A 56,709-nucleotide genomic window follows, 5' to 3' on the forward strand; every position below is an offset into this window, starting at 1 on the left:
AAACACATATGCTTCATGTGCGGGTTACATTAGTGGAGCCGTCGGGTTCAGAGAAGAGATCATGAAGAACAAGCATGAACTGCTGTTCACAGTCTCATTCAGTTTAGTCGGCGGCGCTGTCGGAGCATATCTGTTGCTCAACACGCCAGAATCGCTATTTATGGAAGCCATCCCTTGGTTACTCTTATTTGCCACCGTGCTTTTTCTCACCGGTTCTCGTTTAACAATGCTAATCAAAACTGTCGCGAAAGAGCACAAACATGCTGGCATACTCGGAGCAATCGCGTTGGGTTTACTACTTGTTGGTGTCTCTGCTTACGGTGGTTTTTTCAACGCAGGTTTAGGGGTTATTGTTCTGAGTTATCTGGTAGTAGCTGGTCACCAAGACATTAATTTAATGAACGGTTTGAAATTGCTCGTATCTACGTGTGTTTCACTCATTGCTATCGTGATTTTTGTTGCCAATGGCTCCATTGATTGGCACACAGGTAGTGTTGTTTTGGTCGGTACGTTGGTAGGTGGGTATCTTGCAGCTCGTGTATCTCGTCAACTGAATCCCAATCATGTTAAAGGGTTTGTTGCTCTTTCTTCTATTCTCATCACTATCTACTTTTTCATTGATGTTTATGTTTAAGCAAAACTTGTACAAGTGGATAACACTCCTACAAAAACACCAGCGCGAAAGATTAATGCAGATAGCTTAACGATTTTTTGTGTCACTCCAGCGAGGTTAGGAATCTAATAGCACTACACTGAGCGGCTAATGAAACCATTTTGATCACAAAGTGCTCGGATGGAAGATCCTGTATCACGCTCCTTCGTCGCTGTACAGGATGACGAGAGATAGAAATATGCCACTCGCAGTTAAACGAGTGGCATTGATCGAGAAAGATGGCGTTTTACATCAATAATAAGAGAAGGTAACGCTTACTTAATCAGCCCTACTTCTTTGTAGTATTTGAGCGCACCTGGGTGAAGAGGCGCAGATAAACCGTCTTTTACCATTTCCTCTTTCTTCAAGTTTGCAAACGCTGGGTGGAGACGGCGGAAATCATCGAAGTTTTCAAATACCGCTTTAACCACGTTATAAACCACATCTTCTGGTACCGCAGTAGAAGAAACAAACGTCGCGCCCACACCAAAGGTTTGAACATCACTATCTGTGCCACGATACATACCACCCGGGACATTTGCGACACGATAGAAGCTGTTGTCTGCAACCAGTTTTTCTACATTAGGTCCAGCTACCGTTACGATATTACTATCACACGACGTAGTGGCTTCTTTAATCGCTCCACTTGGGTGACCAACGGTATAAATCATCGCATCAATTTTGTTATCACAAAGTGCTTTTGATTGCTCTGCTGCTTTTAACTCAGAGACAAGCTTAAAGTCGTCGTTACTCCAACCATACTGGTTCATTAGCACTTCCATAGTACCTCGCTGACCAGAACCAGGATTACCAATGTTAACGCGCTTACCTTTCAAATCATCAAAAGTTTTGATGTTCGCGTCTTTACGTGCAACGACAGTAAACGGTTCTGGATGAACGGAGAATACGGCGCGTAGCTCTTTAAAAGGCCCGCTTTCTTCAAACTTACTGGTTCCTTTGTAAGCATGATACTGCCAGTCTGATTGCGCGATACCGAGGTCCAATTCACCAGCACGAATAGTGTTGATGTTATAAATCGACCCCCCAGTACTTTCTACCGAACAACGGATACCGTGATCTTCTCGCGATTTGTTAACCAAGCGACAAATAGCGCCACCAGTCGGATAATAAACCCCTGTTACGCCACCGGTACCAATAGTGACAAACGTTTCCTCCGCAGACGCAGAAAAGCCTGTTGTGAGTGCCGCTAAAGAAGCAGCAAGTGCGATTTGCTTAAACTTAAACATTGAACATCCCTTTTACCTGTGTTGATGACCGTTTAAGTATAGCAACCGTTAACAATTTGATAACGTTTGAGTTCTCATCCTTGGCGGTTAGCTTAGTAATCACCATTTTATTGGCATATTCTGCCGTTATATAATGGCTCTATATAAGCGTAAACCGTATAGTCTAGAAAATTAAATCTTTAGACTGATATGTCCATTCTAAATTATCTATTAAATAGAAATACTCAGGTCAAATTACTATAATCTTGTTAAATAACCTTTATTCTATATAAATATGATGAGTTATAACTCCAGCCAGAAGACATGATGTACTTGAAATAAATAATACGAATGAGAGAACAAACAATCGTTGAATATGAATTGGAACCTTATCCCTCTTCTCTAACATTTTATATCGTTTCGCATGAAAAGTGCTCAGAAAAACAGTTCCATATTGTAGTACTCCGTGACCTGATAAGAATATATTCAGAGTGTAGTATCGAACTCCATTATCAAGAGCATCTTCAAGATACTTCAACCACTTGGATTTCAAATAAATAACAAACAAAAACCAAGCAAATATACCTAAAATTCCAACCGTAGTCAGATAAATCACTAAATCTGATGCTAAACTGATATCTTCCATCTTCGACTACTTATTAAGTTGAGTTTTATATAATTCTGTTCCCAAATACTCACCAGTCGAACTACCATATTTTGTTATTGAGTATCTAATTACACCCTTCACTACAAAAAATTCTTAAACACACTTTTTGTGAATAATAATGGCACTTTAACTTAATTTTACGCAACAAGGCTACTATGAAGTTGTTAGCTTTGAGCTGAGTTCAACAAAAACAGTAACTTTTATGCAATGTAACTCACTACGTTATATTGCTTTACAAACAAATCACCCAGTAAATATCCGTATCTAGTTTAGATAGCTGAAATAAAAAAAGCGTTGTATAAACAACGCTTTGTAGTTAGTGAAACGGATGGTTACACCGTTGGGACTGACGCTCGCCACGCTTGGTTCTGGCTATCTGAGATAGATCGGAACAAGTCACGTAGCTCTTTCAATAAACCTTCTTGGAAACCAATGTTTTCATCGGCTTTCTGTTTGGCTGCTTGTGCGCGAGTCGCTTGTACTTCATCATCTTTGCTGCGCGCTTGCGCTTTGGTTTGCTCTACATTCGATGCTGAGTTTGCCATCTGGCCCAAAGCTTGAAGAATCGCGTTCTTCGCTTGGTTTGAGCTCATCAACTTATCGAACTTACGGCCACCACTTGTCAGCTGCGCTGTCGTGTCTGCGATATTGTCTTTCGCTAGTGAGTGCGCACGCTTAACCTGATCTTGCTGCGTTTTAGACAAGCTATTGTTATTTAATAACTCTTCTGCTTGATCGAAGCCAGCTTTTTGCGTTTTCAGTACATTATTGCTCGCCATTTCATTCTTGATTTCTTTCCCTGCTTTGAAAGAACCAAGGGCACCAATAATTGCGGTAGCACCCGCTAATACACCCGAAACGACTGCCATCGCGATCATTGCGCTTGCCGAGTTGTTGAGTTCTGCCGCTTGGCTTTCTAAACTCGCGACGTTTGCTTCAACAGCAATTTCACGTTGTAGCACTTGCTGCTCACGGCTCAGCTTTGATACTTGATACAACAATGTTAATAGCGTCAACGATTGTGATACCGCATCTGATGGTGACTTGATCACCTCCTCACCGTTAAGCGCTTTCATCGTTGTGCTCATTAATGAGCTCACCGTCGGTGCAAGAGCGCTCATTAGGTTTGCAACAACCTGAGCTTGGTTACTCACTGTAGGAGCTTTAGGTGTCTCTAACTGGTAGCGTGCTGCACCAGAAACACCTGACTCACTTTGGCTTTTAACGGCGCCCGCTTCAAGCTTTGTTTCCGGCGCTTTTTCTGCTTTGTTGGTTTTTATGGTATCGCCTAAACCGTATAGTTCACCACGACCCGTTCCGCCTACTTTATCTAGCATAATAAACTCCTTATACCGTTGCAGGACGGCTTAACACCGTTTGCATAGTTTCACTTTTCGCTTGAATCATTTGCATGATGAGGCTCATCAACTCTTGGAAGTCTTCCATCAACTTACCAATCTCTTCTTTGAGCTTATCAATGACAGCCTGGCTTAACGTCATTTTGGCTCGAAGGTCTGTGATATCAGCCTGAATCTCTGTCACGTGAGCATTGTTAGCAGCATGGACACTGTCCGTTGCGCCTTTACCCACATTGACGGCAAGATCGACGGTTTCTGCGCCATAACGAATCGCTTTCGCTGTTGTTGTCGCAGCTTTTGTGCCCATATCCGCCACTTTCGCCATGTTTGCAGCGGCTTTCGTAGCGATTTCCGTGACCTTTTGAGCTACCTTACCAGCACCTTTTGCTGCAAGTTTCGCGATACCGCCAGCTGCTGCACCACCAAACGTTACAACAGCTCCAATAACCGCGACGGCGATTTCTAATGCCATTACGACTTTGTTTAGCACATCGACATTTATGCCCGCTTCTTTTAGCGCATCTTGAACGGCTGGCTCTTGCAGCGCCATGCTCACTGCTCCCATAACGCCACCAGCGATCATAAGTGCACCGGCTGCTGCACCAACACCCGTTGCCACCATTACGGCACCAACAACAATAGAAACCACCGCACTGATCCAACCAAAGATCTTCGCTGCTAAGCCTGATTTTTGGGCTTCTTTTGCAGCGGCTTCCGATTCTTTGATTTTGTCTTGGTTTTCCACCATCTCTTTTTCGTGCTTAGCTTTTGCGACCTTCACTTCCTGAATTTTCAGCTCGTTTTGAGCACTTTTCAGTTTATCCGTGATAGCAGCAAGCTCTACTTCAAAATCATCAGCAGATCCTGCGATTATTTTGACGGCAATCGAACCTGTTTGGTCTGCAACTGCATGGAGAGATTTTGCAATGGTATCGACGATCTTTTGCAGCTGTGCCATGGCTTTTAGCGTCAAATCATTCACTTTGTCACTAACAGCTGCGTTAGGTGCATCTAACTGAACTTTTACTTTTCCGGTGTTCAGTACATCTGCATCTTTACTCTTCACGTTTTCTACCGTCACAGAAGGCGTCGCTGTAGACGCCGTTTTCTGCACGTTATCTAACGTGGCTTGGCCAGATTCAGGGCTATAAACCTGTGTCTGGATGCGGTCAAGTGCAATAGAACTCATAGTCTAATTACTCCTTTTTATTTCTCACCGCTTCTAACATGATGCCTGCACGCTCATGCAAATCTGCATATTGTGATTTTCCGGCAGACATCTCCTTCGCGCTATAAAACCCACTCTCTGCTTCTGTCAGTTGTTCCAGTTTCAGGTGACATTCAGCAGAGTGAAAAGGTGGGCGTGGATCATTTACGTCCACTAGCGCTGCGTAGCTGTAGGCGTCTATTGCCTGCAGATACTCACCCAACTCCTGACGAGCCGCGCCAAGGCCAATGAAAAATCGCGCCTGATAATGATCAAGCATGCTGAGTAATTGAAATACTTTCGCTGCTTGCTCAATCTTTCCCGACTGGAAAAAGTTGTAACCTACGGCATAAATGTGTTCGATGGTGTCCTGAGACACATCGTGCAACATTTTTAGCGTGCCTCCCTCTTCCAGAAAAGACAGCAGCTCTTCTGCTTGCATTTGAGATGGATCGGTCGCGTTTGTTTTAGTCATGGTTGGTTATCCTTAAATGGCTCGTAGGATTTCTTGTAAAATACTGTGGTACTTCTGAACAAACTTGTTCATCGCTTCAACGGTAGAGTTGTATTGAGAACTGGTGTCGTTCAGCTCAGTGGTTTTGATTTGCACTTCATCGTTAAGCAACTTGGATTTAGCACTGACAGAACTAGAAAAATTAGACAGTTTTTTCGACTTCTCTTCATCTTGGTACGACGCACCATCACCGATAGTAATACCTTGTGTTTGAAGGAAGTCTCGATGGTTTGTTATCTTATTATCCGTCAAATACTTGTACTCAGGTGAAGCTTCAAAATCCGTTTGATTGCTGTAGTTAAAGTCACTCGCTTTGAAGTTACTTTCTGGATATCCCGGTTTGTAAACCCCATCAACACTTTGCGTAGAGTGAATTTTTGATTGCACAACACCAAAAACTTTAAGCTGTATTGTGAGATCCTCTAATGCCTCTTTCTGGTCATTACGTTTCTCTAAACGGTTAACACGACGCTCATTTAGTGCAAGCAGCACTTGCTCATCAAAACGGTCTCCAATGCTGGACTCAACAACGGCCAACAAATCACGAGCCGTTAGAGAGTGCTCTGCTCTCACCTCGCGATCCGCTTTCTCTTTATCGGTGATATTGAGTAGACGCTCTTTCAATGCCCCTAAGTTCTTGCGCAATGCCTCGTATCGCTCAGTAAATGAAGCCCCGGTAGATTCACCTTTTACTATTTTTTCAAACTGTAATCGGATATCTCGTTCGGTGTTTTCTTTGATCAAATTAACTTGAGCTGCCGTTATTTGTGTCTTTTGGACATCGGCTATCGCTCTGTCCTGGTAAAAGTCGTCGATTTCTATATTTGTTAAACTCACCGCGAAGTTGGCGAACAAGCTAGAAAGGGTCAAAGGCTCAGTTCCACCAATAACAGTGTTAAGTGCTGCTTTTAGATTGCTCGTTCCACTCGCCTCACCATAAGCTGCGCTATATTGGCCTTTCACTTGAGCGGCCATTTCATCTAACGCCTCTTTAAGCTGCTGTTTAGAAATACCAGGAGTCCAGGTAATTCTGCTAGCTAGCGCACTTGCGTCATCGGTGCTTAAAGTAATACCGATGCCTTGAAAACTACTTTTTAATTGAGCTGAGACTTGAAGAGCGAAACTCTCTTTAGTCAACAGAAAATCCGAGCTCTTCAGTTGCGCGAGATTAACGGAACCTAAGCTACTAAAGGCATTGCGAAGAAAAGAAATAGAAGCATCTCTCACTTCACGGGAGCCCATTTGATTAGCAAGCTCTGCAACAAAAAGAGAAATTTCTTTGGTGGCATTAGCCAGACCTGTCTCGGAGAGGTTGGCGATCTGCTCCGCTTGGTTACTCTGAGTGCCCAGATTAAATTGACTAACAAACTCAGTAGATAACGAGCTATCTACGTTTTCCGTCAGTAACTTACTAAACCAAGACTGAAACTGATTTGATAGCGTTTGGTTTGTTTGAGCATTAAACTCGGCTGCGGTTAATTCGCCATCTGAGTTAGCACTTTGTAGCGACTTTAGCCAAACAGATGCGGTGTCGGTCAATGATATACCAGCAAACGCGTTATTTTTCGCTTTTAGGTTTTCAAGCGTATCAACATAAAGCGCGATGCTTTGTAATTCCGTTTGTCCCGAGATAGTTGGCAATGAAGAGATTATCGAGGCAAGTTGCTGAGTCTCTGCTTCACCCAGTACAGGGGTAAATGCCTCTATCAAGTTTTGTTGGAAAGTGGGTAATGGTGCACTACTCGCAGCTGTGTCTGTTGCTCCTGTCGTAGAGCCAGTCGTTTTCATATTCGTCATTTCCAAACCTCTAAATCATCATGCCGCGCATCACTGTGGGACGCTTTCTGCGTTTACCTGACGTACCTTGTAGCTGATTTTGTTGTTGCCGGCGGCGTTGGACTTCGTCTATTAGCTCTTGCTCTGCACGTTTCATGGTATCTACTGGTGCTTTTATGCCGCCAAGTAAAACATCACCCGCAACAGGACCAACACCTAAGCCTTCCAATAGCTCGTTAAAAATATCGGTTCTGTCTTCAGCTTTTCTAATGGCAAGCTCAGCGTTCTCAATCGCATCGGTAAACGGTTGCTTCATCTTGATTCCTATCTTAAAGCGGGTCATCTCATCGGTGCTGTCAGTAACAGTCGTGAGTTTTTACTTTTTCAACTTTTTCAAAGGTCTATAATCTGCTAGACGTAAACAGTACCAGTCGTCTAGCTCATCATGGCTTGCACCGCATGCTTTTAGATAGAATTGTGCCAATCGCTGGCTGCTCATGTTGCTACCACGTAACACATCGACGTTGCCGCGAATGACCCAATCGGAGGGATAAAGTTGAATGGCATGTTCAGCCAAGAGAAATAAGCCGGCAAAGGGGTTACTCAACCCCAATTTTGGACGAACGCGTTTCAGAAGAACGATGATGATTTCACCGTCCTCCACCCGAAAAACGAGCTCTAAGCCTTCAACTTCAATTCGATAACCAAGTTGAATTTCACTTTGTTGCCAAAAGTATGGCGTCACTTCGATCCCCGCTTGCGCCAGCGAGAGTATTAGTTTTGTTTTCATTACATCCCCACCCTTCCAAGTGGCTGAATATTGATTTGCTGGGTTAGTTCTTGAAATGACAAAACGGGCAGATCGTAGTATTCCGATTCAATAAGCTTTCGCACATATCGGCGTACATCCATAGACACAACTAGCACAGGTTTATTCGGCATGCGGCTTAAGTCACCAATGGTCTGTTTCACATCACTGACAAATTGTTGCGTTACTGACGGGTCTAACGCCAAGTAACTCCCTGCTGAGGTTTGACGAATACCGCTGCGTATTGTGTCTTCGAGACTTTGATCCAATAAGTAAGCGGGCAACATGTTTTGTCCGCTCGCGTATTTGTAGCAAATGTAACGTTTTAAGCTGGAACGAATGTACTCCGTCAGCTGTACAACATCTTTCTCTTTTTGGCCCCACTCAACCATCGCTTCCAAGATCACGCGAAGGTTTCGGATAGAAATGTCTTCAGAAACCAAGCGTTGCAAGATTTCCGTCATTTTTTGCAACGGAACAATACGCTGGGCCTCTTTGACTAGCTCCGAATAACTGCCTTCCATCTGCTCCAACAGATAACGCGTCTCCTGAATACCAATAAAGTCTTGTGCGTACTCCTTGAGAACATGAGACAAGTGGTACGTTAAAATCCTGTCGGGTGTGAGAAAACCGACATGACTGGCTACGAGTTTTTGCTCATAACTCTGTGCCACCCAAATGCTAGAAATACCAGGTAGAAAATCTTCATCTTGCTCATAAGGCACGCCTAATAAATCGATCTGTTCATTCCCTTCTGTCACCAAGAGTTGATCTTTAACAATTCGTCCTCGTGCAACCGGGACTTCTTGTAACTGAATTAAGTACTCGCCATTTTGCATCCCCTCGTTAAAGCGCAGGTGGATGCCTGGGAAAGGCACGCCTAGGTCGAGATATAGTGCGCGTCTAACCCTTGCTAGCTCTTCATTTAATGCGACCGCTTCCAAGCTTTCCTGAAGGCTCGCGTCAAGATCAATCAACAGCGGGACCGTCATGGCGAACTCTTCTTGCTCACCTAACTTACCTTTGCTGTTTCTAGAAGGCGTGGGTTTGCTTGGCTTCGCTGCTGGCGAACCGGCCCCTTGCGAAACAAAGCTTGATAAGTCGGTGCTATCTGATTCCGCTTGTTTTTTCTGTTGATAGAAAAGGAAGAAACCACCACCACCAACCACGGCGGCCAAGACCAGAAAAGTGATTTTTGGGAATCCAGGGATGAGTGCGAACAGCACCAAAAGCACACCACCAATAAGAAGCGCACGTGGCTGAGCAATCACCTGCCCACCAATGTCCGACCCAAGATCAGAAGAGTCTTCATGGGAAACACGCGTCACGATAATACCGGCGGTAATCGCGATAAAGAGTGCCGGGATCTGCGATACCAAACCATCGCCAACGGTCAAAATCGCAAACAATTCAAGTGCTTCAGAAGCACTCATGCCTTTTTGCGTTACCCCGATCGTGACGCCACCTAAGATGTTGACCACAATGATGACCAGACCCGCAATGGAGTCGCCTTTAACGAACTTCATCGCGCCATCCATCGAGCCATACATTTGGCTTTCTTTTTCAATCAGTGATCGTCGGTGCCTAGCTTCGTGTACGTCAATTACTCCGGCACGCATGTCACCGTCAATACTCATCTGCTTACCAGGCATCGCATCGAGTGAGAAGCGCGCACTAACTTCTGCTACCCTTTCTGAGCCTTTGGTGATCACCATAAACTGAACAATGGTAATGATCAGGAACACAACGATACCGACCACTAAGTTACCGCCCACAACGAAGTTACCGAATGTATAAACGATTTGACCAGCATCGCCTTGTAGCAAGATCAAGCGGGTTGTCGTGATAGATAAAGACAGACGAAACAATGTCGTGATCAATAGCACCGCAGGAAATGCAGAGAACTCAAGTGGCGTGGTGATGTAAATCGCTAACATAAGCAGCACCACCGCAATGCTCATGTTGGTGCCAATCAGCACATCCACCAGTGCGGTAGGAAGTGGCAATATCATCATAAAGACGATCGCGAGTAACATCACCGCAAGCATGATGTCTTTGCGTTGCCCTACTTTGTTTAGAATATCGATCAACTTATTCATGTGATTCACTATTTAAAGATTGCAGATAGCGTCGGTGCGCTTGGCGTGCCCCATCGACGTCATTTTGTTTCCAACGCGCTTGGCTTAAACAAAACCAGAGTCCTGCCGAGTCAGGATGAAGGTCAGATTTTAATAAGTGCTCACACACCTCAATCGCCCGGGTATATCGACCACTTTGTAAACACGCCACAGCAAGTGTTTGCATCGCCTCTTTGTGCTGCGGTTCTATTTCTAGAACCGCATCGAGAATAGAAATGGCATGCTCTGGCTTTTGGTATTGAACTTGTAGCGCAGCGTGAACAAGTAAGAGTTCAATGTCTTTGGATCTCAACATGTTGGTTAGACCTGAATAAGGAGATTGAGCGCCATAGTGAGGTAACGCTGATCTAGTTGCGTACTTTGTAGCGTTTCAGATGCTTTGATAAAAGAAGCGGAGCCTGAATCCTGTGCAAGAACTTGCAGCTGAGATAACGTTTCATCAAATTGTTGACGGTATTTTTCTGGACGCAACAACTCTGAGTGCAGCAGCTTGGGCTTAGTTAACGCGATGAGATATTGGTCTGAAGGCCTGAGATCATAGAGCTTCTCTAAATGTGTAGCGACCGCCTGACCATCAGGAAGCAATTGAAATCGCTCTGGGAAATCGGCCTTAACTTCACTATGAGTAACATGCGTAAAGGCTTCGATGCCTACGTTTAAAGTGCTGACTCGAGTCATGAGCCTGCCACATCGTTATGTAGACGAGCCAAAAGCGTAAACGCTTGCTCTAAGGTCGGAAGTGTTACTTCTTCTCCTTTTAGCCTTGCTGAAAAAACCAGAGTTTGTTCATCTAACAAGCCGGTTTTAATTTCGAAAGGCCAGCCTTGATCGGCATGACACAAACACAGTGCACTTTGAATCATGTCACTGGTTTGATGCCAAGATAACGCTCGAGACAACATCAAGAATAACTGCTCACCCTGTCGCTCAATATGCAGCGTACCACTTTGCTCAAAATCCAGCTGCACCCGTCCAGCTGATGAGAAATCGACGGCATCGAGCCCCATTCCTCGGCAAAATTCATCGACGGATGCATCAATCCAACTCATCTTCCCACGCTTCCTCTTCTTCTATATCAATGGCTTCGTCTAGCGCCTTTTGTACCGCTTGGATTAAATTCTGTCGTTGTTCTTCATCGGCGAATACGTCAATTGGGATTGCGCGAACTAACTTATGGAACTCTCGAAAAAAATCGATTTTTTGTTCTACCGCCGTCAATTCCATTGCGTTGACGACTTTCCATATCTCATCACTGCTTACCCATCGCTGCTCTACCAACGCAATCACATCAGCCATCAAATTAGAAACTTGATAAGCCATAATTCGTCCTTTCCGGTTTAAACATTTGGAACAGCTGACTCACACGATCTTGCAACGTATTTAGAGTTTTGAGTTTTTGCATATCGGACATCAACCACTTCAACTTAACCGAATCGATACTGCTACCTTGAACACTAAGATCTGCACTCATGCCTTGCAGCATAAAGTCAACAGCGGTCGATACCTCCTGCTCACCAAAGCGCGCCACAACATCTTGATAAGCCGCGCCGAGCCCTTGATAACTATGAACGGTATCGCGGTAGAAGCCGCGCAGCTGATGCAAAGAGCTAAACTCTTGCTCTTGGCTGTATTCATCAGCAAAATTTGAGACGCGGATTTCCGTATCGATTTGAGACCATGTATCTGGGTTTTGCTCGATTCTTAGAAGTGCTTGGTCAATCAGCGCTAGTAGGTGTTTACTTTCTGGACTCGCACTCAAAAACTTTTTAACGGCTTTTAGCGCGAGGTATTGATGGCTTTTCTCCTCGGAAAACCCATTCAAGTAGGCTTGTAATTGCGCGATGGTCGAGATATTTCCTCCCGCCATTTTTGTAGCCAAATCTTTGATCTTTTGATTCTTTTCAAGATCAGGGACTTTTCTTAAGTAGTCCGAAACGAGTTCATGTGCTTCATTAACTCGAACACCACTGTCTTTCACTTTGCGCTTAGTCAGATCTTTCTCTGCTTTTTCGGAACCGAGTGAAGTGAGTTCTTCCATCGCATCAAAAAGTGATTGTGTGGCATTGTGAACACGGACGGTTTCACCGCGATAATTGCCTTTTTGTGAAACGTCGGGGCGAGACGATTCCAACCCGTTTTGGATAGACGCATCAAACTTTGGATTTGTTGCGATATGATTGTTGATAATACTCATTCACTTGCACTCCTTCCGCACAATACAGGCGAATTATAGGAAGTGCGCTTTGTTGAAGCTGTCAAAATCAGACGTGTTTTTTTAGTGCGCTTTCAGTTTTCTAAAAACTCCCGACTGATATTCACTATAAATTGATTCTTATACTTTCTATCCTCTCAGCATCAATCATTGCGCATATTTTTACCTTGAACGATTTCTCATACATCACTGATATCCAACAATCTGCGATTAAACACACGCGTTTGATCCAAATTCGCGGGCGCGTTACACAAGTCACCGGCACCATTATCAAAGCTGTCGTCCCTGGCGTTCGTGTAGGTGAACTGTGTGAGTTGCGTAATCCCGATCAAACTCTGTCTTTGTTAGCGGAAGTGGTTGGCTTCCAGCAGCATCACGCTCTGCTCACCCCGTTAGGAAATATGTTTGGGATTTCCTCAAATACAGAAGTAAGCCCAATGGGCAAAATGCACGAAGTGGGTGTTGGCGACCACCTGTTAGGTACAACGCTTGACGGGCTTGGGCGTCCTTTCGATGGTACGCAAAGTCAGGAACCAAGTGCTTGGTATCCTGTTTATCGCGATGCGCCACCACCAATGCAACGTAAACTAATTGAAAAGCCAATCTCTCTTGGCGTTCGATCCATTGATGGGCTACTGACCTGTGGTGAAGGTCAGCGCATGGGTATTTTTGCAGCGGCTGGCGGGGGTAAAAGTACCCTACTGGCAAAACTGATTCGCTCCGCAGAAGTTGACGTGACCGTTCTCGCCTTAATTGGTGAACGCGGACGCGAAGTGCGCGAGTTTATTGAGCATGACCTAGGCGAAGAAGGAATGGCCAAATCGGTTTTAGTGGTCGCTACCTCTGATCGCCCAGCAATGGAGCGCGCCAAAGCCGCCTTTGTTGCCACTTCTATCGCAGAATATTTTCGTGACCAAGGTAAACGCGTGCTACTGCTGATGGATTCGGTGACGCGTTTCGCCCGCGCACAGAGGGAGATTGGACTAGCCGCAGGCGAGCCACCAACACGACGTGGCTATCCGCCTTCCGTTTTTGCCGCTTTGCCAAAGCTGATGGAACGAGCTGGACAATCAGACAAAGGATCAATTACAGCACTGTACACCGTGTTGGTGGAAGGTGACGACATGACAGAGCCTGTCGCGGATGAAACTCGCTCCATTTTAGATGGGCACATCATTCTCTCGCGTAAACTTGCCGCAATGAACCATTACCCTGCGATTGATGTACTTCGGTCAGCAAGCCGAGTGATGAATCAAATCGTTGAATCCGATCATCAGGCGTCTGCTGCTCATATTCGCGAAATGTTAGCTAAGTATGAAGAAGTTGAACTGCTAATAAAAATTGGCGAATACCAACATGGCGCAGATAGCCGAGCGGATTTGGCCATTGCACAAAGTGATGATATACGCGCCTTTTTACGCCAAGGCACTCATGAACCAAGCGATCTTGATGGCACTATCGCTCAACTTAAAGGGATGGCGAAACAATGATAGAACGCTTATTAGAAATCAAAAAAATTCGCGCTGACCGTGCGGATAAAGCCGTCAAGCGTCAAGAATACCGAGTGTCAAACGCCGCAGCACAGGTTCAAAAGGCCGAACGTTCTGTCGCGGACTATCACGTTTGGCGCCAGGAAGAAGAAGAGCGACGTTTTGCTAAAGCAAAACAACAAACGCTCGTTCTCAAAGAGCTAGAAACATTAAGACAAGAAATCGCGTTGTTAAGAGAGAGAGAAGCCGAACTTAAACAACGTGTGGCCGAGTCAAAAAAAGCGCTTGAAATCGAACGCTCGGCACTTAAAGAAAAGCAAAAAGAGGCGCGACAAGCCCATAAAACCAAAGAAAAATTCGTTCAGTTGCAGCAACAAGAAGTCGCGGAAAAATCGCGAGAAAGGCAATACCAAGAAGAACTCGAACAGGAAGAGTTTCGCACTGTCGACATTATCTAAAGGTTCACTATGCGCATTACCCCAACAACTGAAACATCGAATACGCTGCACAAATCAACGCCGGAACAAGCGCCTCTCGAGAAGGAGGCCGAGCTTCAATCACAATTCGAGCATGCAATGACGAAGAAGCCTAGCAAGGGAAAGGAGTCTATCGTTGGGAATCCCCAAAAAAATCATACTGGCGAAGAAGACATACCGCTAAGGCATAAGACATCTCAAGGTCTAGATAAGAAACTTAACCTATCGAACCAAGAAGCCAACGCTGACAAAAACATCTCCACTTTAAAAGGTCAAAGTGACGTCGTCAGTAAGAGAGATATAGAGAAATCGCAAGACGACGCAGCAAATAGCGAAGAAATAATTAGCAAAAACAATAAATTGCTTAAACATGATGGAAAAAGCGATGGCGACACAGTTCTAAGCTCCCCTTCTACCGAGCGTGTTGATCCTCACTTTCAAGCTCATTTGAAAGATGATAAACCGACGCCGATGGATAAACATACCTCGCCGGAGTATCTCTCTACGCTTGAATCTGGCTTGCTCCCCCAAAATGCGACAGCGACAGAGCTCGCTCAAGATGGGATTAACATTGTTGGCTTAACGAAAAGGCAAACTGAAAAAACGCACAATAAGCGTGCAACTCCGCCGCTACAGAATACAGGCAAACGATCAGACCAAACTGGTGGCCTGCCTGAAACCAAGCCTCTTGAAAAAATCGTGACGAAAAGCGCACTAGTCGCCGTTAAAACGGATGAAGAAAAAGTGCCTTCTCAACCCCTTGCAAGTGCGGTAACACAAGGCGATGTCATCCTAAAAAGTGTTGCTTCGCAGGCTCAACCAAGCCCAACGCGAGACGTAAACCAATTACTCCAGCAGTTGGTGGACAAAATCTATGTTGCTCTGCCAACCGCATCGGACAACAAAGAGGTTCGGCTGTTTCTAAGTGAAGGGCAATTAAAAGGTGGTGAAATCCACATCAAGTTGGACGCTCAAGGGTATAGCGTGACGATTCGACAAGAGCATGCCCTTTCCATTATTAGCCAGCAAGCTAGACAAGATCTTGCTGAACGGCTAAACCGATTCGGCGGTGAGCAGCCACTTCGCTTAGCGATCAGCGAACAAACTCAACAGCTCGAACAACAACATGAACAACAACACTCACGCCAACAACGCAGCGTGTATGAAGAATGGCAAGCGGAGAATGACCTATGACGCCGTTAATAATCCCCAAAGTGGATGCAGAAAGTATCGCGCTCAGCAATCAACTTTGTGCAAAACAGTGCCACTTCCAAGGGACTGATGGTCAGAGCATATCGATTACTGTTGCTCAAATCTCTTCATTTGAAGGGTTCCGTTTAACCACGTTGATTGGAGGGCAAACCCTACAAGTAGACTTTTCTCGTGCGCAGCTCCAACATTGGCTGAAATCGACCTTAAATGCTACTGCGTTTGAGTCCCTGCCTAACTCCCTCCAGTTAGCACTTTTGAGCTCACAGATAGAACCGCATAGTGAGGCAATCAAAGCGCTATTTGGTCAGTTACCCATTCTTAGTCAACTACAGCCGATAGAGGCGAGCCAGGCCCAAGAGCATACTTTAATGTTAACCCTCAATAAGCCTAACGGCTCTCTTTGTTTGTGGGTTAGCGAAGGATCAGACGTGTTGTTGGATGCGCTACCAAACAGCGCTGCTCTACAAGCTCGACACCTCGCTTTACCTGTGTGGTTAAGTCTTGGAAGGACCCATTTGACGTTAAGCGAATTTAATTCGCTCGAGCTGGGAGATGTCATCTTTTTTGACGATGGTTACATCGCCAAGCAACAAGCCATTTTTCAAGTATCTAACCAGAATCTCTGGCGCTGCCAGCTAGATGACCAAACTCTTCACATTATTGAAAAAGAAACCAATATGAATGACGTAAACACTTCAGAAATGTTAACCGACCACCAGCAACTGCCTGTGGAACTCACGTTTGATATCGGCCATCAAACCATCACGCTAGAGCAGCTTAACCAGCTTCAGCCAGGGTACGTATTCGAGCTAAACCAGCCTGTATCTAAGCCGGTAACATTGCGTGCCAACGGCAAAATCATTGGTGAGTGTGAACTGGTTAATGTTAACGAACATTTAGGTGTGCGCGTAGTGGAGCTGTTCGGTGGCACGCAGGAGCCAGCATGATCCAGTTACCCGACGAGCTCAATCTCATTGTCAGCTTAGCACTGCTGGCACTGATCCCATTTATCGCCATGATGGCGACGTCGTTTGTGAAACTCGCCGTTGTATTCTCACTGCTGCGTAACGCTCTCGGTGTACAGCAAATTCCGCCGAATATGGCGCTTTACGGATTGGCTATCATTCTGTCAATTTTCATCATGGCTCCCGTCGGGTTTGAAACCTACGACTACGTAAAGCAGCATGATATCTCCCTTGAAGATTCTGCAAGTGTAGAAGGCCTCATTGAAAGCGGTTTACAGCCTTATCGAGAATTTTTGAAAAAGCATATTCGGGAAACCGAAGCCATATTCTTCACTGATGCTGCACGCACATTGTGGCCACAGAAGTACGTAGACCGTTTAGAGTCGGACAGTTTATTGCTCTTACTGCCCGCATTTACCGTCAGCGAGCTTACTCGCGCTTTTGAAATTGGCTTTCTGTTGTACTTACCGTTCATCGCTATTGACCTAATTGTGTCGAATATCCTACTCGCGATGGGGATGATGATGGTATCGCCAATGACGATTTCCCTCCCCTTCAAATTGTTGCTTTTTGTCTTGCTTGACGGCTGGACAAAGCTCACCCACGGCTTAGTGTTGAGTTACGGTTAATCACGGAGAAAGTATGCATTCTGCTGAAATCATTCATTTCACGACTCAAACATTAACCCTAGTGTTGTACTTGTCATTACCGCCGATTTTAGTCGCAGCATTGGTTGGTACATTGGTGTCGCTTATTCAGGCGTTAACTCAGGTCCAAGAACAAACGTTAGGCTTTGTGGTCAAGCTTATCGCGGTCATTATTACGCTGTTCGTCACAACGCAATGGCTAGGGGCAGAGCTCCACGCCTTCGCCTCGCTTGCTATGGATAAAATTCCTCAAATACGATGAGTTATCACGACTTACACCAGGCTTTATTTTTGTACAGCCTGACGTTACCTCGGTTAATGGCATGCTTCATCTTTTTGCCTATTTTGAGCAAGCAAATGTTAGGCGGCACCATGGTGAGAAATGGTGTGCTTTGCTCACTCGCACTGTTTATATTTCCGATGATTAATCAGCAAAGCTTGCCCGCAGAAACCGACGGCATTTGGCTGATAGTGATTTTGGGTAAGGAGGTATTAATTGGGCTATTGATAGGGTTTGTTGCTGCTATCCCTTTTTGGGCGATAGAAGCGGCCGGTTTTCTGGTCGACAACCAACGTGGGGCTGCCATGGCAAGTATGTTTAACCCAACGCTAGGCTCACAATCCACACCAACAGCGGTATTACTGACCCAAACGTTGATTACCCTGTTCTTCTCTGGCGGGGGCTTTGTCACTTTTATCTATGCGTTATTCAAAAGCTATACATCTTGGCCGATCGTGGACTTTTTCCCAACCGTTAGCGACGCATGGGTGAGCTTCTTCTACGCGCAATTTGAACAGCTTATGTGGCTTGGTGTGTTGATGTCCGCTCCATTAGTGTTGGCAATGTTTCTTGCTGAGTTTGGTCTAGCGCTTATCAGTCGTTTTGCACCGCAATTGAATGTTTTTTTCCTTGCCATGCCAATAAAAAGTGCCATCGCGAGTGTTTTACTGATCGTGTATCTCGGAATAATGATGGATCACTTTGAAGTACAGTTTTACGGCATTACCCGATTCGCAGAACAACTCAATACTATTTGGCAATAACGCTTAGGATTCTTTATGAGTGCAGAAAAAACAGAGCAACCCACCGCAAAAAAGTTACGCGATGCTCGACAGAAAGGTCAGGTTGCCAAAAGCCAAGAAATCGTATCGTCTGCATTAATTTTGGCGCTCATAATTGTACTGTTTGCGTTCGCCGATTATTACATGTCGCACATCTCAGCGCTTATTCTCCTACCAAGTAAGCTTGCTTATCAGGGTTTCCAAGATGCGCTAGTCGATGTCGCTATCGCCATCGCAAAAGAAATTGCCTATCTACTTGCTCCGATTATTCTGGTTGCTGCACTCGTCGCCATCTTTTCCAATATGGGGCAGTTCGGGTTCCTATTTAGTGGTGAATCCGTTAAACCCGACATCAAAAAGATCAATCCCGTCGAAGGGGCCAAACGCATTTTTTCCCTTAAGAGTGTGATTGAGTTTATCAAGTCGATCCTTAAAGTCTCTCTTCTTTCCTGCATTATCTGGGTGACATTACGCGGTAATATCAACGCTTTAATGCAAATTCCAACTTGTGGGCTAGAATGTGTCCCGACCATTACTGGCGTCATGATTAAACAATTAATGATTATCTCTTCGGTAGGCTTCATCGTCATCGCTGCAGCAGATTTTGCGTACCAGAAGTTTGATCACACGAAAAAGCTCAAAATGAGCAAGGACGAAGTGAAGCGCGAATACAAAGAGATGGAAGGCAGTCCAGAAATAAAAAGCAAACGTCGTCAGTTGCACCAAGAGCTACAAGCCTCCAATCAACGCGAAAACGTTAAACGTTCTAATGTATTAGTTACAAACCCAACACATATCGCGGTTGGCCTTTATTACAAGAAAGGCGAAACGCCCCTGCCCGTCATCACTTTGATGGAAACCGATGCGGTAGCCAAACGTATGGTCGCAATCGCTAGAGAGGAAGGCGTGCCTGTGATGCAAAAAGTCCCTCTTGCTCGTGCACTATACGCCGACGGCAACGTCGACCAGTACATCCCAAGCGATCTTATTGAAGCAACTGCGGAAGTGCTTCGTTGGTTGGCCTCGTTAGAGTCCGAGGCGGACTAACAAACCACATCCCATTCAAGATCGGGGCTTACAACTGCCCAGCTTTCAACCTCGATACTTTCAACGCTATAATGCGGTATTCTTTAACTGTATGTTGTTTTTATGAAATCTAACTTAAGCATTCGCTCCTACACGAAACGTATGAGCCGACATACTCATAGTGATTATCATCAACTGGTGCTTCCTCTCCAGGGCAACATACATATTGATATGGATAGTTATGTCGGAAAGGTGGCGGTTGGCGACTGCATAGTCATCCCCAAAAGTTGTGCCCACGGTTTTAATGCCGAAGAGTCATCACGCTTTATTGTTGCGGATATGACCACTTTGCCCACTCATTTGATGGATAATAGTGTGGCTGTGTTTTCGATTAGCCCGCCTCTACTGAGCTTTATCCAGTTTGTCGAAAAGCAACTTGAGTATCAGGTTAATGATGAAATTGAAAACTCAATGGTTGCAACCTTCTATCTGTTGCTAGAGCAGCAAAAGCGGTCTCGCTCCGTAGATTCGCGTATTCGAGATGTACAGGTTGTGATCGCCGAGCAGCTTGATCAGCCACTCACCATTGCCTCATTAGCGAATGCCGCTTGCTTGAGTCCGACGCAGTTTAAAAAGCTTTTTAAAGAGCAGCTAAAAGTGAGCGTCCATAAGTACATTACACTACAACGTATGGAAAAAGCCAAAGCACTACTGACTCATACAGACCTTCCAGTTCAGTTGATAGCTGAACGAGTTGGCTATAGTGACCTTTCCGCGTTTAGTCGACGGTTTTCAATGCATTTTGGTATGTCTCCTAGAGAGTTTTCCCGATAGTCACTAGAATAGTCTTCTGGAACAAGTATTCCGTCTTTTCAGCACAAAAATCTCTATCGCTTTCTTTTATTCTTTCTACCCTAAAACAGCCATTCACTAGGTAGAAATTACAGTGTTAAAAAAACATTTCACCGACTATCAATTAGGAACTTTATCCATACTTTTTGCTTCAACCCTGTGGGGAACGACGGGCACCGCTGCCAGCTTGGCACCGGATGTCAGTGCTCTCGCCATTGGCGCATTTTCTATGGGTATTGGTGGATTTATGCAAGCATGTCTGTCTGCGAAGTCACTGAAGAGAGATTTTCGAAAAGTCGTACATAAGAAGAAAACGTTACTGGTTAGTATTATCGCCTTAGCCACCTACCCACTGGCTTTTTATTCATCAATGCGATTCGCCGGTGTGGCTATTGGTACGGTTGTTTCTATCTCCACTGCACCTTTCTTTTCTGCTTTGTTAGAGTGTCTCTTTAGCCGAAATCAGACCATAACCAAGCGCTGGATGATGAGTTTCGCAATCGGGGTCATTGGCATTACCTTGTTGCTGGCTTCTGAGTCATCCGCAAATAGCTTATTTGATCAGGATATGAAGCATTGGGGTGTATTACTTGGCCTATTGGCAGGTCTGACGTACGCCATTTACTCATGGGGAGTAAAGGCTATGATTGACCACGGCATTGAATCGCAAACGGCCATGGGAAGTGTTTTTGGTATTGGTGGAGTTTTGCTTCTACCAACACTTTTCATCACGGGCGATAATCTATTTGCATCATCAACTAATACGACGGTCATGCTCTACATGGCCTTGATTCCAATGGGGTTAGGTTACGTCGCTTTTGGGTTTGGGCTACGGTTTGTTACAGCCAGTGGAGCTAGCATACTCACGCTATTTGAACCTGTTATCGCAGCCGCACTAGCAGTTGCGATTGTTGGGGAAGAAATTTCTTTCATTGGTTGGGTTGGTATAACGTTGACACTTGTGTGTTTGTTTCTTCAGTCGAAAAGTTAAATTCAATGGAGATGAGCCAGCCCCAAAAAGTAACGCTGACGGTAGATAAAGTAAGGAGCAGCACCTACTCCCTACTTTACCATTTGAAATTACACCCAGCCTTCTGCCAAGTACATCAATCGCAATTGACTTGGTGAGCCTAGTTTTTCTAGCGCATCTAATTGGACGTCACTCAGGTTTGGGCATTTATCAAGATAAACCCGTCCGTTTGCTGCATCTAGGGGGAGCTTGTAGGTGAGCTTTTCGTTGATTTTACTTGCTTCCCCTTTATCAATCGCTCGAACAGCTGGCATGAGCCAATCCCAATCTTCTCCTAACAGTTTTTTAAACGCCCCGTTAGCAATAGACTCGGTTTTACTTGGTGCATCCTCTGGGCTTAGCTTCAAGATAGAGTCTACGTCAGGAACCAAGTGCTCACTTGGCTCTGAACCCAACATCTTTTTCAGTGTTAATCGAGCGGCTTCCATCTCTTGTGCCTCTTTAGGCGCTTGAGGAGAAGTCATTGCAGTATTCTCCTTAGGGCCAAGGTACGCCATTAATGCGCGGACAGAAGCCGGATCTTGCATACTGAAGGTAAAGTCTCCTTTTGCATTGGAAACTTCAAGTCTAGGTAAAACACCAGACATTTCGCCTTGCATAAGTTGCTCTTTTACTTCCGTATTTAACCCGTATGCCCCAGCTTGGTTCGCCACAAAGCCACCGCCGCTCATGATAGCAGTCGTTGCCGCAGAACCGATTGCCTCTTTTGCTATCGGTGTGACGCCCACCGTTGCTACAGAGCTAACACCGAACGTGCCCAGGCTCCCCGTCGCCATACCTAACGTAGCTCCAATGCCACCTTCAGCCGACAGTATCGCATGACCTTGAGCCAAGGTTTGCTGCATCGGCATAGAAAGACGTTGATCTCGCCCTGGCAGCTGTGAAATTTGTTCTAACTGATGATGGTAAGCCTCAGCATCACCATTTACGGCCGCTTTGTGCAGCTCTCGACCTGTAGAAATCAATAAGCCAACACCAGGTAATGCCAAGTTAATAACGGCGTTCACACCAGAACCTTTTAGCTTTTCTTTGCCCATCTGTAACAGTTCAGCAGCGAAGCCATCCATTTTTCCTGGATACTGGGCTTCTAAACTCACCTGCATACGCGGATCTTTGCTGATCGCATCAAACGTATTTTTAAGCTGCTGGTACGCATCGCTGCTCACTTTTATTTCATCCAATAGGCTGACAACTTCTAAGATTTTACGCTCAGTAAGTGGCTCACCGCGATAGCCTGAAGGACTCACTAGGGAGTAAGCCAACAGCGCAACCTCAGGTTTTTCTTGCTTAAGTAGCGCCTGCTTTAAATCAAGGTGAGTTTTGATGTTTTCTTGGAAAAACTTAGTGTATTTGCTTCTCAATACGCCTTCGTGAATAGAAGCAAACTTATGACCTTTGTGGAATGTGGAAGGTTCTTTTACTTCACCTCTTTTACTGATCACTCGGTCATCTTTTTGCGCAGCAACTGCACGAAACTGTTCTAGATCAGGTACTGGGCTTTGACTGATTTTTTGTGTTGTATTAACCATTTTTCTCTCCTACACACGAAGTGATTGAACATGAGCTTGTTCATGATTAGAGGTGGTTGGAATCGCTTGATCCAACATTGCGAAACGCGCTTGCCACAGCTCGGCCTGTTCAATAACTTCGTGAAACCAAGCGGTAAGGTTCGTCGTATTTAGATGCTCAACGGGTTTACGTCCTGCTAAGACAAGCTGTCGACCATTTGGAGCTAAAGCAAGTGCGAGGTTGCCACTACCAATTCCTTGATAGTTAGCATGAGCAAGAAGCTCTAAACCTTTTAGTCGTTGTTCACCGGATTTTTCTAACCCTCCGAACGTTACAGACAACATCAAATCATCCGTATCTGTCGCAATGAAATACAACATGTAGCGATCATCGACCAGTAGCTGACAACGTTCATTTTCTTCAAAATTCAGTTCGGGCAACTCATTGAGTTGGCAAAACTCCAAGAGCAGTTGTTGAATCGTGTTCATAACTTTTTCCTTTTGTTTCAATAACTCTATTGAACAACGATTGCAGATTGAACGATGTCGGTAATGGCTTTATTTTTGTCACTTTTTCGCCTTCATTGTGAGGTTTTCCGCAGAAATCTCGCTCTAAAGTCGAGTTGCCAGAGTAATAAAAAAGAGCAGCTCAGAGCTGCTCTTTCAATAAAGGTTAGATGCTTAGCATGGTGTATTTGCTCACTTCTTTTGCAGAGTGACTAACCCAGTTTATGGCTATCAAAAATGACTTCTGTTGGCGGGAACATATTCGAAACAGGTGGTCGTTGTGCATCTCCAAACATTGGTGCACCGAATGCAGATGTCGCCCACGGGTCAACAATTTTCACATCCTTACTCCACGTTGATGGATCTTTTATGTCGCTCCCCTCTTGTCGACCAACCAGTACATAAAGGTGTGTACCTGAATGACCCTTTTTAAACGCAACCACTTCTACTTTGGGTTCACTTTCAGGTGTTCCTGACATGCCTTGAATCATCTCAGCGGCGGCAGCAAAAGCAAATGTAGTACAGCAGCCGGCTTTCGCGGTTTGTACTGCCTTAGCAATGTTCTGTAGAGTGCTTAATTGCGGTGCGGTTCCTCTTTGTGCTGCAGCTTGAACTCCGTTTGCGGACATCGTCGCTCTGTGATCTTGCATGATTCGCGCTTGATCCGCGTGAAGCTCTTTTAGTCGTGGCTTTCCTTTTGTTTCATAAAACTGTGACCCCTTAACACCGAACGTATTTAAGTCCGTACAGGCAAAATCACCAAGCTTTTGAAGGTTGGCTTTATGTTCGTTGATAAGCGCGACACTCGATGAAGCTTTATTGGTTTTGGAAGATGAGGCTGCCGTTTGTGCAGTGGGCCAATTTGAGCTAGGGCCAGACGACAATCTCTCAAGATTTTTCAGGCTCCCAAGCGTTAACTTATTTTCACCGTTCAACACATTTTTCAGCATGAGCTTCGCAACATCTTTAGGAATACCCTGCTTAGTAAGCAGGTTCACTAAAATATCTTTCGCTTTATTCTGGTGGCTAATACGCGCGCTGATACTTTTATTTTTTGGTGCGCCCTCTTTAACAAAAATATCTTTACCGTTGTGTGCTCGAACCTCTTTGTCGTCAGCTTGATTTTGTGTCGCCAAATGTGACGTTAACTGACTCAACGAGTGCATGTGCGATGTATTAATATTGACCATGTGTGATGCCTTAAACTTGAATAAATGCGTGTACGTCTGTTTGGCTAAAATCTACAACCGTGTTGTTTTGAAATAACTCTACCCAAGTATCAACTAATTCATTCAACTGAATGATTAAGTTAGCAATGTTGGTGAGTTCACTTCCAGCCGCGATAGCAACTTGAAGAACAACGTCTTTGCGTGTTGGATTCACACAAAACTGCACACCACCTGTTTCTCGATACAAGAAGTTGTATTCAAGTAAAACTTGAAGTTTATCTAGCGTAATATCATCTTGTTCTATAAGCAGGTTTTTGGAAATCAATAACTCGCCTTTTTCCTCTACGAGCAGAACATCGACACTGTTGTTTTCAGCAAAATGCAGTGACCACATTTGATCGTCATACGCTGTCACGCGCTCAAGGTTCAGCACTTCTCCTAGCTCAGAGAGAAGCATATTAATCTTTCCTGTATCCATGTTGTGTCCTGTCTAATTTATTATAACTAAGTGACATCGATATATTTATTGCAGCGAAGCCACTTGGGTATAACGGCTCATTTAAATAAGCGAATAAGGATAAAAGAGATTTTATGGCGAGATAGAAACCGACACTTTGTTTCAACGTCTCATTTTTATTGCTATTAGCCGTTTTATTGAGAAGAAAAATTAAGGTTAAGCTGGAAAATAAAAGAGCGGCAATCGCCGCTCCGAAAATTAAATAGAAGTAGAAAATCACTTAATACCGTGAAGGCTATTTTCTGCATCCATAGCTAAAGGATTGAACGAGTCGTTACGAAGTTCTGCTATCGCGTATAGCATGCGCCCCATGCGACCATTTCCATCTGTAAAGCCATGGTACCCGATAACTCCGGCGAACAAATGTTTACCTAAGTCTTTATCTTCTACAGGGTTCTCTTTCAAAAAGCCTTCAATGTGCTGCTTTAACATGCCCTCACCGCCAATACTTGACGGCAAAGTGCCACCCGAAATATTTGGCCCTCGGTAATCACGCTCAACATTAGGCACCAATCGAGCGTGTAGCTCTTTTAGGTTTTCCATATTCAATAAGTCTTTACCATTAGACGCGTATTCTTTCAGTAAAGACGTAATATTTTCGGCATCGTTTCCTTTTGAGTTAGAAGCATTAATGATCCACGCCGCAGCTCTTTCAACATTATTGGTTACGCCACTTTTGTTAAACACGTCCTCTGCCAGTCCTTCAGCGTATACACCTTGGCTTAGATCGGTGCTTGCTAGACCTTCGATATGACGTTGCGCCGATTTAAGATGCATCACCTCCATATCAAACACCGCTTGCATTTGATTGATGCTACCTGCTGGATTTTTCTGCGCTGCAGATATACCACCGCCGTAGTCCTTTACTACACGTCCAGCAAGCGACTTCGCTGCACTTTCGCCAATCAGTGATGTGAGGTTTTTACCAGAATCGGTTTCTAACATTGCCTCTGTCATCGCTCGCTCAGCTAACTGGTTTAGCTCAGCAGAGTTCGACTGAACTGATTTACTGTCTAACTTCGCAAAGGCATTTAAGACATCTGATGCGGTTTTTATGCTTCCATCTTTGAAGAACATTTGTCCATGCTCAACAGAAGAAGCAGCTTGTAAACGCTGAGCTTGTCCTTGCTCATTATCAAATACGGCTTTTGTAAGGGCTTTCGCTACCGATTGTGGGCTACCTTCGCGAAACAGTTTTCCTGTCGCTTCAAAAAATCGCGCTACCGCACCATTCGTAGGATTGGCGCGAGTAAATTCTTGGGTCGCTGCGTTGATTTGGTATTCTTTGCCACCAATACTCAGCTTACCTTCGTTAAGTATCTCGTTACGAGCTTGCGGCATGGCGGCCTGCAACGCGCTAACACTTCCAAAACTGATCATGCTTTAAACCCTTAATGTGGAAAAATGAGTGGTATTCGTTTCCGGTACTTCGATTGTTTTATTGGTTACTTCTTGTGTATTCGCACTTTTTAACCACTCGATGAAATTCGCAAATGACTCATCGAAAAAAGATGCAGTTAGCAGTGGCTGAGGCAGGTGTATGAAACCGATATATCCGGTCTCTTCCTCCCAGCATACCGCTGGAGAGCCTTGCGTTAAGGCATCTTTCATATGTTGATGCAAAATATCAGCACTCGGTTTATCACCTGAAATCAGCCCGATAAGCGTCACACGATCTTCTTGTGCACGAATTGTGATTGCTGTGTTTTGCTCAACGAGTAGATGGCAACAATCATCTTCATCAAAAACCAACGGCTCCAATTGGCAGCGGCTGGCAAAATCTGTCAGTAAAGAAGTTATAAATCCATTAGCCATTCGACTAAATAATCCTATTTTTGTTGTTTTAGAGGCGCTGCTTGGTTGCAACACTTATCAACTAAGCAGCTTTCTTAGGTGTATTCTTAAGGATTTATGGCAGTGAATATTTTAGAAATGGTCGGATTTTTTTTGTTTAAAGGCATTAAAATGAAAAAACTCAGCAAGTGCTGAGTTTTTGAGGTTTATTCATGAATCGTAATTTTACGCTCGCTGAGCTGCTTCACCATGGCTTGCTTTAATGCATGCAGCTGTCCATCAATACTGGCGTCGATGATCCCAACTTCTGTTTCCAAAATGCAGCCTCCATTTTTCAAGCGCGCATCTGCTACCACGTCAACGTAACCGACTTCAGGGAAATCACTTAATACACCAGCCACCTTTTCCCTCACCTCAACAACCTGCTCTGGGTGGACATGTAAAATGACCTGCTTTTGGTTGCTCACCAGTTGCAACGCTTCTCGAACTACACTCACCGTGGTATCGACATCATCGAAGGTATCGATGATCTTACGTACTGCTTCTAACACCACACCTGTCATTTTTTCTTCGACTTGCTGATAGTAGTCATTACAACGTGCTAAGGTTTCAACCATCGTTTGCGCATTTTCAATCTTGGCTTGTGCAAGGCCATCTTGATAACCACGTTGTTTTTCGGTTTCGTAGGCTTGTTGGGCATTAGCAATGATGCTTTCAGCTTTGGAGTTCGCGGCTTCAACTAAGTGTTGCGAATCCAGATAACTGGCATAATCTTTCGCTTTCAGCACCTTTAAGCCAGGTGCCAGCTGCAAATTGTCTGTTTTTATTTCAACAAATGAAACCATTGAGGAATAACCTGTTTTGCGATTTTTTTTGTGAGTCGATACGCCAGATCTCGTTGATCCGCTTCCAACCAGTTAGCTGTTTCCGCGTTTTCGCTAAGTTGCTTTTCTAATTTGAATTGCCAACGAAGAACAACATCTTCTGGTGAGTTAATCAAAATAAACCTCATCCAAAAATATCCCAGCGCCCTCATACTTGCTTCAACAGACCTTTCATCCAATAGTTCTGGTAACGAACGCTGCCAGCCTTGCGGCCAGCTGGATAACAGCATCGGCCCGTTTTGAATTAAGAACCGAGCGCCTTCCAAACCAAAAACGTTGTTCAGAACCTGTTTCGGGCGTTTTAAAACAACGCCTCGCATTGCCACACAGTGTAAAGCTCCGCCCACCATCAATACGAGTTGGTTCAACGCATCCGCTGGGAGCAACGCCAAGCTATGGCAAGGTTTGTTAAAAGCCGTCTCAGGAACGGGAGATAACGCCCACTCATTTATGCACCATTGGTTAAACATGGGGTTATCTCTCCAGCCTTCGATATTTAGTAACCAAGGCTGCTTTTGCTCTATCCAACTTCTATGGATGTACTGGCAAGGCGCATAGTTAAACTGGTGTTGTACCTGCGCGAGTGGTGTTTCTGGTTTAACCACGCTTCGTGTTCCTACGACACCATGTAAAAGTAGCGATATTCGAGCCGATGAGTGCCGCTACCAAGAACACCAAAATGGCGATAAGATTATTCGCCGTCTCTTTGGTGACCTGAACCGACAAAATGCTTTTAAATTGATTGTTTTGAGTAGCAACTCGAACCTCTGATGAGGGTACCATCACTACGCTGATTCGATCGTAGTTCAGCCCCTCAATGCTATTGTTCACTAATAATTTGATCTGCGGAACATATGAATCAAGCGCAATATCTGCTGCGTGTTTAATAAATACGGAGGCAGAAGCTGGAGTTGGGCGCTCTCCTGGACGCAGATCTTGATCTTCCAAAACAACATGAACACGTGCCACTAGCACGCCATCAATCTGAGATAAGGTTGAGGAGAGCTCTTGAGATTTCGCGTATACCAAACGTGCTCGTTCTGCTAATGGTGACGAGATCAAATCGTCTTTGGGAAACACTTCTTTCAGTGTGGAAAACTGCTCTCTTGGATAACCTTTTCGCTTTAGCGCGTCTACCGCGAAGGCGATTTGGGAACTGTCTACCATTAACTTGACGGTGTTGTCTTTGTCAGGCTCTTTTGTTGCAACGACACCTTCGGATAGTAAGATCGACAACATCTCATTACCCTCTTTCTGAGTAACGTTGGTGTATAACTCGGTCTGACAACCTACCAGAAACAACGTGAGCATGATGAAAACTGCTCTCATTTTATTCATCATCACTATTGTGCCTTCAATAAGGTTTCTACGTTTTGTGTGGTTTTACCCACGGTTTTCGCGATCAGCTCTTCTTGAAAAGTAATGCGTGTCAGCGCCCACTGCATTTGCAGTAATTGCGCCGGATCATCACCCACCATCTTCATGTTGTCTTGCAGGTTACTTTTCGCGTTATCGATAGTGTTTTTCAACTCGCTGATGTTTTCTAGCAAACCTCCCTCCAGGCCATTACTTGCCTCGGGAACCGACATGGCTTGCTCAAAACGTTCGCTTAAACCGTCTTCGACTTGCGCATCCTGTAACTTATCAATGTTGGTTTGCATCACCTCGGTGTACTGCGTGTTTATCATATGTACTCCTAAGATAAATCTAACTTGTGACTGTGAGTCATGATGTTTTTCACCATCGCATTTTTTTGGATCATGAAGCTAAGTTCATCACGAACCATGTCCAGTGTTGATGCCATATCAGGTAACGACTTCAACTCTGCCCAGCAATGCCATAAGGCTTGTTCTTTCTGGGCACCCAGTGGAAAATGCTGCGCTAGCATTGCTTTTAGTGCTGTTTTATCAGCAGGTGGTTCGGCAATAAGCTGTCCCGAAAAATTCCCTAGTAACTCCTGCTTCAACACCTTTAACAAATCAGATTGTGGCTGCTCGTTGCCTTTTGCACTCTTCGCCTCATGAAAGGCGTACCACATTGCCTCTCGTTTAACTTGAGGGTCGGAAAACGCTTCATTTAACGATGATAAGACACTTTGTTTACTGACAACCTCTGCGTCTTTTAATGATTCGTACCACGCTTTAATCTCCGCCAGTTTCGCTTCTGTTTTCTCTAGCGTCTCTTTTGGAGAAACATGTGAAACTTGCTCTTGCTTGTCACTTCGCTCCATGAGTGCTTTCATCTTGTCTTCATCGCTCCGCTCATAATGGCGCGACTCCGACTGACGCAAAGATTGGTGTTGAAGACTTAGGTTACTTGAATCAATGATCATCCAAGATTCCTAATGTCCTGAGAAAAGCTCGCAGCAAATGCTTGGCTTTCTTCGCTTCCTTGTGACGCAAGTTCTACCCAGCTTTCCGCTTTGCTCAGTAAACCGGCTTTGGCAGAAGCAAGAGCCGCTAAGCTGATCAGATCTGGATAGGCGTTACAAAGTGGTTCGAGTAATTGATGAGCCTCTTCATACAAGCCTTTATTCATGAGGCTCATTGCACGAATCATCGCAACGGTCTCTTCAGAACCTGAGCTTGCTTCAAGGCCATCTGCAATCGTGTTGGCTTCTTGATGACGATGCATACCTGTTGCCATCAGCGCGATTTCAGCCAGCAGTTGGCGCGTTTCTCGTTCCATGCTTTACACCTTCTGGAGAATCGACTGCATCACATCTTTAATCGCACGAGTAGTGGTCGCATTGATATTGTAAACAACAGACCATTTGTTGATCGCGTGCTGAAGCTCGGCAAGCTTTGATGGATCATCGGCATTGGTTTCTAGATTCTTGATGGCTGCCGTCACTTCTGTGTTGGCATCTTTCGCTTGTTGTTCTAACTTAGCTTTAACATCATCAAGGTTTACACTGTTACTAGCATCGTAAAATGACATAAGACTTCCTCGTATTTTTTAGTTAGCTTCGTATGATTCAACGACCGCATGGGCGGCGGTGTAAGCTTCATACTGTTTGAGTAGCAATTGGTACTGCTGTGGTGAGCACCCTAAATCCAACTGACGTTTCACCACCGCTTGTGCTTCTAAGAGCTTGCTCTTAATCTTGTGCACTTCCGCACCGTTTGTGTCGTTATTTAAAATTTGTTCAAGATTTGTCATTGTTCGTCTCGCCTTCATATCCAAGTTCTATTGTTATCACCCGCCCGCCTTTAACCAACTCAATACCAGCAGGTGTAACACTGGATATTCGGTAGCCCTGAGGCGTTCTTGCACCGACCATATAGCGAACGTTATCGGTTAGAATCACATATGGAACCTGGCCAAAGTTAACGCTACGAAACGGGAAATCGATGTTGGTGCCTTTACTCACCTTAGGTATGGATTTCAAAACTAAGTACGGTTTCTCACCATATTGTTCCCGGAAGTCTCGGGTCACACCGTAAAATCGAGTCGTTTCGATATCATCAAGCTCACCACGAACTTCAATGCGATCACCGCTGGTGACCAACTGGACTTTTTTCAGTAGCTCCGCATCCGTCAATAACGCTTTTAGCGTATCCATGTAGGCACCAGCTCGCTGCAGTTCAACCTTCCACGCAATAAGACCCGGCACGTCTCGCTCCAAAATTTGTTCAACTTGGTTCCAGCGGCTGGCATCATCGATATAGCCCGTCAGCAGCAGTGTGCCGGTCTCATCGCCATTTTCGACTTTCACTTGGTGATAGCCGAGGTTGCGCAAAATAAATCGAACCCCGCGACGGATTTCTTCCATCGTTCTTAAGTCACTTTTGTAATTGATGCCCAATACATCAATTCGACCAAGCAGATCGAGTTTCTGTGTTCGGTCTTCAACATAGCCCTCTAAGACTGCTTGGCGTGCGGCGGCATTCCATTCCACGCGAACGTCGCTAAGTTTGAGCTCGCCTAAGATGTTACGTACCAAAACAATGGGTTCTGCTTCTGTAACAATTTCATTGTTGTTTCCGTTAGCTTGGCTGTACCACATACCGGCAAAAATGACACTCGGGACAAAACTACAAAGCAAAACGATGAGCGTTGTTTTTTTCCAGCTAGAGCGTTGCACAGCAACCACAGGTGTATTCTGTTGGCTAGATTCGTCGCTGACGTTACTCACAATTAACGCATCTTCCGCGTATCCCAGAGCGAACTTCACAACGCCGACCGAGACAACAGCATGGCGTGACAACTCGATACCATCACCTGCAACAGCGATGTCTTCACTGTTAATATTTGCCTCTTCGCAGCCTCGTAAAATGACCGAGTCTTGCTGGCAAACGAGGGTGAAATGGTTCGCTTCGACCCCAGCATCAGACAGTACAAGATCAGCAATAAAGTCGTCACTGCCAAGCACGAGAGCACCTTCAGGCAAGGTGACTTCTACTCCGGTATGCACGCCTGATAAAATACGAATTTTCCATTGCTGCATCGCGGTTAAGACTCCTCTGAAGGGCGCACACACTCACTTTGTGAGTCATCACATTCCAATACTTTCACCCGCCAACCCTTTTGCCCTGTTGGTAATCGGCACTGCGTTAATTGAGACGACTTTTGCTGTGACAATAAGTCTTGTTGATAGCGCTCGGCTTGAACCCTCGATGTGCAGCTATATACTTCCACTACCGATTTAAATTCAGCGCTATTGTTGGAGATGTTGTTAAGCTTGCCGATACTTGGTCGCAAGTCATATTCGTTGCCAATCAACACACTATCGCCAATACCATCCACAACAATTCGAGGTTCTAAAATAAACATTCGTACTGTGCGGCGCTTAGTATTGGTATTACTTCTAAACAGCGCGCCTAAATATGGGATGTCTCCTAGCAATGGCACTTTACGTAACTGATGGCTCACTTCATCTCGGTACACACCACCGATAAGTAAGCTTTGCCCTTGTTTAACCGTCGCTAAGGTGCTGATTTCAGTTTTACGAACGGAAGGAAGATCATCGACACCACCATCAGCGATCTTTGCACCGTCTTCGAGATGAAGGCTCAGGTTAATTTCAGGTCGTGCAGCAAATCTATCACCAACGATACGTGGGACAATTCTCAGTAACGTGCCATACGTGACCTCTTCCAGCGCTGCGGTTTCTTTACCAACCAGCTTGACGTAAAACGTGCTGCTGTTGTTCAGTACCGCTTCGACATTTTCCTGAGTTAACAATGTTGGTCTTGAAACCACTTGAGCACTGCCTTTGGATTCCAATAAACGAATTTGAGCCAGCAAGTAATTTAGGTTGGTTGAATCAAGCAAGGACTTAAAGTTCTGTCCACTGCCGAGCGTCACATCCCCCGAATTCACATCACCTGTTGTTTTGATATCGACAATGCGGTTGTTTCCGACAGACACTCCTGCTCGCCAATCCACGCCTAACTGACTTAAATCGTTGGCACTGATATCGACAATCGATAGCGCGACTTCAATTCTTGATTGCGGCTGGTCTAATTGCGCGACCAGTTTACGATAGAGCGGTAATCGTGCTTGAGTATCACGAACGATAATCGCATTAAGGCCCGGCTCTGCTTCAACTGTTGCGCCACCATGAACTGAGGCGGTTTTATTACTTTTTACAGGCTTATCTGAACTGGTAACTTCTTTGCTAGACGCACTCGCCACTTGCGTTTGAACACCAGACACGACCCGTTTTAACACCGATGCGATGCCCGGGACCGTAATTGTCTGATCTCGATATGCAATTTCTCTATCCGTTGCAGAAGCGTACTTCAAAGGAATTATCTCAACGAATAATTCGTCGGTTGAATTCGATTTCTGCAGCAAGCGCGTTTCCAATGCCTCCGCCGTTTGTACCACTAAGTCGACATAACGTGGAGGACCCGCAAGATAGACTAACCCTTTACTCTCAGCAGCTCTCCAGCCATAACGAGAATCCCAAACGCCGGTGGAAATTAACGTACTGCGTAGCTCTCTAGCCGTAAGTAATTCCAATTGAAGTAAACGTGAGCGAGTTTCTGTCGCCTTATAGACATGTAAGACGGCACCATCGAAATACCACATCAAGTTGTACACTTGCGATAAGTAATCGAGGAATTCCGCCGGATCTTCAGGGGTAAAACGCCCATTCACTCGATCGTTGACTTTGTCACTAACAGAAACCGAGACACGATAATTTGCACCGAAGTTATTCAACAACTCTTTTAATGAGTCATTATCTGCATAGTAGCGGAACGGTTGTTCGGGCCAGTGTAAGTCTGTTGCTTGCGCGTATCCCAAAGGAACAACACTCACTGCGCATAACAATGCCTTTGTTGCAGCACGTCTAATGTTGGGAAAGATTTTTAGCATCATGGTAACCACACTGTATGGTTGATTGTGTGGTTCACGCGTTCTTGTTCCAATAATGCAATGTAACGTTCACATAGATTGACGTGCTTAGAAAGTAAAGTAGAGAACCGTTCCACCGAACAGTCCTCAACCCTTACTTTACTTTGCAAAATCAATTGCTGATCATCATTGGTTGTCAGTACGCCGCCATCCTCACGAATGGTTTTTAATGAGAGCTGCATGCAACGTTGTAACGCTTGTTCTTGTTGATAATCTAGATGCTCTTTAAACTGGAAGGGTAACGTCGCTTCCCATAAAATCCATGACGCATGTTGCTTGATGGTCAGTGATAACTGGTCAACCTCGATGTTGTAAGAACCATTTTCTGAGGCAATAAAATCCCCTACCTTTAGCGCTTCCGCTAAAGATTTCATCATCTTATCTAACATTTAACGCCCTATTTAGATCTGGCTGAGGTGATTGCAAGCCTGGCCGCACTGACCACTTTGAGTATCAAAATAGTAGTGATCGATATCACCAACAGTTTGCATGTTCTTGAACCATTGCCATACTTTCGCAACCGCATTTTGGTCGTTGTAAACCACATCGCATGCATCCCAAACTTCGTTCAGCTCAGGGGCTTCAAGTCGCACTTCCGAACACCAATTTTTCCACTCAGAAATAAATTGTTCGGTTGTCGAGGTGTACTCCGCGAACCCTTTCAGCTCGTCTAAAGACGGTTGCCACTTCTCAATTAACAAACGATGACATTCAATCACTTGCAACTGTTGTTCGCTTAACGTCCCAAGTTGCTTTTTAAGTTGATGCTGCTGGCTCTTAATGAGATCGAGTTGCTGTTGAACAAAGACGGCACTGGTGTCTTCCCCTGATAGCTTCGACCAATATTCCTTCTGAATATCGAGTTGATTGATAAGTTGTTCAACTTTAATCGAAGCATGAAGAGCACTTTGATCGACTTGTCGGTTAATCCACTCGTTGAGTGATAAATGGAAACAAAGCATCAACGTTTTTGGGACAGCCAAATTAAAGCGAAAGCCCAGACGAGAGTTGATGTAGTCCAGCCTTTGTTCGAACGTTGTGATTGTGCTGCTATCACTGAGCTGCGATCCAATTTCCAAAAATAAACGCATGGCAAACCGGTCTATCGAAGCACCAAGTTTTTGATACGTTTTTACTAACTGGCTAGCGCACAGGCTATCGACGACATTTCTATCCAACAAGCGTTGAAGTAAAGATAACTGCTCATAATTTATGACGCCTTCACTCAACAATTGTCGGTGATTGACGTGCACAACATTGAGATCCTGCGTAGGTTTCGAGGCGCTTTCATAACGAGCTCCTCTTTGTAAAACAGTCACTTTCCGCTGTGTCACTATGCTGTCTGGAAAAAGCGAACGGCGTCGCCAATGCTGCTTTTTCATTTATGTTCGTCTCCGCACCCCTTTCGAACAATCCAGAAAGAAAGAGATGTAATAATTTTTAATCGTTCGTTGTTACACGATACATAATAGAATTTACACTGGTTAGTGACTTTCAAAATTAGTCAGAAAATTTTAGTCCCAAGTCATTTCATTTCGCGATAGCCACTTGATCGTCTCCCGAACGTACGCGGCTTGGGGTCGTTCCAAAACGACGACGGTAACTCTGCGTAAAGTAAGACTGGCTGGAAAACCCTGCCTCCATCGCCACATCTACGATGCTCATCTTGCTCGTCAACAGCAGTTTATGAGCATGCAGTAGTCGACGCTCACTGATCCAAGCTCTTGGAGAAATGCCATAGTGCTCATTAAAAAGCTCTTTAAAAGTGGTTAAGCTGGCACCAAACTCCTGCGCGTAGTCTGTCAACTTCCATTCTTTTAAGTAATGCTGTTCCATAAATCGACGTAACCGTTCCGACGTACGGTTTGTTTGTTGTGACAGCAACGCATACAGTGATTCTCCTCCTTTGCTGTGTAGCAAGAGAATGAGTAGTTCTTCGTATTTTAGGCACATAATGGCATCAGGGTACGCTTGTTGCTCAAGCGTCTGCATGCTGGAAAGCACTTGTTCAACGAGTATGTTCAAACCAAAAGTAAACAAACCAGAACAAACTTTGTCTACCTTAGGCAGCATCATCAAGAGATCACTGTGTTTTTGCAGCAACTGACTAACGAGTTCATTGTCGTAGGCAATAATCGACGCTTTGTATGCCCCATCTAGCGGAGAGTACTCTAACAAGTAATCCCCTTGGGATAGAAATACCCCATTTTCTGCAGCAACATCGATTGTGCAATCACCTGTTTGAACTCGAAGCTGACCATTGTGAACGACAACAATGTGAGACTGGTCTGAGTGAAATACTTCGTCAGATTTTTCATAGCAGGAAAAACTACGAATTTTTCGTGAACTCGAGTCGACCCTTTCTGAGTTTAGTTGGCCTGACACATCCATTTTCTACCCTTCATTATTTTGAGTTTCTCAGTGCAAATGTTGAGAAACTTTCAAAGCACTACTTTGATTGTTGTTATTTCTAAGTACTGCTGTATGAATTAAAGAAGCAAAGAAAAGAGCATAGAAGTTCTATCACTTACCATACCCCCCGAATAATTAGCAAATAACCCAAGCATTACCTTTACCTAAAGGTAAAGGTTTGACTTAGTAAATTTCTGCTGTCCGTCTTTATTATTTTTATCAGATAGCGTTTATCATTAGCCAAAACTTAAATATCATTTCGTTATTTAAGTTTGGTTGTTTTGTTATACATTAGAATACAATTAAATAGATTTCGGCACCGTTTCGAGAACAAAATTAAATTTCCAAAATCATAAAAATGTATATTTTATAGCCTAAAACGCCAAGCCAACGTGTTCAAGGAGCGAGATATAATCATAAAAAATACTGTTTTTGCAACAAGTATGAGTCTAAAAAACAACTGACCCGATGACTTCAAAGTCATGTAATTAATGTTTATAAAAGACAACAAATCTTTCACAACAGGAAAGATATAGTCTTTATTTTTATAAATTAGAAAACTCTAATAAAAATGTAGTACTTAAAATTTTATCTGTTTATTTTTGGAACAAGAATCAAGTTTTCTTGTTTATTTCCCTCAAAAAATAAATAGTTCTTTTCTTTTTCCGCAACGAGATCACCGTTTGAATAAAGCTTTCCAATAATCTTCATTTTTCCTTCACCAGCTTGAATTGGTGCAATTAAAAACGAATACTGCACAGGCAACTGAACACCTTGGTAGCTCTGAGATGCCGATTTAAGGCATTGATTATCAATAATTTTACATATTTCCACTTCAAGAGAAGTAATCGAAGGTGGAAAGTAGCCGTCGACAGAAACCCAACCATAGACTGATGCCTGACTCTGTGTATCAAAGCCATCCACCCCATTAACGGACACAGTCTGACTGCACCCACTCAGTATGAATAACCCAATAAAACCAGCCCATATAGAATTGTTCATTATGACCCCATAAACTTATTTTATATAATCTAGCTCATTTGAAATTCACACAATTCTTTATGTAAAAATATAAAAGATCAACTTATATTTATACTACAAGCGGACAATAAATCGCATTTTTCAACAACACGTAGTTAACATGGACTGTAATTTCAAAAGCAGTTTCTGCTCACTTTCATTCCTTCCTTAATTGAAGTTTATTAGAGAAAAATGATATTCATATATCTCATTGCCATTGAGATATGCATCTGAACACATTTACTTTTGCCTTTCTATTTCTCTCAACACATTTAAAAGCCAAAATATAATAACAACCGACTAATATTGATAAACATGAAGAGATACATCTAATATTTTCCTTGATAAAATTTCAAAAGGGACTATTCCTATGTCAGCACGCCAAACTATCGATGAGATTTTGCTAAAGTTTGCTCATCAAATAGGCTTGCCTGCACTGCATCTAACGGAAAATGAAGTAAGCTTAGCCTTTGATGATAATCTAAGGGTGCATATCATCTTTCATCCTGAATCGACAACTCTGCAGCTCGAAGCTGAGATTGTTGGCCTTCAAATTGTAAATTCCGATCTTTATCGTTCTTTCTTGGCCTTTAATTATCACTGGCCTGAGCACCAGTTATTTTTTAGTTTGGATAACCACCGACATGTCCTATGTTTAAACCGACTCATTAACATTAGGCGACTGGATTACGAATATTTTGAAACAGCTTTAGCAGAATTGCTGACGCACAGCGAGTCGTGGGAAGCGTTATTGTCTTCGCATGTAACCATTGATGAGGCACCACCGATGCCACAAACTTTAGACTTGAGAGTTTAGGTGTCTTTATGTCCAATGACATCCAATCCACATACACCAATTCATCGGTTCATGACGTTCAACAAGCGCAGCAAAATGATGCAGTGCCGCAAGGAACGTTTCATGGCCGTAAAGTCACCCTACTCTCCTCATCAGAAAGCAGTCTGATGCGAACAAGCTCTAAAAGAGAGCTTGGTGAATGTTTAAATCAATTTGCCAGTCTCGAATCTTGCAATCGCGTTTTGGACTTTGATCCGCAACTCAATATTGACAAGCAAAACGCCGCCGTAGAAAAGCTTATGGAACGAAAAGTGGCGATAATTCAACGTTCCTGATATCACAATATAAGCAGGTTAAACATCTAAGTTAACCTTCAGCCGACAAGCTCACGCTAATAAAAAACCCCGAAGATTCGGGGTTTTGATTCATACTGCTTTTTCTTTATTAATTACTTAGTTTCACTAGAAGAAGCCTAACGGGTCGATGCTGTAGCTAATCAGCAAGTTCTTAGTATTCTGGTAGTGGTCCAGCATCATCTTGTGCGTTTCACGCCCGATACCCGATTTTTTGTAACCACCGAACGCTGCGTGTGCAGGGTAAGCGTGGTAACAGTTAATCCAGATTCGACCAGCTTCAATATTACGGCCCATACGATATGCGACGTTCGCATCACGTGTCCAAACACCTGCGCCTAAGCCATATTCGGTGTCGTTTGCGATTTCCAACGCTTCTGCCTCATCTTTGAATTTGGTGATAGCGATCACTGGGCCAAAGATTTCTTCTTGGAAGATTCGCATCTTGTTGTGGCCTTCCAACATGGTTGGCTGAATGTAGTACCCCTGGTTGATAGACTCTGGCTGTTCTGACACTCCACCACCAAAGACCACTTTTGCGCCTTCTTCACGGCCGATTTCCAGGTAACTTAAAATCTTATCAAACTGTTCTTGAGAAGCCTGAGCACCAACTTGAGTATCGGTATCGAGCGGATTACCTTGTTTAATCAGCTGTGCACGTTCCGTCAGTTTCTCTACAAACTTGTCATAAATCGCTTCATGAACCAGTACGCGAGATGGACAAGTACAAACTTCACCTTGGTTGAAGAAACCAAGTAACGTACCTTCGATACACTTATCAAGATACTCATCTTCGTAATCGAAGATATCTGAGAAGTAGATGTTTGGAGATTTACCACCTAACTCAACTGTCGATGGGATCAAGTTGTCTGCTGCACATTTCAGAATGTGGTTGCCAACTTGCGTAGACCCGGTAAACGCGAGTTTCGCAATGCGGTTGCTGGTTGCTAATGCTTGACCCGCTTCAGAACCATATCCGTTTACAACGTTGATGACACCAGGAGGAAGAAGGTCACCGATTTTTTCCATCAGAACCAGAATGGATGTTGGGGTTTGCTCTGCTGGCTTCAATACCACACAGCAACCCGCCGCTAGTGCCGGTGCTAGTTTCCAAGCCGCCATCAACATTGGGAAGTTCCACGGAATAATTTGACCAACCACACCAATCGGTTCTGGGAAGTGGTAGCTTGCGGTGTGCTCATCCAGTTCTGCCGCACTGCCTTCTTGTGCGCGAATACAGCCAGCGAAGTAACGGAAGTGATCCACTACTAAAGGTAAATCTGCCGCCAAGGTTTCGCGAACTGGTTTGCCGTTTTCCCAAGTTTCTGCAACTGCAAGCTCTTCTAGATGCTGCTCAATACGGTCAGCAATTTTCAGCAAGATGTTCGAACGTTCTGTCACGCTGGTTTTGGCCCATTTTGCTCTGATGTTGTGCGCGGCATCCAGTGCTAAATTAATATCTTCCTCGCCAGAGCGAGCAACTTTACAATACGCTTGTCCGTTGATTGGTGAGATATTGTCAAAGTACTCACCACCCGTTGGTTTTACCCATTCCCCACCGATAAAGTTATCGTAATGCGATTTAAAGTTAACAATGGCATTTTCACTACCTGGCTGTGCATAGATCATAACTCTTCCTTTTGTTTCTCGTTCAATGTGTTATTGCAGTGTCGTATCGCACTGTTCACAAAGAGCATTACGCAAGTCACACGCCAACTACGCCACACTTGTTGTTAATTAAATGTAAAACTATGATTACCAAGCGATAACAAACCAAGTGAGCGATGTTTGAGCGGATGTATGGTGTGAACACCAATGTTCAAGTGTTCCAAAATGGCACACCCTCACTGTGACAAAATGGTACAGTCATGGAACTTCAACATATTAGCGATAACAATTGGCTTTCAACTTCATGGGTCAGAAGTGAACAAGCGGGTTTAAAACAGCGTCGACGCCCTGAAGATATTCGAGTAACGCCAGCGACGCTCCAAGATAGGCGTCACCAACTCAATTTTTTGCTAGAGACAGTCACTCAATTTGCGCTCCCTTTGTTTAATCAGCTATTTGCTCATAGCGACAGTCGCTTAATTTTGACGGATTCAGATGGTGTCATCATCGGCAGTTGGGGACAGCCTAGATTTCGTGAAAAGTTAACGGAAATCTCGCTAAGCTCTGGTGCATGCTGGCAAGAAAAGGTCAAAGGCACCAACGCGATTGGTACAGCCTTGGTTGAAGCAAAGCCCGTTTCTGTTATTGGTGATCAGCACTTTATCCAACACCATCGTTTTATTAGCTGTTCGGCTAATCCTATTTTCGATCATCTTGGTAACCTCATTGGCGTATTAGATATTACGAGCGAGCAAAAGAGACATGACTTCTCAACGCAAGTACTAGTACAAAACATGGTCCAGCAAGTGGAGAATCAACTACTTAACTTGATTCCACAAGGGCATATTCGTGTGGATTTAGCGTGCGAAAAAGGTTTACTGAATAGTGGTTGGCAAGGAATTATCATTGCAAATGAAGACGGACAAGTTTTGGCTCACAATCAAGTAGCCTCTCAACTTTTTGCGCAAAAAAGTATCATTGGGCAATCCTTAGACGACATTCTATCCACTCGGGGAAATGAGCACCCTTTCGTTTTCAAAACAAAACCGCTTACCGATAAAGATAGCAAGGTCAAGTCTCGTGCTGTAGCGGCGTCCAATGATCTTCATTATGGCGACTCCGCAGTTGAGCACTGTTGGCAGCAAGCCAATCGCGTCATCGATAAAGACATCAGTTTGTTGATTCTCGGAGAGACTGGTGTTGGCAAAAACGAGTTTGTGAAAGCGCTTCATAAAAACAGCCAGAGAAAAACGGGACCGTTGGTTTCCGTTAACTGCGGAGCGCTACCAAAAGATCTGGTTGAATCTGAATTATTTGGCTACGTAGCCGGTGCCTTTACTGGCGCAAACAGCAAAGGCTATCAGGGGAAAATTCGCCAAGCACACAAAGGGATTTTGTTTCTGGATGAAATCGCAGATTTACCCTTGGAAGCTCAAAGCCGCTTGCTCCATGTATTGCAAGATAAAACCGTGCTTCCCGTGGGTTCAAACCAAAGTATTCAAGTCGATACGCAAATCATTGCAGCCACGCATAAAGATCTGGAACATTTGGTCAGCGAAGGATTGTTCCGCCAAGATTTGTATTATCGCCTTAATGGCTTGATCATTGAGCTACCTCGCTTTGAGGAACGTGATGACAAACGACAACTGATTGAGAACATTCATCGGCGTCACGCCGAATCTGAACAACAGCTTTGCCCTCACCTACTTTCTCTGATGCTGTCTTACTCATGGCCAGGAAATTTGCGTGAACTCGATAGTTTAATCAAAGTATCCGCCTTAATGGCGCAAGGTGAAGAAATATTGGAACTCACACACGTCCCAGCCCACCTAAGTAAGAAACTCAGCCAAGCTCAAGAAGGAGCAGCATCCGCTGAACCAACTTCAGAACTGCGTGCAACCGTCGAAGATAAGTTGCTCAAAACATATCAAGCCAACCAGGGGAACATTAGCAAAACGTCTCGTATGCTTGGTGTGAGCCGAAATACCATTTACAGAAAGTTGAAAAGCCTTGGCATATTAAGTTAATTCTACGACCTCAGATACAAAAAGAGCACCGTTGCGGTGCTCTTTCTCTTTGAAACCTAGCTTACAGGCCGCCTTGTTGTTGTGCCTGTTTTACTAATGCCTGACGTTGAGTTTCCTTCTCAGAGATCACTTGATTGTCCTTGTGCATTTCCTGTTCCAATTCTGCTGGAATGAAAACAAAGTACTTGTTAAGAGTCATCTTAGAACCTCAATTTGCTGTGTTAATTACCTTCTTGGTCGACGTAAACAAAACCAGAAAAACATGTTTTACTGGATCCTTGTTGCTAGTTTCAAAAAATAAAGGATGTTCATATAATAAACATCCTCCATGCGGGCGCTAATTATAGGCGTAGTTTAGAGGCTTACCTAGCACTCTTTTTCACCTTTTGTGCAATCTGAGTTTCGATCGAAAAACAGATTTAATTGCCCGTAGTTACTAAGGTATTGTTAAACAGAGAAAAAAGCTTTTACTGTAACTGACGACAGGGATGAGCTTACGAGTGTAGGTTCACTTGCAATTGTGTATCGTAGAGTTCGAATACGATAATAATAGCGCTACATGCCCTTAATCTGCGTAGTTAAAAACTTTGAAGTGATAGACAACCGAAGTCATATCTGTGCAACTCAGTTTAACGATTTGTCTACCAGTTCAATATTTCACCTTTTTTGAGAAATCTTTAGCCACTTTTTTGTGTGAAACGTCCCAAAAGAGCAGACAATTAAAAGTGTGGCATATGACCACAATTGTCTATCCCCACTTAGCTTCGGGAGGCGTTTATGAAAAGTAACAAACTTGGCCATGTGATGTCTTTCAGCAGAATGTTTTCCTTCATTGCATTCTTGACGGCCACATTCGCATGGATTCTCAGCATGTACGCCCTATTCACTGTTTCTTTAGTGGCTCTTGTGGTCAGTGCAATTCTCTACCTAAAAGACAGGTTTTATCAAAACAAGAAAACGACCACTGAAAAGAGCGCCTAGGCGCTCTTGAAGTTCCGTAAAAGCAAAAACAAAAAAGGATGCCACTTGGGCATCCCTTTATATCTTTATATTTAGTCGGTTTACTTAAAACGATTACACGTCGTAAGTTGTAGACGCTGTGTCGCCGCCTGTACCAGTCCAGTTAGTGTGGAAGAATTCACCACGTGGACGGTCAATCCGCTCATAAGTGTGAGCACCGAAGTAGTCACGTTGAGCTTGAAGCAGGTTCGCTGGTAGACGAGCTGTTGTGTAACCGTCTAGGAAAGATAGCGCAGAAATCGTACATGGCATTGGGATACCAGATTCTAGAGATTTCGCTGCTACTTTACGCCATGCTGCTAGGCTGCCTTGTAGGATGTTTTTGAAGTACTCATCAGAACCAAGGAATGCGATGTCTGGGTTCGCTTCGTACGCATCACGGATGTTGCCTAGGAACGCAGAACGGATGATACAACCGCCACGCCACATTAGAGCTACGTTACCGTAGTTTAAGTCCCAACCGTTCTCGTTAGACGCTTCGCGCATTAGCATGAAGCCTTGAGCGTAAGAGATGATCTTAGAAGCTAGTAGCGCTTGACGTAGTGCATCAACCCACTCTTGCTTGTCGCCTTCAACTGGAGTGATTGTCTTACCGAATAGAGATTCAGCTTCAACACGTTGGTCTTTCAGTGCAGATAGACAACGAGAGAATACAGACTCAGAGATAAGTGTTAGTGGAATACCTAGGTCTAGTGCGTTGATACCAGTCCATTTACCAGTACCTTTTTGGCCTGCTGTGTCTAGGATCTTTTCAACGAGAGGCTCACCGTCTTCATCTTTGTAGCCAAGAATGTCAGCCGTGATTTCAACAAGGTAGCTGTCTAGCTCAGTCTTGTTCCAATCAGCGAATACTGCTTGCATCTCGTCTGCAGACATACCAAGACCGTCTTTCATGAACTGGTAAGCTTCTGTGATAAGCTGCATGTCACCGTATTCGATACCGTTGTGTACCATCTTAACGAAGTGACCAGCACCGTCGTTACCAACCCAGTCACAACATGGCTCACCAGCGTCAGTTTTCGCAGCGATACCTTGGAAGATAGGCTTAACCGCTTCCCATGCTTCAGCAGCACCGCCAGGCATGATAGATGGACCGAAGCGCGCACCTTCTTCACCACCAGATACACCAGTACCGATGAAGTGGATACCTTTTTCACGTAGTGCAGCAACACGACGGTTTGTATCTGGGTAGTTAGTGTTACCACCGTCAATAATGATGTCGCCTTTGTCTAGCAGAGGTACTAGCGCTTCGATGAACTTGTCTACAACGTCACCAGCGCGAACCATCAACATTACTTTACGCGGCGTTTCTAGCTTCTCTACTAGTTCTTCTAGAGAGTATGCACCGATGATGTTCGTGCCTTTTGCTGGACCTTCCAGGAACTCGTCTACTTTAGCAGCAGTACGGTTGTGAGCAACCACTTTAAAGCCGTGATCGTTCATGTTTAGGATAAGGTTTTGACCCATTACTGCTAGGCCAATTACACCGATATCACCTTTCATTGTTTCTCTCCAATTTTATTTCATCGACGAGCAGCGTCTTAAGCAATTTTTGCTGCCGCGTCTAAATCTAAATACCATTCCGTTAGGCCCGATTTCGCTTGAATCTTAGCCGCTGGGTATGGCAGTGCGTGTGCTGGTGAACTGTTAATTTCTTCAACAATGTCCGCTTTTCCTGCACCAAGCACTAAGTAACTAATGCGTTTCGCTGCTTCTAATACGCGTGCGGTTTTCGACACACGAAGTTGGCCCGATTCAGGATGCGACGCCACAAGAGATAGGTTCGCATCATCATAATTCGTTTGGCCAGGGAACAGAGAAGCTGTATGACCATCTGCACCAACGCCTAATAAGATCCAGTCAAACACAGGTGTGCCGTTTTCACTCGGGATCACCTCTGCCATCTCTTTTGCAAAGCGCTCGGCTTCTGCTTTAGGCTCATCTTCGCCACGGATGCGGTGAATGTTTTCCGCAGGAATATTTACTTGGCTAAACAACAACGTGTTCGCTTCACCGTAGTTGCTTTCTGCATCGTCAGGGGCAACACAACGTTCGTCACCCCACCAAAAGTGGAGGTTTTCCCATTGAATGGAGGTTGCGTAAGCCTCTGAAGCCAGTAGTTTAAACAGCATTTTAGGAGTGCTGCCGCCAGAAAGAGAGATGTGAACAGGTCTGCCCATTTCGCTAAACGCTTTCATATCGTTAGCTAGGCTTTCAACTACCTGTTCTGCTGTTTGGTAGATCTTATGGTTGATCATAGTTCACAGTAATCCGTATCTGTTAAGTTTTTACATGGGAAACGCCAAGCGCGGCCATCACGCTGTAACAAGTCATCTGACTCTTTAGGTCCCCAAGTGCCGCATGCGTACCCGAAGAGGGATTGTGGATCTTGCTTAAAATCTAAGATTGGCTGTACGTATTGCCAGCACGCTTCCACCGCATCACTACGTGCAAATAGCGTAGCATCACCATTCAAAGCATCAAGTAGAAGACGCTCGTATGCCGTTAGCATTTGCGTTTCTTGCAGGTCAGCGTAATGGAAGTTCATTTTCACTTCCTTCGCTTCAAAGCCTGCGCCTGGCTCTTTCAAGCCAAAGCTCATTTGAATGCCTTCGTCTGGTTGAATACGAATGATCAGCTTGTTTTCTGGTGCGTTTTGACCAAACACAGGATGCGGTGTTTGTTTAAAGTGGATAACCACCTCAGTAACGCGTGTTGGAAGACGCTTACCAGTACGCACGTAAAATGGCACGCCATTCCAACGCCAGTTGTTGATGTACGCTTTCAAACCGATGTAAGTCTCTGTACGAGAATCGTCTGCAACTCCCGGCTCTTCACGGTAGCCGCGTAGGCTTTGCCCACGGACTTCAGACGCCGTGTATTGGCCTAATACTAGGTCATTGCGCAGAGCGTTTTCGTCTAATGGCTTTAGGCATTGAAGCACTTTTACCACTTCATCACGCATCGAGTCTGCATTGATTTGCGCTGGTGGTTCCATACCTACCATTGCTAATACTTGTAGCAAGTGGTTTTGGAACATGTCGCGCACAGCGCCAGAGTTGTCGTAGTAACCACCACGCTCCTCTACGCCAAGGAATTCTGCGCCTGTGATTTCAACGTAATCAATGAAGTTACGGTTCCAAAGTGGCTCAAACATCGCATTAGAGAAACGAAGCACAAGTAGGTTTTGTACCGTTTCTTTACCTAAGTAATGGTCAATTCGGTAGATTTGATGCTCTTGGAAGTGCTCGTGAATTTCTTTGTCCAGAATACGCGCCGATTCAAGATCATAGCCGAATGGTTTCTCAATGATCAGGCGTTTCCAGCCATCCTCTTCACTGTTAAGACCATGTGCTGCAAGACTTGCAGGGATCACACTGTATAAACTTGGTGGGGTTGCTAAGTAAAAAAGCGTATTGCGTTGCTCGAATTGATATTCGTCCGCAAGTTGGTCTAAGCGAGAAGATAGCTTACCGTAATCTTGTGTGTCAGAAGTATTAATTGCTTGGTAGTGCAGATGGTTAATAAATGCATCAAGCGTTTCTGGCTCAGTCTTTTCCATTTCCTGAAGCGATTTTTTCAGCTTCGCGCGGTAAGACTCATCACTGTATTCAGTGCGACTTACACCCAGAATGGCAAAATTCTCTGGAAGCTGCTTGTTCGCGTAGAGGTGGTATAAAGCAGGAATGAGCTTACGGTACGTAAGGTCACCTGAAGCACCAAAAATAACGATGCTGCTGTTTTCTGGTATTACCATCATCTTTCCCTTAAAAACGAGGTACTTATTGTGTGCCCGGATACGGCTAGAGAATGAGCCAACCCTATCAATGGCACCTCAAAATAGAAAATTGGTCTTACCTATTACGTTGATAGGTAAAGTCTATGGGCCCAAAGAACCTCAAGAAGTTGCATTTCCGATTCTTGGAAACACGACGTATTGAGGTCATTTAAGTCACTTATGTCTCAAAAGTACACACTGTACTCGCTGGAGGAGAGTCCGACACGGGGCAATATTGTCTACGACTATTTGATTTACATCAACACTTGCCAGTGCAAACGTTTAAATAAGTTGCACAAAACGTCATAAGCGATTGTATTTTATTGATAAAAAAAGTTTCATCTGAACGCTCCAAAATTTAAGCAAAAACTCTAATATGGACAATAATTACTCATCCTTGCAATCCATTACAGTTTTATCGTGATCTGTGTTACTTACTTTTTATTTCATCATCCTATTGATAATGATACTCAATTAAAGATAATGAAATCACTATTAATGTGAAAGTAGAACGCCATGAAATCAAGCGCCATTAACCCACATCCCATAAACCGAATACAATCGGTGCTTGACTACATTCACACCAACTTAGACAGCACTCTGAGCGTAGATGAAATATCGAAAGCAAGTTGTTGGTCGCGCTGGCAACTGCAACGCGTATTTCAACAACACACTGGCGTATCCGTCGCTCACTACATCAGAGAGCTTAAACTTAGCCTTGCGGCTGAGCGCTTAATCCATACTTCTGACCGCTCGTTAGATATAGCGATAGAAATGGGATTTACATCTGAACACGCATTTAGCCGTGCGTTCAGGAATATGTTTTCAAAAAGCCCCCGCGAATATCGAAAAACGCAACAACTCTCCGGGTTGAGGCAACCTTTGACGCTGCGTAAGACACCAGAAGAAGAGAAAAAACATCAGCGCTTTATTGAAGTTCGAATAGAAACAAAACCGGCTTTTGAACTTGCTGGTTATCATGAACCTATTCACGGATTGTTTTCCGCTACGCCCGATTTCCAATCCAAAGTACCGTCACTTTGGTCACGTCTTTATTCATCTGAAAACCTTAACAATTCGGAAAGTAGTTACTTTGGCGTGATTGATGTGACTCAAGCGTATTCAAACAACCAACAACTTGAGTATTGGGCAGGTTATGAGTGCAGTCCAACAGCAAACGCACCAAGATCAACGAACTCTTCCAACTCGGGGTTAGACCTCTTGGCTGTTCCTGAGCAAACCTACGCCGTCATTACACACATAGGCAAAGCATCAGAGCTCGCCTCAACGCTAGAATGGTTTATTTTACATTGGCTACCCTACTCTAATTATCATGCTATCGATGGTTATGAGTTAGAGCTTTATCCAGAAGGTTATGATGTTGATAGCGAACAAGCACAAATGCAGTATTGGATTCCTGTAGAGCCAAACGACGCGCTATCTTTAAAACCTAAGAACAGAAGAATAAGTTCCAAAGATTAGTGTTTTGCACCAAATTGTTAACTTTTCCTATTTCTTTGAATATAGAATACAAATAACAATCATTATCAATAAATAGAAAAAGTAGTGGAATTTATAAATATGGAAAGTCCGATTCGATTTCATCGTTCAGCGGTTGCTATCGTCGTATCCGCATTGCTCGCTGGCCACGCCAATGCAACTGAGAGCACATCCCAACACGAAACGATTACGGTGCTAGGAGAAACATACCGAAACACCGCAACTAAAACCGTTTTAGAACCGGAGGAAACACCGCAAGCGATCACGGTAATCACTAAAGATGACATGGACCTGCGCGGCGTAAACTCGGTGAGCGAAGCATTGCGTTATGCACCTGGCGTAAATACAGAATTGCGTGGCGGTGCCGTTTCCCGACTTGACCTATTCAATATTCGTGGTTTTATTAACTACACCAACTTTTATGATGGTCTTCCTTTGCTGTACAACGGTTGGAACCTTCAACCGCAGGTCGATTCCGTTGCTCTTGAGCAAATCGAGGTTTTTAAAGGGCCAACGTCTGTTCTTTACGGCAATATTCCACCAGGAGGTATGGTCAACATTATCGCCAAGGCGCCTCAGTCAACACCCTCGCACTCTGTCTCGATTAGTACTGGGACTAACAGCCTAAAAGAACTAACGTTCGACACCACAGGACAAATTGGTGATTCTAATGTGGATTACCGTATCGTCGGCCTGGCAAAACAGCGAGATGGTCAAGCCGATACGTCTGAAGATGAACGTTATGTACTCGCCCCATCTTTCAATTGGCAAGCGACAGAAAGCACATTAGTGAACGTGAATGTTTACTATCAAAATGATCCATCAGCAGGTATCTACACGACTGTGCCTGCGTCTGGCTCAGTGATTAAAAACCCACTTGGCTCGATGTCACCAAGCACCTATTTGGGGGATGAGGGCTGGAACACTTACGAACGCGAAGTTCTGATGATGGGTTACAAAGTCCAACACGACTTTAACAACAATTGGCAATTTCTACAGAATGCCCGCTACATGACCGCCGATGCCTATCAGGAAAACACATATAACGGTGCACTTGAAGCGGATAACCGTACCGTTGGTCGAAATGCCTATTTAACCGATGAAAAGTCCAAATCCTTTGTGATTGACAACCAACTATCTGGCTACGTTAAAACAGGAAATTTTGAACATAACTTATTGTTCGGGCTTGATTATCAGTATCTAGACTCAGATGTAAAATACAAAGACACGCTTGGGTATTCGCTAACTCAGGACATTTTTAATCCTGACCACAACAGCATTGATCGTAATGCACTGAATTTCCAATACAAACAAAACTTAGATATCAAAACGAAGCAGATTGGCGTTTATTTCCAAGATCAAGTTCGTTACGACCAACTTGTAATGATTGCAGGTCTTCGTTGGGATAAATACGATTCAAATACAGACGCCGTTAGCGATTATCTAGGAGCAGTATCCAACAGCAAGGAAGAGTTAGACGATACCAACGTATCTTTCCGAGTCGGTGGTTTGTATGAGCTAGATTTTGGCCTCTCGCCATACCTTACTTACTCGGAAAGTTTTGAGCCAATTGCGGGTGCCGACTCTTCTGGTAAAGCATTTGAGCCATCAACCGGTCATCAATGGGAGTTAGGCTTTAAATACGCACCATTATCTGGTGATATCTCAGGTAACTTAGCACTCTTCCATATTACGAAGAAAAACGCGATCTTGACCGATCCGAATAACCCATATGCACCGAACTATCAAGCGGGCGAAGTGGTATCACAAGGTATTGAACTTGAGGCAAAATGGCAAGCCACAGCACAAGCTGATTTCACTCTAGGCTATACATATACCGATATGGAGATTACCGAGGACAGTTATTACAACCAAGAAGGTAAAACGCCGGTTTGGGTACCTGAGCAAACGGCCTCTCTATGGGCAAATTACTTCTTTGAAGGAAATCTTTCAGGCCTTCGTACCAGTGCTGGCGTTCGCTATGTCGGAGAAGCACAAATTGATGCACAGAATAGTCAAAAAGTACCGGACTACACCTTGTTTGATTTGGCAGCAAGTTACGATTTCTCAACGGTATCTGAATCAATGAAAGGGGCTAGCGTCACGCTTTCTGCAAGCAATCTATTCGATAAAGAATACTATTCTTGTTACGACAAAAATAACTGTTGGTTTGGCGCTGAGCGCTCTATCGAAGCGAAGTTAGAATACAACTTCTAACCTCTTAGAGCGGAACAGCCGTAATTTGTAAAGCGATGGTTTCTACAATAAGCCATCGCTTTTTATTTTGCATAGAGCATCAATATAAACGCTACCGTGTCACTTTTTTATAGCACCTTTCCGGCCTACCTACCGACCCATAGTTTAAATCAGCCTCTAGTTCACCTGTGCTGATCAGATACTCCAAATAGCGCCTCGCCGTTGTTCGGCTCGCGCCGATCTTTTCGCCTGCCTCATCAGCGGTCAGCGCACTGCCATTTGGGAACAACTCTCTGATCTTGTCTAGGGTTACACCATCAATCCCTTTTGGTAATCGGTTCGGCAAGTTGTCTTGATTGGCATGAGACTGCAGCATTTTATCAACGAGGTTCTGATCCAAACTCTCCACGATGTCTAGTTGTTGGCGTTGGGACACATACTTTTTCAGTGCGGCATCTAAGCGTGGAAACATCACGGGTTTTAACAGGTAATCGACAACGCCACCCCTCATCGCCTGTTGTAATGTATCGACATCCCTTGCGGCTGTAATCAAAATGACATCACACGTTTGGTTACTTGCACGCAGTGTATTTAGTATCTCAAGCCCTGTGCCATCGGGAAGATAGACATCCATCAATAGTAAATCTGGCTTAAGAATGTCGAGTTGCATTTCTGCTTCCATTCTCGTGGTCGCAATTCCAACCACTTCCAAACCTGTCAGTTGGCTTAAGTATTTGTGGTGCAGCTCAGCAATAGCCAGATCATCTTCAATGATCATTACGCGAGTCGCCATACTCATAATTGTTCTTCCTTGGGTAAGTACACCGTTATTCTTGTCCCATAATTTGTATTGGGTATCATCTCAACATGGCCGTGATATCGAGTAGCAAGCTGATTGACAAGGTGTAACCCAACACCTCGATTTTGGCGAGATTTCGTCGAAACGCCTTTTGTAAATAATGTTTGTGGATCCATTGTTTTTGGGAGGCCACAGCCATGATCTATCACCTCAAGTATCACTTCATTTCCGTAATCGCTAACGGACACATCAATGTTTCTGCGTTCTGACGCAACATTTGATTCATCGCGAATTGAAGTTAACGTGGCATCGAAAGCGTTATCAATCAAATTACCCAAAATTGTGACTAGGTCTTCCGAATTTAGCCACTCAGGCAGGGGCTCCAGACGACTGCCTTCCTCAACCACCAGTTGTAAGCCTAACTCGCGAGCACGTTCAGTTTTTCCAAGCAACATACCTGCAATTAGCGGGTCCTTAACGGTATCTCTTAAAAACTCAATCATTGCTTGATAGTGAGCGGTTTCTTGTCCAATTAACTTTTGCACCGCATCAAGCTCACCCATTTGTACTAGCCCGCTGATAGTGTTTAGCTTATTGCGATGCTCATGGGTTTGCGAACGTAACAAATCTGCATATTCCTTGGTTTGTGATAGCTGCTCGGTTAGATCATTAATTTCATCCCTTAAACGGAAACTCGATACCGCCCCCACGATTTTTCCATCAACATAAATTGGAGAGCGATTTGCAATCAGGCGCTTATGATTAAGGAATATTTCAATATCATGATCTTCCTGCCCGCTTTCTAACACTGTATATAGATCGCTATCACGCAGCGTATCAGTCAAAGGTTTATTGAGCGCTGATTCTCTATCAATACCGAGAATCTGGCAGGCACTACGATTTATCGAGCGAAGTATCCCTTGGGCATCAATGCTTAACACGCCCTCTTTGATAGTGCTCATCGTCACTTCTAATTCGCCGTACAACCGCCCTATCTCTTCAGGCTCAAAGCCTAAAATGGCGCGCTGAAACTTTCTCGACGCATAATTGGATACAATGGCATTAGCGACGACAACTACGATGACCATTAAAATCAAAAAGGCCAAAAATGGTTCGATGCGGTCTTGCAGTCGGTCGAGCAAATAGCCAACCGAAACCACACCAATGATGTTCCCTTCCTCGTCAAAAATCGCAGCTTTACCACGAACTGAATAACCTAACGAGCCCTGTGCCGTCGAAACATAAGACAACCCCTGTTCTAGCGCTCGACGATTGTCGCCACCTCTCATTGGCTTGCCCAACCGCTCATCAACAGGGTGGATTAAGCGTACTCCCTTATGGTCGCCAATAACGATGAATGCAGCACCTATGGCTTCGGTTAATTCTCTAAAGCGAAGTTGGTATGGCTGGGGGTTTTGGGTTTCGATCATTTCACGAACAACCGCTGAGTCCGCTAAAAAACGGGCAACACCCAGTGCTTTTTCTCCCATTTCTTGCTCTTGATTGATTTTGAGATAAGTGAACCCCGCGGCGACAAGCAATAACAGCTCTATCAACCCCGATAGCGTCATGATAATGAGCATCCGCTTACGAAAGCTGATGGTTTTCCAACTCATTGATACATCCTTGTGATTCACTCTTGAGCGTAACGTTAACACTCAGTTAACAGCATGACGTTGTCGCGGTGATAAATCTGTGAGGAAGGCAAACAAACCGCAGAGTTTACGGTTAATTAATCGACGAGCTGAAACATAAAATTACAACCATTCACCAAATTTAGCATTCCTCTCTGATACTCAATTCCATACATAAATTGCCCTTAAAATCATGATCGCGATCACATCGATTTTAGCGGTTTTTGAGGCGTTTTTAGACTTTACAACGTATAATTTTTAATCAACGAAACCAATGAGAGTTTCGGTTTGAAAGCAGTGAAGCTGGAAGTCTATTAAAAGCTCAACATTGATGTCAGTGGTTTGGACAAAAATAAAACAAAACACAAATACTGACTATATGACAAACACTTAGACACCATCTGAAAACTGGAAAACTATAAACAGAGGTGCATTTATAGTTAGAAGGAACACCAAACATGGAACGCGATACCTTTGGAATATGCCTGAATAAGGCGATGCTGTCAGAGAATATGTATTCAACATTTACACACGTCAGGGCTTATGAAAAAAACGGAGGCGGTACTTCTGATCTCAAAGTCCTGTTATCATTCCCTCAAATGAGCGGAAAAGATCTATTGAATACGATGCGAGGTTCTCGTCAGCTCGAGTGGAGAGCAGAGTTTCACTGTCCATATACGAAATAAATTTGTAACATCTCCCGCGCCCAGCACAAATATAACTGGGCGCATACTACTGCCCAATTTTCCCTCCTACTTAACACGCAGTTACGAATCCTTTATATTAGAGCTAATACTCTACGACAAAGCAGCCATTATGAAAAAAACAGGAAAGGTTTGGATACTGGGCTTACTTAGCAGCTCGATTTCCCTTGCCTGTCATGCGGCACCGATCACTTTTGATACCGCATGGCAGCTATTGCTAGAAAACAACTATTCTCTCAAAGCTCAACGCTCAAACGTCGAGAACTACCAATACCAAGAGAGTGCCACCAGCAATCTCAACTTACCTCAGGTTACTATTGGCGCGAATTACACGCGTTTAGATACCGATATCACGCTGTCGGGAAAACAGATCCTAGACAGCACAGGAGCACACATTAACGTACCTCCTGCTTTTCAGCCTATTTTTGGTGCCTTAGCTAATACCACTTCGACCATAACCGAGCGCGATATTTTCTCTTCGTCTATTCGTGCCATTTGGCCAATTTTTACTGGTGGTCGAATTTCTGCGGCTCAATCAGCAGCAGAAGGCAAAACGGATGAGGCGAAAAGTCAGCTTTTAATGGAACAACAAGCGCGTTTTGAAGATTTATCGAAGTACTACTTTTCTGTCGTACTGGCAAAGGAAGTACTCGCAACGCGGCAAGCGGTTGAAGCTGGGCTAAAAAAGCATCGAGATTTTGCCATTAAGCTTGAAGAGCAAGGACAAATCGCGCACGTTGAGCGCCTGCAAGCCGAGGCTTCTTTAGATAAAGCATCTGTAGAAACACGTAAAGCAGCCAGCGATTTGAGTATCGCTCAGGCTGCATTAGGTAAATTACTCGCGCAAGATGATGCCGTAGAGCCCGCTGAATCTTTGTTTATCAACGACAGTCTTCCCCCTCTTAGCGCTTTTGTCGATCAAACGCTGCTTACCTATCCGGGGTTAGAACTTCTGAGCGCTAAACACAAACAAGCCTCTAGCTTAATCAAAGCAGAAAAAGGGAAATACTACCCTGAAGTTTATCTTTACGGCGACTACAGCTTGTATGAAGACGATTCTCTCGCAAGCCAAATGAAGCCTGACTGGTTAGTTGGTGTTGGTGTCAGCATTCCACTGATTGAATCATCAGGGCGAAGCGAAAAAGTCAAAGCCGCTCAAAGCGTCGTCTCGCAGGTCGACTCATTAAAGTCCCAAGCCAAACAAGACTTATCGCTGTTAGTCCAAAAGACATACTTGGAGGCTCAGCAAGCCATTGATGAAGTACAAGGGCTCGCATCTAGCATTGAACTCGCTAACGAAAACCTGCGCTTGCGTGAAAAAGCATTTACTCAGGGTCTGTCGTCTTCTCTGGATGTTGTGGATGCACAACTTTATGTCGCGAGTATAGAAACACAGCGTTCAGCGGCGCGTTTCCGCTATTTAATATCTTTAACCAAGCTACTCGCATTGAGCAGTGAAATGAACAGCTTCGAACAATATCAAAATACCGCTTATATCCCTGCTTCAACATCCAAAGAGGTGAAATAAATCATGGCAGCTAAATCACTAAAACCCGTTTTACTCTCACTTTGTGCTTTGGGTGTTGCCTCTTGGGTTGGGTATCAATTTTACCAAGCCTATCAACCGGAACCGATCCGCTTACAGGGATTAATTGAAGCCCAGCAATACAGTATTTCCTCAAAAGTTCCAGGGCGTATTGATGAGGTCATGGTACGTAAAGGCGACGATGTAGAGAAAGGTCAGCTTATTTTTACCCTTCATAGTCCTGAAATTGAAGCGAAGTTAGAACAAGCAAAAGCAGGTGAAAAAGCGGCGGACGCCTTAGCTCAAGAAGCTGAGAAAGGCGCACGTGAGCAACAAATCCAAGCAGCAAAAGATCAGTGGATGAAAGCCAAAGCCGCTGCGAATTTAATGGAAAAAACCTACAATCGTGTGAATAACCTTTATAACGATGGCGTGGTTGCAGAACAAAAACGCGATGAAGCTTTAACTCAGTGGCAAGCAGCGAAATACACAGAAAGTGCTGCGTTTCAAATGTATGAAATGGCAAAAGAAGGCGCTAGAAGTGAAACCAAAGTGGCTGCGGCGGAAAAAGCGCGCATGGCATCAGGTGCCGTAGCCGAAGTAGAAGCGTATGCGAAAGATACTCAGATCTACAGCTGGTTCGACGGCGAAGTCTCTCAAGTTCTGCTTCAAAGTGGTGAATTAGCACCTCAGGGCTTCCCAGTAGTTACTGTGATAGATACAGAAGATGCCTGGGCGACACTGAATGTGCGTGAAGATTACCTTCAACACTTTAAAAAAGGAGCAACCTTTGATGCCTATTTGCCTGCCTTAAATAAAAATGTTGAGTTCAAAGTAACGCATGTTGCCGTTATGGGTGACTTTGCAACGTGGAGAGCAACCGATGCTTCTCAAGGTTTTGATCTTCGTACCTTTGAAGTAGAAGCTCGTCCAGCTCAACCCGAACCTGAACTGCGTATGGGAATGAGTGTTGTCGTTGAACTTTAATCACAACCACTAGGTTAATGCTATGACGATTAAGATTTCACAGCGGCATATCTTACGACGAGACAAGTGGTTGCTTTCGTGCCTTACTTGGATACCGATTTTGCTCGCGATGATGATTTGGGGAGTGTTCTCTGCGGGCATTGCCCGGGATCTGCCAATCGGTGTGGTTGATCTACAACATTCCCAACTTTCTCGAAAGCTCATTCAATCTTTGGATGCGTCGTCGAGTCTGGCTGTTAGCTATCACTACACCAGTACAAGCGAAGCAAAAAATGCGATGATTGAAG

At 44.3% G+C, this 56,709-nt stretch carries 62 protein-coding genes (2 of these 62 running past the window's edge); 21 read left to right on the forward strand and 41 right to left on the reverse strand.

The window, feature by feature from the left end; all coding sequences use genetic code 11:
• Positions 1-634: the 3' portion of a sulfite exporter TauE/SafE family protein gene (locus R7Q41_RS19200; protein ID WP_047102688.1), read on the forward strand. The gene continues 137 nt to the left of window position 1, outside the view; the window shows 634 of its 771 coding nt (coding positions 138-771); its start codon lies beyond the left edge, outside the window; its stop codon occupies positions 632-634.
• Positions 635-927: 293 nt separating this feature from the next.
• Here the strand turns inward: R7Q41_RS19200 and R7Q41_RS19205 are convergent, their stop codons facing one another.
• The 14 genes from R7Q41_RS19205 to sctW form a co-directional block, all read right to left on the reverse strand.
• On the reverse strand, positions 928-1,899 hold the full coding sequence (locus R7Q41_RS19205) for a TAXI family TRAP transporter solute-binding subunit (protein WP_005388171.1): 972 nt from the start codon (positions 1,897-1,899) through the stop codon (positions 928-930).
• A gap of 259 nt (positions 1,900-2,158) precedes the next feature.
• Positions 2,159-2,524, reverse strand: a complete 366-nt coding sequence (locus R7Q41_RS19210; RefSeq protein ID WP_017821699.1) for a hypothetical protein — start codon at positions 2,522-2,524, stop codon at positions 2,159-2,161.
• 353 nt (positions 2,525-2,877) lie between these two features.
• Complete coding sequence (gene vopD / locus R7Q41_RS19215) at positions 2,878-3,882, reverse strand: type III secretion system translocon subunit VopD (protein WP_005377262.1); 1,005 nt, start codon at positions 3,880-3,882, stop codon at positions 2,878-2,880.
• 10 nt (positions 3,883-3,892) lie between these two features.
• Positions 3,893-5,092: a type III secretion system translocon subunit VopB gene (gene vopB, locus R7Q41_RS19220; protein WP_054866172.1), complete on the reverse strand. Its 1,200-nt coding sequence runs from the start codon at positions 5,090-5,092 to the stop codon at positions 3,893-3,895.
• Positions 5,093-5,099: 7 nt separating this feature from the next.
• On the reverse strand, positions 5,100-5,585 hold the full coding sequence (gene vcrH / locus R7Q41_RS19225; protein WP_005377258.1) for a SycD/LcrH family type III secretion system chaperone VcrH: 486 nt from the start codon (positions 5,583-5,585) through the stop codon (positions 5,100-5,102).
• A gap of 12 nt (positions 5,586-5,597) precedes the next feature.
• Positions 5,598-7,421 (reverse strand): virulence-associated V antigen, encoded by a 1,824-nt coding sequence (locus R7Q41_RS19230; RefSeq protein WP_284144571.1) that lies wholly within the window; start codon positions 7,419-7,421, stop codon positions 5,598-5,600.
• A gap of 10 nt (positions 7,422-7,431) precedes the next feature.
• Positions 7,432-7,716: an LcrG family type III secretion system chaperone gene (locus R7Q41_RS19235; RefSeq protein WP_005395092.1), complete on the reverse strand. Its 285-nt coding sequence runs from the start codon at positions 7,714-7,716 to the stop codon at positions 7,432-7,434.
• A gap of 60 nt (positions 7,717-7,776) precedes the next feature.
• Positions 7,777-8,190: an LcrR family type III secretion system chaperone gene (locus R7Q41_RS19240; RefSeq protein ID WP_053304394.1), complete on the reverse strand. Its 414-nt coding sequence runs from the start codon at positions 8,188-8,190 to the stop codon at positions 7,777-7,779.
• On the reverse strand, positions 8,190-10,316 hold the full coding sequence (vcrD, locus tag R7Q41_RS19245) for a SctV family type III secretion system export apparatus subunit VcrD (RefSeq protein WP_104979251.1): 2,127 nt from the start codon (positions 10,314-10,316) through the stop codon (positions 8,190-8,192). The genes R7Q41_RS19240 and vcrD overlap by 1 nt, the downstream gene beginning before the upstream one ends.
• Positions 10,300-10,641, reverse strand: a complete 342-nt coding sequence (vscY, locus tag R7Q41_RS19250) for a type III secretion system chaperone VscY (RefSeq protein WP_005377248.1) — start codon at positions 10,639-10,641, stop codon at positions 10,300-10,302. The genes vcrD and vscY overlap by 17 nt, the downstream gene beginning before the upstream one ends.
• 5 nt (positions 10,642-10,646) lie before the next feature.
• Complete coding sequence (gene vscX / locus R7Q41_RS19255) at positions 10,647-11,024, reverse strand: type III secretion system protein VscX (RefSeq protein WP_017821329.1); 378 nt, start codon at positions 11,022-11,024, stop codon at positions 10,647-10,649.
• Positions 11,021-11,395 carry a type III secretion chaperone SycN gene (gene sycN / locus R7Q41_RS19260; protein ID WP_005388159.1) on the reverse strand — a complete coding sequence of 125 codons (375 nt, stop codon included), beginning with the start codon at positions 11,393-11,395 and terminating at the stop codon, positions 11,021-11,023. The genes vscX and sycN overlap by 4 nt, the downstream gene beginning before the upstream one ends.
• Positions 11,382-11,666 carry a TyeA family type III secretion system gatekeeper subunit gene (locus R7Q41_RS19265; RefSeq protein ID WP_170893405.1) on the reverse strand — a complete coding sequence of 95 codons (285 nt, stop codon included), beginning with the start codon at positions 11,664-11,666 and terminating at the stop codon, positions 11,382-11,384. Before R7Q41_RS19265 ends, sycN begins: the two co-directional genes overlap by 14 nt.
• Complete coding sequence (gene sctW, locus R7Q41_RS19270; protein WP_064376729.1) at positions 11,647-12,540, reverse strand: type III secretion system gatekeeper subunit SctW; 894 nt, start codon at positions 12,538-12,540, stop codon at positions 11,647-11,649. Before sctW ends, R7Q41_RS19265 begins: the two co-directional genes overlap by 20 nt.
• A 185-nt stretch (positions 12,541-12,725) precedes the next feature.
• Between sctW and vscN the strand changes: the two genes are divergently transcribed.
• The 10 genes from vscN (at position 12,726) to R7Q41_RS19320 (ending at position 21,279) form a co-directional block, all read left to right on the forward strand.
• Positions 12,726-14,048 (forward strand): SctN family type III secretion system ATPase VscN, encoded by a 1,323-nt coding sequence (gene vscN, locus R7Q41_RS19275; protein ID WP_182039224.1) that lies wholly within the window; start codon positions 12,726-12,728, stop codon positions 14,046-14,048.
• Positions 14,045-14,506, forward strand: a complete 462-nt coding sequence (locus R7Q41_RS19280) for a type III secretion protein (RefSeq protein WP_005377236.1) — start codon at positions 14,045-14,047, stop codon at positions 14,504-14,506. The genes vscN and R7Q41_RS19280 overlap by 4 nt, the downstream gene beginning before the upstream one ends.
• Positions 14,507-14,515: 9 nt before the next feature.
• Positions 14,516-15,718, forward strand: coding sequence for a type III secretion system needle length determinant (locus R7Q41_RS19285; protein ID WP_318144637.1), 1,203 nt, complete (start codon positions 14,516-14,518; stop codon positions 15,716-15,718).
• On the forward strand, positions 15,715-16,683 hold the full coding sequence (vscQ, locus tag R7Q41_RS19290; protein WP_151514827.1) for a SctQ family type III secretion system cytoplasmic ring protein VscQ: 969 nt from the start codon (positions 15,715-15,717) through the stop codon (positions 16,681-16,683). Before R7Q41_RS19285 ends, vscQ begins: the two co-directional genes overlap by 4 nt.
• On the forward strand, positions 16,680-17,330 hold the full coding sequence (vscR, locus tag R7Q41_RS19295; protein ID WP_005377232.1) for a SctR family type III secretion system export apparatus subunit VscR: 651 nt from the start codon (positions 16,680-16,682) through the stop codon (positions 17,328-17,330). Before vscQ ends, vscR begins: the two co-directional genes overlap by 4 nt.
• A 13-nt stretch (positions 17,331-17,343) precedes the next feature.
• On the forward strand, positions 17,344-17,610 hold the full coding sequence (gene sctS, locus R7Q41_RS19300; RefSeq protein WP_025768124.1) for a type III secretion system export apparatus subunit SctS: 267 nt from the start codon (positions 17,344-17,346) through the stop codon (positions 17,608-17,610).
• Complete coding sequence (gene sctT / locus R7Q41_RS19305) at positions 17,607-18,392, forward strand: type III secretion system export apparatus subunit SctT (RefSeq protein ID WP_137282056.1); 786 nt, start codon at positions 17,607-17,609, stop codon at positions 18,390-18,392. The genes sctS and sctT overlap by 4 nt, the downstream gene beginning before the upstream one ends.
• A 15-nt stretch (positions 18,393-18,407) precedes the next feature.
• The gene (gene vscU, locus R7Q41_RS19310) at positions 18,408-19,457 is read left to right on the forward strand and encodes a SctU family type III secretion system export apparatus subunit VscU (protein ID WP_053350339.1); all 1,050 of its coding nucleotides are present in this window, start codon (positions 18,408-18,410) and stop codon (positions 19,455-19,457) included.
• Positions 19,458-19,559: 102 nt separating this feature from the next.
• Entirely contained in the window at positions 19,560-20,270 is a 711-nt protein-coding gene (locus R7Q41_RS19315) for a helix-turn-helix domain-containing protein (RefSeq protein ID WP_213871878.1), read from the forward strand.
• 106 nt (positions 20,271-20,376) lie between these two features.
• The gene (locus R7Q41_RS19320; protein ID WP_373920823.1) at positions 20,377-21,279 is read left to right on the forward strand and encodes a DMT family transporter; all 903 of its coding nucleotides are present in this window, start codon (positions 20,377-20,379) and stop codon (positions 21,277-21,279) included.
• Between the two features lie 89 nt (positions 21,280-21,368).
• Here R7Q41_RS19320 and R7Q41_RS19325 read toward each other — a convergent pair whose 3' ends face one another.
• The 20 genes from R7Q41_RS19325 to R7Q41_RS19420 all read right to left on the reverse strand — a co-directional run bounded on the left by R7Q41_RS19325 (position 21,369) and on the right by R7Q41_RS19420 (position 37,477).
• Positions 21,369-22,847, reverse strand: a complete 1,479-nt coding sequence (locus R7Q41_RS19325; protein WP_158173932.1) for a CesT family type III secretion system chaperone — start codon at positions 22,845-22,847, stop codon at positions 21,369-21,371.
• Between the two features lie 9 nt (positions 22,848-22,856).
• Complete coding sequence (locus R7Q41_RS19330; protein ID WP_005377211.1) at positions 22,857-23,315, reverse strand: CesT family type III secretion system chaperone; 459 nt, start codon at positions 23,313-23,315, stop codon at positions 22,857-22,859.
• A gap of 230 nt (positions 23,316-23,545) precedes the next feature.
• Positions 23,546-24,523, reverse strand: a complete 978-nt coding sequence (vopR, locus tag R7Q41_RS19335) for a type III secretion system effector VopR (protein ID WP_248486635.1) — start codon at positions 24,521-24,523, stop codon at positions 23,546-23,548.
• 10 nt (positions 24,524-24,533) lie between these two features.
• Entirely contained in the window at positions 24,534-24,980 is a 447-nt protein-coding gene (locus tag R7Q41_RS19340) for a type III secretion system chaperone (protein WP_248486637.1), read from the reverse strand.
• Positions 24,981-25,235: 255 nt separating this feature from the next.
• Positions 25,236-26,399 (reverse strand): VopS family T3SS effector adenosine monophosphate-protein transferase, encoded by a 1,164-nt coding sequence (locus R7Q41_RS19345; RefSeq protein WP_154204538.1) that lies wholly within the window; start codon positions 26,397-26,399, stop codon positions 25,236-25,238.
• 3 nt (positions 26,400-26,402) lie between these two features.
• On the reverse strand, positions 26,403-26,834 hold the full coding sequence (locus R7Q41_RS19350; protein WP_047102701.1) for a type III secretion system chaperone: 432 nt from the start codon (positions 26,832-26,834) through the stop codon (positions 26,403-26,405).
• Positions 26,835-27,019: 185 nt separating this feature from the next.
• Positions 27,020-27,658: an HrpE/YscL family type III secretion apparatus protein gene (locus R7Q41_RS19355; protein WP_005387146.1), complete on the reverse strand. Its 639-nt coding sequence runs from the start codon at positions 27,656-27,658 to the stop codon at positions 27,020-27,022.
• Positions 27,637-28,302, reverse strand: a complete 666-nt coding sequence (gene vscK, locus R7Q41_RS19360; protein WP_005387147.1) for a SctK family type III secretion system sorting platform protein VscK — start codon at positions 28,300-28,302, stop codon at positions 27,637-27,639. Before vscK ends, R7Q41_RS19355 begins: the two co-directional genes overlap by 22 nt.
• On the reverse strand, positions 28,295-29,041 hold the full coding sequence (gene sctJ / locus R7Q41_RS19365; protein WP_086012989.1) for a type III secretion system inner membrane ring lipoprotein SctJ: 747 nt from the start codon (positions 29,039-29,041) through the stop codon (positions 28,295-28,297). Before sctJ ends, vscK begins: the two co-directional genes overlap by 8 nt.
• A complete protein-coding gene (gene sctI / locus R7Q41_RS19370) occupies positions 29,041-29,385 on the reverse strand; it encodes a type III secretion system inner rod subunit SctI (RefSeq protein ID WP_005387149.1) in 345 nt (114 codons plus the stop codon). Before sctI ends, sctJ begins: the two co-directional genes overlap by 1 nt.
• A gap of 8 nt (positions 29,386-29,393) precedes the next feature.
• The gene (locus R7Q41_RS19375; protein WP_025768115.1) at positions 29,394-30,029 is read right to left on the reverse strand and encodes a YopR family T3SS polymerization control protein; all 636 of its coding nucleotides are present in this window, start codon (positions 30,027-30,029) and stop codon (positions 29,394-29,396) included.
• The gene (locus R7Q41_RS19380) at positions 30,026-30,385 is read right to left on the reverse strand and encodes a YscG family type III secretion system chaperone (protein ID WP_005377200.1); all 360 of its coding nucleotides are present in this window, start codon (positions 30,383-30,385) and stop codon (positions 30,026-30,028) included. Before R7Q41_RS19380 ends, R7Q41_RS19375 begins: the two co-directional genes overlap by 4 nt.
• A 3-nt stretch (positions 30,386-30,388) precedes the next feature.
• Positions 30,389-30,637 (reverse strand): type III secretion system needle filament subunit SctF, encoded by a 249-nt coding sequence (gene sctF / locus R7Q41_RS19385; protein ID WP_005377199.1) that lies wholly within the window; start codon positions 30,635-30,637, stop codon positions 30,389-30,391.
• Positions 30,638-30,655: 18 nt separating this feature from the next.
• On the reverse strand, positions 30,656-30,859 hold the full coding sequence (locus R7Q41_RS19390; RefSeq protein ID WP_005377198.1) for an EscE/YscE/SsaE family type III secretion system needle protein co-chaperone: 204 nt from the start codon (positions 30,857-30,859) through the stop codon (positions 30,656-30,658).
• Complete coding sequence (gene sctD, locus R7Q41_RS19395) at positions 30,846-32,147, reverse strand: type III secretion system inner membrane ring subunit SctD (RefSeq protein WP_065274578.1); 1,302 nt, start codon at positions 32,145-32,147, stop codon at positions 30,846-30,848. Before sctD ends, R7Q41_RS19390 begins: the two co-directional genes overlap by 14 nt.
• Before the next feature lie 5 nt (positions 32,148-32,152).
• A complete protein-coding gene (sctC, locus tag R7Q41_RS19400) occupies positions 32,153-34,027 on the reverse strand; it encodes a type III secretion system outer membrane ring subunit SctC (protein WP_212755378.1) in 1,875 nt (624 codons plus the stop codon).
• The gene (locus tag R7Q41_RS19405) at positions 34,024-34,452 is read right to left on the reverse strand and encodes a YscB family type III secretion system chaperone (protein WP_054575043.1); all 429 of its coding nucleotides are present in this window, start codon (positions 34,450-34,452) and stop codon (positions 34,024-34,026) included. Before R7Q41_RS19405 ends, sctC begins: the two co-directional genes overlap by 4 nt.
• 12 nt (positions 34,453-34,464) lie before the next feature.
• A complete protein-coding gene (locus tag R7Q41_RS19410; protein WP_005377193.1) occupies positions 34,465-35,445 on the reverse strand; it encodes a T3SS regulon anti-activator ExsD domain-containing protein in 981 nt (326 codons plus the stop codon).
• Positions 35,446-35,593: 148 nt separating this feature from the next.
• Positions 35,594-36,454, reverse strand: a complete 861-nt coding sequence (locus R7Q41_RS19415) for an AraC family transcriptional regulator (protein WP_005377191.1) — start codon at positions 36,452-36,454, stop codon at positions 35,594-35,596.
• 609 nt (positions 36,455-37,063) lie between these two features.
• Positions 37,064-37,477 carry a YscW family type III secretion system pilotin gene (locus R7Q41_RS19420; protein ID WP_054575044.1) on the reverse strand — a complete coding sequence of 138 codons (414 nt, stop codon included), beginning with the start codon at positions 37,475-37,477 and terminating at the stop codon, positions 37,064-37,066.
• Between the two features lie 388 nt (positions 37,478-37,865).
• Here R7Q41_RS19420 and exsC point away from each other — a divergent pair, with 388 nt between their 5' ends.
• The gene (gene exsC, locus R7Q41_RS19425) at positions 37,866-38,312 is read left to right on the forward strand and encodes a type III secretion system regulatory chaperone ExsC (RefSeq protein ID WP_005377174.1); all 447 of its coding nucleotides are present in this window, start codon (positions 37,866-37,868) and stop codon (positions 38,310-38,312) included.
• Between the two features lie 8 nt (positions 38,313-38,320).
• Entirely contained in the window at positions 38,321-38,626 is a 306-nt protein-coding gene (gene exsE2 / locus R7Q41_RS19430; protein ID WP_104975361.1) for a T3SS regulon translocated regulator ExsE2, read from the forward strand.
• Positions 38,627-38,752: 126 nt separating this feature from the next.
• Here the strand turns inward: exsE2 and R7Q41_RS19435 are convergent, their stop codons facing one another.
• Entirely contained in the window at positions 38,753-40,273 is a 1,521-nt protein-coding gene (locus R7Q41_RS19435) for an aldehyde dehydrogenase family protein (RefSeq protein ID WP_005377169.1), read from the reverse strand.
• Between the two features lie 239 nt (positions 40,274-40,512).
• On the opposite strand from R7Q41_RS19435, the gene R7Q41_RS19440 reads away from it, so the two are divergent.
• Positions 40,513-42,279 (forward strand): sigma-54-dependent Fis family transcriptional regulator, encoded by a 1,767-nt coding sequence (locus R7Q41_RS19440; protein ID WP_064368463.1) that lies wholly within the window; start codon positions 40,513-40,515, stop codon positions 42,277-42,279.
• A 61-nt stretch (positions 42,280-42,340) separates the two neighbouring features.
• On the opposite strand, the gene R7Q41_RS19445 is transcribed toward R7Q41_RS19440, so the two are convergent.
• Positions 42,341-42,478, reverse strand: a complete 138-nt coding sequence (locus tag R7Q41_RS19445) for a hypothetical protein (protein WP_005377165.1) — start codon at positions 42,476-42,478, stop codon at positions 42,341-42,343.
• 578 nt (positions 42,479-43,056) lie between these two features.
• Between R7Q41_RS19445 and R7Q41_RS19450 the strand changes: the two genes are divergently transcribed.
• Positions 43,057-43,260 carry a hypothetical protein gene (locus R7Q41_RS19450; protein ID WP_005377162.1) on the forward strand — a complete coding sequence of 68 codons (204 nt, stop codon included), beginning with the start codon at positions 43,057-43,059 and terminating at the stop codon, positions 43,258-43,260.
• Positions 43,261-43,353: 93 nt separating this feature from the next.
• On the opposite strand, the gene gnd is transcribed toward R7Q41_RS19450, so the two are convergent.
• From gnd to zwf, 3 genes are read right to left on the reverse strand one after another with little or no spacing between them, the layout of a single operon-like run.
• Positions 43,354-44,802 (reverse strand): decarboxylating NADP(+)-dependent phosphogluconate dehydrogenase, encoded by a 1,449-nt coding sequence (gene gnd / locus R7Q41_RS19455; RefSeq protein WP_005377160.1) that lies wholly within the window; start codon positions 44,800-44,802, stop codon positions 43,354-43,356.
• 38 nt (positions 44,803-44,840) lie between these two features.
• Positions 44,841-45,557 carry a 6-phosphogluconolactonase gene (gene pgl / locus R7Q41_RS19460; RefSeq protein WP_017634562.1) on the reverse strand — a complete coding sequence of 239 codons (717 nt, stop codon included), beginning with the start codon at positions 45,555-45,557 and terminating at the stop codon, positions 44,841-44,843.
• Positions 45,554-47,056, reverse strand: a complete 1,503-nt coding sequence (gene zwf / locus R7Q41_RS19465; protein WP_017634563.1) for a glucose-6-phosphate dehydrogenase — start codon at positions 47,054-47,056, stop codon at positions 45,554-45,556. Before zwf ends, pgl begins: the two co-directional genes overlap by 4 nt.
• A gap of 537 nt (positions 47,057-47,593) precedes the next feature.
• On the opposite strand from zwf, the gene R7Q41_RS19470 reads away from it, so the two are divergent.
• Both R7Q41_RS19470 and R7Q41_RS19475 read left to right on the forward strand, forming a co-directional pair.
• The gene (locus R7Q41_RS19470) at positions 47,594-48,559 is read left to right on the forward strand and encodes a helix-turn-helix domain-containing protein (RefSeq protein WP_033906176.1); all 966 of its coding nucleotides are present in this window, start codon (positions 47,594-47,596) and stop codon (positions 48,557-48,559) included.
• A 99-nt stretch (positions 48,560-48,658) separates the two neighbouring features.
• Positions 48,659-50,794 carry a TonB-dependent siderophore receptor gene (locus R7Q41_RS19475; RefSeq protein ID WP_318144638.1) on the forward strand — a complete coding sequence of 712 codons (2,136 nt, stop codon included), beginning with the start codon at positions 48,659-48,661 and terminating at the stop codon, positions 50,792-50,794.
• Between the two features lie 91 nt (positions 50,795-50,885).
• Here R7Q41_RS19475 and R7Q41_RS19480 read toward each other — a convergent pair whose 3' ends face one another.
• Together R7Q41_RS19480 and R7Q41_RS19485 are read right to left on the reverse strand one after the other, a co-directional pair.
• Complete coding sequence (locus tag R7Q41_RS19480; RefSeq protein WP_005377133.1) at positions 50,886-51,572, reverse strand: response regulator; 687 nt, start codon at positions 51,570-51,572, stop codon at positions 50,886-50,888.
• On the reverse strand, positions 51,569-53,188 hold the full coding sequence (locus tag R7Q41_RS19485) for a sensor histidine kinase (protein ID WP_005377131.1): 1,620 nt from the start codon (positions 53,186-53,188) through the stop codon (positions 51,569-51,571). The genes R7Q41_RS19480 and R7Q41_RS19485 overlap by 4 nt, the downstream gene beginning before the upstream one ends.
• Positions 53,189-53,664: 476 nt before the next feature.
• On the opposite strand from R7Q41_RS19485, the gene R7Q41_RS19490 reads away from it, so the two are divergent.
• The 4 genes from R7Q41_RS19490 to R7Q41_RS19505 all read left to right on the forward strand — a co-directional run.
• The gene (locus tag R7Q41_RS19490; RefSeq protein ID WP_005377125.1) at positions 53,665-53,892 is read left to right on the forward strand and encodes a hypothetical protein; all 228 of its coding nucleotides are present in this window, start codon (positions 53,665-53,667) and stop codon (positions 53,890-53,892) included.
• A gap of 130 nt (positions 53,893-54,022) precedes the next feature.
• Entirely contained in the window at positions 54,023-55,438 is a 1,416-nt protein-coding gene (locus tag R7Q41_RS19495; RefSeq protein ID WP_025768106.1) for a TolC family protein, read from the forward strand.
• Positions 55,439-55,441: 3 nt separating this feature from the next.
• Positions 55,442-56,422, forward strand: coding sequence for an HlyD family secretion protein (locus R7Q41_RS19500; RefSeq protein ID WP_005377122.1), 981 nt, complete (start codon positions 55,442-55,444; stop codon positions 56,420-56,422).
• 22 nt (positions 56,423-56,444) lie between these two features.
• A protein-coding gene (locus R7Q41_RS19505) for an ABC transporter permease (RefSeq protein WP_064376717.1) crosses the window boundary here: on the forward strand, positions 56,445-56,709 show its start. Its footprint extends 902 nt past the window's final position; only the first 265 of its 1,167 coding nucleotides appear in the window; the start codon lies at positions 56,445-56,447; its stop codon lies off the right edge, out of view.

The sequence above is a fragment of the Vibrio sp. 2096 genome (genome assembly GCF_033339595.1).
Lineage (GTDB): Bacteria > Pseudomonadota > Gammaproteobacteria > Enterobacterales > Vibrionaceae > Vibrio > Vibrio alginolyticus.

Excerpts from the sequence above, each read along its gene's own strand:
- R7Q41_RS19205 (WP_005388171.1), bottom strand. The coding sequence starts at position 1,899 with ATGTTTAAGTTTAAGCAAATCGCACTTGCTGCTTCTTTAGCGGCACTC.
- R7Q41_RS19210 (WP_017821699.1), bottom strand. The coding sequence starts at position 2,524 with ATGGAAGATATCAGTTTAGCATCAGATTTAGTGATTTATCTGACTACG.
- vopD (WP_005377262.1), bottom strand. The coding sequence starts at position 3,882 with ATGCTAGATAAAGTAGGCGGAACGGGTCGTGGTGAACTATACGGTTTA.
- vopB (WP_054866172.1), bottom strand. The coding sequence starts at position 5,092 with ATGAGTTCTATTGCACTTGACCGCATCCAGACACAGGTTTATAGCCCT.
- vcrH (WP_005377258.1), bottom strand. The coding sequence starts at position 5,585 with ATGACTAAAACAAACGCGACCGATCCATCTCAAATGCAAGCAGAAGAG.
- R7Q41_RS19230 (WP_284144571.1), bottom strand. The coding sequence starts at position 7,421 with ATGACGAATATGAAAACGACTGGCTCTACGACAGGAGCAACAGACACA.
- R7Q41_RS19235 (WP_005395092.1), bottom strand. The coding sequence starts at position 7,716 with ATGAAGCAACCGTTTACCGATGCGATTGAGAACGCTGAGCTTGCCATT.
- R7Q41_RS19240 (WP_053304394.1), bottom strand. The coding sequence starts at position 8,190 with ATGAAAACAAAACTAATACTCTCGCTGGCGCAAGCGGGGATCGAAGTG.
- vscY (WP_005377248.1), bottom strand. The coding sequence starts at position 10,641 with ATGTTGAGATCCAAAGACATTGAACTCTTACTTGTTCACGCTGCGCTA.
- vscX (WP_017821329.1), bottom strand. The coding sequence starts at position 11,024 with ATGACTCGAGTCAGCACTTTAAACGTAGGCATCGAAGCCTTTACGCAT.
- sycN (WP_005388159.1), bottom strand. The coding sequence starts at position 11,395 with ATGAGTTGGATTGATGCATCCGTCGATGAATTTTGCCGAGGAATGGGG.
- R7Q41_RS19265 (WP_170893405.1), bottom strand. The coding sequence starts at position 11,666 with ATGGCTTATCAAGTTTCTAATTTGATGGCTGATGTGATTGCGTTGGTA.
- sctW (WP_064376729.1), bottom strand. The coding sequence starts at position 12,540 with ATGAGTATTATCAACAATCATATCGCAACAAATCCAAAGTTTGATGCG.
- R7Q41_RS19280 (WP_005377236.1), top strand. The coding sequence starts at position 14,045 with ATGATAGAACGCTTATTAGAAATCAAAAAAATTCGCGCTGACCGTGCG.
- R7Q41_RS19285 (WP_318144637.1), top strand. The coding sequence starts at position 14,516 with ATGCGCATTACCCCAACAACTGAAACATCGAATACGCTGCACAAATCA.
- vscQ (WP_151514827.1), top strand. The coding sequence starts at position 15,715 with ATGACGCCGTTAATAATCCCCAAAGTGGATGCAGAAAGTATCGCGCTC.
- vscR (WP_005377232.1), top strand. The coding sequence starts at position 16,680 with ATGATCCAGTTACCCGACGAGCTCAATCTCATTGTCAGCTTAGCACTG.
- sctS (WP_025768124.1), top strand. The coding sequence starts at position 17,344 with ATGCATTCTGCTGAAATCATTCATTTCACGACTCAAACATTAACCCTA.
- sctT (WP_137282056.1), top strand. The coding sequence starts at position 17,607 with ATGAGTTATCACGACTTACACCAGGCTTTATTTTTGTACAGCCTGACG.
- vscU (WP_053350339.1), top strand. The coding sequence starts at position 18,408 with ATGAGTGCAGAAAAAACAGAGCAACCCACCGCAAAAAAGTTACGCGAT.
- R7Q41_RS19315 (WP_213871878.1), top strand. The coding sequence starts at position 19,560 with ATGAAATCTAACTTAAGCATTCGCTCCTACACGAAACGTATGAGCCGA.
- R7Q41_RS19325 (WP_158173932.1), bottom strand. The coding sequence starts at position 22,847 with ATGGTTAATACAACACAAAAAATCAGTCAAAGCCCAGTACCTGATCTA.
- R7Q41_RS19330 (WP_005377211.1), bottom strand. The coding sequence starts at position 23,315 with ATGAACACGATTCAACAACTGCTCTTGGAGTTTTGCCAACTCAATGAG.
- vopR (WP_248486635.1), bottom strand. The coding sequence starts at position 24,523 with ATGGTCAATATTAATACATCGCACATGCACTCGTTGAGTCAGTTAACG.
- R7Q41_RS19340 (WP_248486637.1), bottom strand. The coding sequence starts at position 24,980 with ATGGATACAGGAAAGATTAATATGCTTCTCTCTGAGCTAGGAGAAGTG.
- R7Q41_RS19345 (WP_154204538.1), bottom strand. The coding sequence starts at position 26,399 with ATGATCAGTTTTGGAAGTGTTAGCGCGTTGCAGGCCGCCATGCCGCAA.
- R7Q41_RS19350 (WP_047102701.1), bottom strand. The coding sequence starts at position 26,834 with ATGGCTAATGGATTTATAACTTCTTTACTGACAGATTTTGCCAGCCGC.
- R7Q41_RS19355 (WP_005387146.1), bottom strand. The coding sequence starts at position 27,658 with ATGGTTTCATTTGTTGAAATAAAAACAGACAATTTGCAGCTGGCACCT.
- sctI (WP_005387149.1), bottom strand. The coding sequence starts at position 29,385 with ATGATAAACACGCAGTACACCGAGGTGATGCAAACCAACATTGATAAG.
- R7Q41_RS19375 (WP_025768115.1), bottom strand. The coding sequence starts at position 30,029 with ATGATCATTGATTCAAGTAACCTAAGTCTTCAACACCAATCTTTGCGT.
- R7Q41_RS19380 (WP_005377200.1), bottom strand. The coding sequence starts at position 30,385 with ATGGAACGAGAAACGCGCCAACTGCTGGCTGAAATCGCGCTGATGGCA.
- sctF (WP_005377199.1), bottom strand. The coding sequence starts at position 30,637 with ATGTCATTTTACGATGCTAGTAACAGTGTAAACCTTGATGATGTTAAA.
- R7Q41_RS19390 (WP_005377198.1), bottom strand. The coding sequence starts at position 30,859 with ATGACAAATCTTGAACAAATTTTAAATAACGACACAAACGGTGCGGAA.
- sctD (WP_065274578.1), bottom strand. The coding sequence starts at position 32,147 with ATGCAGCAATGGAAAATTCGTATTTTATCAGGCGTGCATACCGGAGTA.
- sctC (WP_212755378.1), bottom strand. The coding sequence starts at position 34,027 with ATGATGCTAAAAATCTTTCCCAACATTAGACGTGCTGCAACAAAGGCA.
- R7Q41_RS19405 (WP_054575043.1), bottom strand. The coding sequence starts at position 34,452 with ATGTTAGATAAGATGATGAAATCTTTAGCGGAAGCGCTAAAGGTAGGG.
- R7Q41_RS19410 (WP_005377193.1), bottom strand. The coding sequence starts at position 35,445 with ATGAAAAAGCAGCATTGGCGACGCCGTTCGCTTTTTCCAGACAGCATA.
- R7Q41_RS19415 (WP_005377191.1), bottom strand. The coding sequence starts at position 36,454 with ATGGATGTGTCAGGCCAACTAAACTCAGAAAGGGTCGACTCGAGTTCA.
- R7Q41_RS19420 (WP_054575044.1), bottom strand. The coding sequence starts at position 37,477 with ATGAACAATTCTATATGGGCTGGTTTTATTGGGTTATTCATACTGAGT.
- exsC (WP_005377174.1), top strand. The coding sequence starts at position 37,866 with ATGTCAGCACGCCAAACTATCGATGAGATTTTGCTAAAGTTTGCTCAT.
- exsE2 (WP_104975361.1), top strand. The coding sequence starts at position 38,321 with ATGTCCAATGACATCCAATCCACATACACCAATTCATCGGTTCATGAC.
- R7Q41_RS19435 (WP_005377169.1), bottom strand. The coding sequence starts at position 40,273 with ATGATCTATGCACAGCCAGGTAGTGAAAATGCCATTGTTAACTTTAAA.
- R7Q41_RS19440 (WP_064368463.1), top strand. The coding sequence starts at position 40,513 with ATGGAACTTCAACATATTAGCGATAACAATTGGCTTTCAACTTCATGG.
- R7Q41_RS19445 (WP_005377165.1), bottom strand. The coding sequence starts at position 42,478 with ATGACTCTTAACAAGTACTTTGTTTTCATTCCAGCAGAATTGGAACAG.
- R7Q41_RS19450 (WP_005377162.1), top strand. The coding sequence starts at position 43,057 with ATGAAAAGTAACAAACTTGGCCATGTGATGTCTTTCAGCAGAATGTTT.
- gnd (WP_005377160.1), bottom strand. The coding sequence starts at position 44,802 with ATGAAAGGTGATATCGGTGTAATTGGCCTAGCAGTAATGGGTCAAAAC.
- pgl (WP_017634562.1), bottom strand. The coding sequence starts at position 45,557 with ATGATCAACCATAAGATCTACCAAACAGCAGAACAGGTAGTTGAAAGC.
- zwf (WP_017634563.1), bottom strand. The coding sequence starts at position 47,056 with ATGGTAATACCAGAAAACAGCAGCATCGTTATTTTTGGTGCTTCAGGT.
- R7Q41_RS19470 (WP_033906176.1), top strand. The coding sequence starts at position 47,594 with ATGAAATCAAGCGCCATTAACCCACATCCCATAAACCGAATACAATCG.
- R7Q41_RS19475 (WP_318144638.1), top strand. The coding sequence starts at position 48,659 with ATGGAAAGTCCGATTCGATTTCATCGTTCAGCGGTTGCTATCGTCGTA.
- R7Q41_RS19480 (WP_005377133.1), bottom strand. The coding sequence starts at position 51,572 with ATGAGTATGGCGACTCGCGTAATGATCATTGAAGATGATCTGGCTATT.
- R7Q41_RS19485 (WP_005377131.1), bottom strand. The coding sequence starts at position 53,188 with ATGAGTTGGAAAACCATCAGCTTTCGTAAGCGGATGCTCATTATCATG.
- R7Q41_RS19490 (WP_005377125.1), top strand. The coding sequence starts at position 53,665 with ATGGAACGCGATACCTTTGGAATATGCCTGAATAAGGCGATGCTGTCA.
- R7Q41_RS19495 (WP_025768106.1), top strand. The coding sequence starts at position 54,023 with ATGAAAAAAACAGGAAAGGTTTGGATACTGGGCTTACTTAGCAGCTCG.
- R7Q41_RS19500 (WP_005377122.1), top strand. The coding sequence starts at position 55,442 with ATGGCAGCTAAATCACTAAAACCCGTTTTACTCTCACTTTGTGCTTTG.